Genomic DNA, 57,671 nt, shown 5'->3' on the forward strand with positions numbered 1-57,671 from the left:
AACCGCCGAATAACGCACTTGCCGCGGCGGCATGCGCGCACACGACCTCAACTGATCAGTCATGCTGATTGCACCGATCAAGCAGTCAGATTGCTGGCACCGCCATCGTGCGATTCGGCTACAGGACACCGCTTATTCGTGCTCAACATACCACTAGCAACGCTAAAAACAAGGTAAAACCAGCTGCTGGGTGGTCACGGCTGGCTCATCGGCCAGTTTCAAGCGTCTTGATCAAAAATCTGACCATCCACTGCAGGCAGCACTGAGACCGTTTGAATCTAGGCGCTTCGTGTGGATTTCATTGACGTCACTTGTCAAGGTCCCTGAATTTGAAGATACCCCCTAAACTCGACTGAATCGTTAAACAAAAGGCGTTCCAAGCTGCTGCCTAGAACGCCTGATTGTAAGACTCAATTCGACTTATTTGGTTTCTTCGGGCACTGATAACGGTAAGTCTAGACGGGTCAGGTCTGCATAACTTTCCCGCTGAACGACTAACTGACTGTGACCATTTTCGCAGAAGACGACGGCTGGCCGCGGATTGCGGTTATAATTACTAGCCATCGCATAGCCGTATGCCCCGGTGTCCAAGACCGCCAAAATATCCCCGGGCTTGGTCGCTGGCAATTGCTGGTTCCAGATCAGCATGTCACCCGACTCGCAATACTTACCGGCAATCGAAGCAACTTGCTCCGCTGGTAAAGTGGGGTCTTTAGCAAGGACTGCTTCGTATTCCGCCTCATACAGTGCCGGCCGAATATTATCGCCCATCCCCCCGTCAACGGAGAGATACTTGCGAATACCCGGAATATCCTTGGAATCGCCGATCGTATAGAGCGTCATGCCAGCCTGTGCGACCAGTGAACGGCCGGGTTCGATCCAAATCTCAAGCATCGGGACATCGTGCGCCTGCGTTTGTGCCAACGTTTCCTTGACGATCGCATCCACGAAGTCCGTGGGTTGAAGCGGATGGTCGGCCGCCGTATACTTGACGCCAAAACCACCGCCGACATTCATGATGCGAGGATAAAACCCAAGGGTCGCCTGCCAACGTGCAAACACATCGACCAATTTGTCGACGATCATTTCAAACCCATTCAGTTCAAAGATTTGAGAGCCAATATGACAGTGAATCCCGACTAAGTTCAAATATGGTGCTGCTTGGGCCTGTTGCACTGCGGTATCTGCCTGGCCACTATTTAAGTCAAAGCCAAACTTCGAGTCTTCCTGTCCGGTCGAGATGTAGTCATGGGTGTGCGCTGAAATGCCAGGGGCAATCCGTAACATGATCGTCGTCAGCTGTTGACGCTGGTTCGTCAGCGTCGTCAATTGTTGCAATTCATCAAAATTGTCGACAACGATGGTCCCAACACCACAGTCCAGTGCCTGCGTCAATTCTGCAAGTGATTTATTGTTACCATGGAACGTAATGTTGGCCATCGGAAACTTCGCTTGTTGCGCCGTGTAGAGTTCGCCACCAGAGACGACGTCACAATGGATCTGCTCCTGAGCAATCAATTGATACATCGCCACCGTCGCGAACGCTTTGCTAGCATAGCTGATTTGATAATCCACCTGATTGGTTTCAAAGACCTGCTTAAAGGCCGCGATTTCGGCTCGAATCGCGCCCGTATCATAAACGTAGAGCGGTGTCTGGTATTGCGCTGCTAAATCCAAGGTATCGACGCCGCCGACCATTAAATGGTGCGCCGCGTTTAAATCATCCGTCTTAATTTGTTCGTTCACTGTTTAACCTACCTTCCCCAAATGCCATCATTCAAAAAATGCCGGCCGTGTCATGCGACCGGTCCGGCAATCCATAACCTATTCTGCTTCTTCGTCGCTCTTGAGGACACCACCAACACTATAGCGATTTTTCTGCATTTCGCTTAAAATCACGTGAATGTGTTCTGCGGGTGCACCGGTATTCTTGCTAACTGCGTCGGTCACGTCTTTAACTAAGTTTTTGAGTTGTTCTTGTGAACGACCAGCAATTAAATCAATGTGTACGATTGGCATGGGGCCACGCTCCTATTCTGATGATTATTTTCGAATGTTTTAATCTTACTTTAATCTTAACGGGATTGCAAGCCGCGACGTCGTGGTTGGCCGAAACTTTTTCTCAACCGACATCTGGTGTGAGACAACAGTCATTGACACCGTCAATTTGTTCGCTCAAAATTGACATTTTCGCGTTATACTGGCTAACCCTTTCAATGCGTCGGCGACACTGCCAATCTCCCCAACCGTTACCCGATTCCCCGCCGGAACACTCGTTTTAATGCCTTAACGCCGCACACGCAAGACCTCGCTTTGACACCACACGGCAACGAACGAAATCCCAACCACCCCAATCAGCGTCAAACATGCTAAAATTAATTTAATCAAAATCTTGTTGGCTTGGTTCGCCCAATTTTTACCAGGGCTACCAGCGACACGATAATTAGTTATCGGCGACCACTTGTTAGGAAACCGAGAAAGAAGGAATTTTATGCTGACTCATCAGTTTAACCCCTATTCTGCCTGTACCAGTATTTTAGTGGGTAAGAATGCGACTGCGGATGGTTCGACCATGATTGGCCGCAACGAAGACTCCCGGGCGGCCTGGGCGAAAAAATTCGTCGTTCACCCACACCGTGAATTCGATGAACCTCAGTCGTTTGAATCTAGTGACGCTGAGCATCCGTTTAAAATGACACTGCCCAAGATTCGGGCTAAGTATACGGCCACCCCTGAATGGACGAGCAAGTACGGGTTATTCGAAGAAGACGGTATCAATGAATATGGGGTAGCCATGAGCGCAACCGAGAGTGCTTACTGCAACACCCGCGTGCTCGCAGCGGACCCCTACGTCACGGACGGCATCGGTGAAGAAGCGATGGTCACCGTAACGCTCCCCTATATTCACTCCGCACGCGAAGGGGTTGAGCGCCTCGGACATATTATTGAGACCTATGGCACATACGAAACTAACGGCATCCTCTTTAGTGACGTCAACGAAGTGTGGTATATGGAAACGGGCGCTGGACATTACTGGGTCGCACAACGGATCCCAGACGATGCTTACGCCGTCGTCGCCAATCAACTTGCGATTCAAGAAATCGACTTCAGTGACCATGATAATTATCTTTATGCGAAAAACATTCGTAATTTTGTGCTTGATCACCAGCTGGCTTCGATGGATAACGGCCTAAATTTCCGAGAAGTCTTTGGTACTGCCGACCTCTCAGACCGCTACTATAATACGCCACGCGTTTGGTATGGTCAGCGCTGCTTCACACCGAGCGTTGAACAAGCACCCGAATCCTTTGACCTGCCGTTCATTCAACGCGCGGACGGCTTGATTCATATCGATCAAGTCCGGGATTACCTGGCGTCACATTACCAAGGCACCCCGTTTGACCCAGTCGGCAACGGTACTGATGCTGAAAAACATCAGTACCGCCCAATCAGCCTCGCCAAGACACAAGAATCACACGTCTTGCAGTTGCGGCCTGATTTGCCCGTCACACAGAGTGGCATTCACTGGTTAGCCATGGGCGTGGCCGCCGAGAGTGTCTACGTCCCATTCTACGCTGGCGCTACTGATACGCCGGCCGCTTACCAGGTAGCTACTGCCAAATACGATCCAACTTCCGCTTATTGGATCTATAAGCATGTCGGCGTGCTGGTCGACGCGCACTATCATGACTTGCACGACGCGTTACAAACAGTTCAAAAGGAACTTGCCATCAAACTTGGCCACCATCTGATTACGACGGACGAACAGGTCAGTCAACTGACGGGTGATGACTTAACGGCCGCCTTAACTGCAGCGAGCCAAGCAGCCGCAGACATTGCCCTGAACGCGATGCAGGCACTGGCAGCTGATTTGATTACTGAAAGTACCGACATGTCACCGCTCAATTACAATACGGATTTGAACCTCTAATTCACCCTTTCAATTGTTTTACCAGCACGTGTCCCGCCTGACACCATCTCCGGACAGGCACGTTGGCCCAACTAGTCACGCTATTCAACTTATTTTGAATGGCGGGACTTTTTTTATCGACTGACCATGAAAAAACACGTTAAGCAAGGCGTTCGTGCTCTGAGTTCAAATCGATGTCAGACGCGTTTTGCGTTGTCGGCTGACCCCATAGTCGGTGTCCGACGTACAACCAGCAGACGAACAGTTAAGCTAGCTAACTCGTTGCATTCAAGGTGATGGTCGATTAGGTCCCCCGACTTAGTTTCGTCACTATCCGAATGGAACTTACCAGACGCTTTTACGGTGCCACGGGTGTATCTTCTTCCTATCACTGAACAGTGAACAAGGAGGATCTGAGCATGCGTGCACTCAATTCATTGCGTCTTAGTATCATCATTAGCTGTTTTTTCAATTTATTACTCGCCTTGACCCACTGGGCCGGCATTGCCAACAATCGATTGCTAGTCACCTCGAATTACGGGTTAAGCGCCCTCGTGACGGGTCTCGTTTTCTGCAATGCCATCGTACTGACTCATCATCCGGAAATTGCTTTAAACCAGCGCCAATCAGTCTGGCTACTCAATTTCGCCGCCCTGTTGATTGCTTTTTTAACGGAGTGGTTATAACACCTGTGCATATTGGTTGCCTTTTGCGGATACTTATAGCAAACTAAGGGTAATTCTTATACAGGAGGCGTTATTTATGACTGATGTTAACAAGAAGTTCGACAGCAAGAAAGACCAAGTGAGTGGTAAGGCCAAAGAAGTCGAAGGTAAGGTAACCGGGGACCGTGCGCGTGAAGCACAGGGTAAAACGCAATCTTTGATGGGAAAAGCAAAGGATAAATTGGCCGACGCTGAAGAAACGGTGAAAGGTGCCGTCGATGAAGCTAAGGAAAAATTAAAGCAAAAATCTGACGACCATTAATCGTCGTGGGCACGGCGCAAACGTGGACTGGCTTAGCGGCTAGTGCACGTTTTTTTGATGCCTTGATCGTCAATCTGGTCTTGACGGCTGTCAAACGCAAAAAAACGTGGACCAATCGATTGATTGACCTCACGCTGAATTGTGACTAGCACTTACTTTGCATCTGACAGCGGTGTCACGCATTGTTTCACCGGGCGCGCGCCCAGTACATCAGTGTGACCATCATCAGCACGACCACTAGTGACCCGATTACCGCTGGAAAGACTGCCATGCCGGCAAACTCTGGCCCCATTGGTCCAATCAATACTTCACCGAGACACGCACCAACTAGCCCTGCCAAGATGTGTCCGATCCAACCGAATGAACGTTCCGGACTGACGATGGCACCAGCAAAAGCACCAATTGCGGCACCGACTAGCATCACCCATAACCAATGCATAGCAGCCACCTCCTCACTTAACGCCGCGCTTTGAATCGGCGCACTTCACGATAAATGGTCAATCCTAATTGTCCAATTGCAATTATTAAGGATAATTTACCCCATAAACCAGGTCCTTGCCGTTTGATTTTCTTTGACATCGTTGCCACCTCCACTCGTTTAACAAGCTCAACTATTATTGAGAATTATGATTGCCCGACCCGCCTGAGTTGTAACAACACGCTTCCCACAACAATTAGCGTAACCGCACTCCCCACGACTGGCAGCAGTCTCATTCCAGCGATTCCCGGTCCAACGGCGCTGAACAACCACTGACCAATCACCGCACCCGCAGCACCTAAAATCAAATGAACGCGTACTTGTCGCCAATCATGAGTTCCCACGGCATTGGTAATAACGCCAATCGTGAATCCCATCAAGACTGCCGCTAACCATGGCATGTTAATCACTTCCCAATTTACAATATAATTTATTGATTGAAATTATCATAACCATAATTTTTATCCTGAGCAATCAAAACGCTCATTATCAGCGATAGCCGTGCCAAATAGGCGTTTCATTTCCATTCAAATTCGTTATCAGGGTATAATTAGGCCACGATAATTATGAAAATTACAACAGTGAGGTGCTTATCATGTCGATAACATATGGAATCTTTTATAACGGTCAAGCCGGTCAGGGGCAAGCTGCGACGGTCGCCCATCAAGCCGCCCAAGCGTTAGCTAAACACCACATCCAAACACAACTTCTGACAACACCGGGCATTCCACGGGCAATTGCCCTCATTAAACAGACTTTGCCACAGTTGTCAGCCTTGATCATTATCGGCGGTGATGGCACCTTGAATGTTGCAATGACAGCCCTACTGCAAGCCAATGCCAGTATTCAAATTGGCGTGATTCCAATGGGAACCGTCAATAATTTTGCGAAGCGTTACCACTTTCCTACTGATCCCACGGCCGCCATCGACCTAATTTGTCAACGACCGGCACTCCAATCCGTGGGTATTTTAGCTTGCAATCAGCGGCGCGCAGTCGTCAGTTCATTGACGTTTGGCAATCTGGCCGACATTTCAAATGAGGTGCGGCAGACTGAAAAGCAGCGCTTTGGTAAACTCAGCTATCTGTACCGTGCCATCAAGCACATTGGCAAAAACAAATCGCTACCGATTCGCTATCAGTTCAAGCACGCTGGCAGTCGCACGCTCAAAACCTGGTTCTGTTTGATTACCACGACCAAGTCAGTTGGTGGACACACCTACAGCGCGTCGGCCCCTGGGAAGATGCATCTCAGCTTGCTCAATAATATTGGTTGGCGGCAAGTGTTGCCATACTTATGGTTTGCTTGGACGGGTAACCTACAGGACTCCCAATCAATCACCCAGCTTACCGCGACCGACGTCCGGATCACCAGTGTCAGTGGGCAGGCGGTCACCACTAGAATCGACGGCGATCCGGCCCTCAAGCTACCGATTGAGCTGAACTACTTGGCCGACCGTTTTGACTTGATTGTCCCTAAATCCGTATAAAAATTTTAATCTCTCGCCAATTTCGCATATTGATTGCGTCTGATTCATAAATTGGCTATCCTTAAGCATGGTACCGATCGTCATATTGGTCGGCATCCAGCTGCAATTATTATTTTATTCAGGGGGAAGGCAACGATGACAACTGCTTATCGTAAATTTTGAAACAATTTGCTTAATTTTTCGGGGACAGCGACCCGGTCCGAATTTTGGTGGCCACTTATTATCAACTACATTCTTGGGGGCCTGATCATTACAATCATTCAGCTCGTGACCGGGCATCCAATCGATGATATTTACAATTGGAGCGACTGGAGTGTCAACACGATGAGCAATCTGATTGCCTTTATCGTCTGGCTTAGGGTGCTCTCGCTCAAATTCCGGCGCCTGCATGACAGCGACCACTCTGCTTGGTGGCTGTTGATTAACTTAGTGCCGCTAATCGGTGGCATCTGGTTCTTTATTTTGATGGTGCTGCCATCACGGCCGAATCGTTGGCAATAAGCGGATTTTTAAAACGGATATCCTCGCAGTCTGACTGTGAGAATATCCGTTTTGTTTTGGGTCGAGGCATCATCGGTCAGTTCTACCCGTGACGAATATCGAATATGTTTGTCGAATATCAAATGGTGCCATGTTCTGTTAAAGATTTGGCTAACCTGATGTGCCTCAATTCATCACGATAGATCAGGCTAGATTTGTTGCTTACACGCAACCCATAATCATATTGATAGACGTAATAATTATATAGATGTTATGATTTTTATAACAAATAATTCATTACAGGAGGTCCTGACGATGTATCAAAATATCTTAGTTCCACTAGATGGCTCTGACAACGCCTACATGGCCTTAGAACATGCTGTCCAACTCGCACAAACCTTCAAGTCCAAGTTGTACCTCGTGAACGTGATTGATATCACCCGACTGAACGCCTATAGTCCCGCAGCCTATGGTGGCACGCTGTATACGAACTTACTTCAGGTCGCGAAGGACAATAGTCGTGATATTTTGCGCCGGGGCCAGCGGATGGCAGCCGAAGCGGACGTTGAATCATTGCCAATTCAAGTCAATAGTTCACCCAAAGCTAGTATTGCAACTGAAATTCCGAAGAAATATGAGATTGATTTGATTGTCATGGGTAAATCTGGAACCAACGCCGTCTCACGAATTTTCTTAGGCTCAACCACATCCTATGTCGTCCAAAAGGCGGCCGTCAACGTGACCGTCATCAATATGCCCGACGACGCGACCTAATCTTTGAAACGAGGTGCATCCACATGCTTAAAACTCGCCCCAAATTCAGCTGGCTTCATCTAGTCATTTTTATCGTCATTATTGAAGCTATCGGTAGTCTATCCGGTTGGCTCTCCGGTGACATCAAAGGAATTTACAACAGTCTGAGTTTGCCCGTGCTCTCACCGCCAGATTGGCTATTTGGCATTGTTTGGCCAATTCTGTATGCCCTGATGGCAATCGCGGGTTATCTGGTCTTTTATCTGGCGACCACCCAACGGGAACGGCTGATGAATACCATCCTATTTGGCACTCAGCTACTCCTGAATTTTATCTGGTCGATCATCTTCTTCAGCCAATCGGCGTACTGGTGGGGCTTAGTCGTCATTATCGTGCTCGACCTGGTCGTCTTAATGTGCCTGCTCCAGTTTTACCGCAGTAGTCGTCTCGCCGCCGGGTTGATGGTCCCATACTTCATCTGGATCTGCTTTGCGACCTACTTGACCCTGGGTGTCGCGTTGCTAAACTAAATCAAATAACGACCTTGCCAGCAGCTTCAACGCGCTGTGACAAGGTCGTTATTTTTGCTATGATAATTTTTTACGTTGTCGTTTTCGTGACCGATACGGCACGGCATAGTCTTGCGGCGCATCTTCCGGACTTGCGCTCGTCCAGTGACCGCTTCCCTTTTTGGCCGGCTTGGCATCGTCCTTTAAGCAAGTGAACCGCGAGCCATTTTTATCCTGAATAATAAAAATTCGGCTGAACTCGTTGATCGTGTCCACCACCGTGCAGTCGGTATGCTGAATATTAAAGACATCCGTGTAAACTTTACTCACGAGTGTCACCTCCTCATTAATGGCATCATCGTCAGCCCATCAACGCCGCGCTTGTACAGAATTTGCTCAAACATGGCACTAAATTGGGCGTGCGAGCTAATGATTTACATTTGATATTTTTAATATACCGCGAATTGCACGATAACACCATTAAGATGCATAGTGGGTACTGAAGTGATTATTGCCAGATTTTTCCGGATTAACCAGTATCGGTAATAGTGACTATATGAAACCGTTTACCGACACTCAATTATGTCGATTGGTCTATTCTTTTATGCCCCGCTCCGATATAATTCATCTTAAGGCTAGTGGCTGTCGTGCACGGTTTGTCACATATGGACAGACGTAACGACCGCCGCCTAACCTGAAATCAATTTTTGGAGGGCACACGATGGGACTCTTAAACGGGATACTTGGTAACATGAGTGAAGTTACCCCTGAAGAAATTCAGAAGCAATTCGGTAAATTTTTGATGGAAGACGAAAAGATTGAACGTGGTTACAAACTGGTTCGCGATATGATCGTCTTTACAGACACCCGCATCATCTTCATGGACCGGCAAAACGTGACTGGTAAAAAGGCTGCTTATCGTTCAATTTACTTCATGAGTATTATTGACGTTGCCGCTGAAACAGCTGGTTTTGGCATTGATGATTCCGAAATCGTCATCACTTACCTCACCAACGTCCACCGCCAAGGACTGACCGAGCAACATGCCGAAGTCAAATTTGAATTTCCGAAATCATTCGACTTTACACCGCTCTACCGATTCTTAGAAAATATTGCTTATCAGAATCGCCTCGCAATCAATCAGTTGACGCGAGTGGAATACTAAGGTTAATGTAAGCAGTTAACGTCACTCGCAGATTTAGGCAGTAAGCTAAAAGGAGCCAGTCCGGTTTGTGGGCTGACTCTTTTTTTGATGATAGGTCATGACTAACAACGCGCTAGGTTACGCACAATCTAGAATTGATTCAAGTTTGATACCATTTTCAGTCAGTTCACCATTTTCAGTTGTGGAATCCGCAATTTCGTCCACAAACAAATTTTCCAACTCGTCCCATTGTTCGCGCGTATTTAGCTTGACCAAGAGCCGGTCCGCTGACAGCGTTGGTTCGATTGCCCGATATAACTCCGGGTAATATTTTTGAATAAAATCGGCGTCACCAGTAAAAAATCTTAAGGGTCTTAATGCCATCTAACTCGCTCCTTTTATGAAATACTTTTGTGACTAACCTGCTTTTATGGTTAGGCGAACTGGTTGCACCATAAATTGGCCTTAACCACATATTGTAGTCGTCGTTGCTGAATGCCAAATCGCATCCCTAGTACAATCAAAGGCAATTTAGAACTGGCTTATGCGAAATCAAGAATCGCTTCAATTCTGAGGCCGTTTTCCGTTAGCTCACCATTTTTATCTGCGGAAAGTGCAATTTCATCCACAAACAGATTTTCGATTCTATCCCACTGCTCATCAGACTTCATTGCCACGGAACGCCGATCCTTAGACATCGTTGGTTCGAGCACCTGATATAAATCTGGATAATACTGTTCGATAAAATCTATATCGCCCTCGTTAAATTGCCAAGACCGTAATGCCATTTCAACCACACACCTTGTCTGAATTTTTTCAGTTACTAACCTGCTTTTACAATTAGGCGGACCGGCGACATCATTCGCCTAGTCTTAACCACACATTGACCGTCATTTGGCTAGGTAGCGTTGCTATCCGAAATCGCTCGTTGCACATTGATTAAAATCTCATGGCTTATTTCGTATGAGAAAGCGCCCCAGCATGCAACCAATTTATTGCGACAGTCGCCTAGGATGATTTGTAAACCACTCAGTGAACTGCATCCCCCGATATTAATCAAAAGTCATTTAGGACTGACTCATGCAAAATCAAGAATCGCTTCAATTCTGAGGCCATTTTCCGTTATCTCATCATTTGGCATGAACGACCCCGATAACTCATAAACAAACAGATGCTCTATTCTGTCCCACTGTTCCTCAGACTTCATTGCCGCGGAACGCCGATCTGCAGACAGTGTTGGTTCAAGCGCCCGATATAAATCTGGGTAATTCTGTTCGATAAAATCTATATCGCCCTCGTTAAATTGCCAGGACCGTAATGCCATTTCAACCACACCTTTCGAATTTGATAATCAGATATCCTCTTTTTATGTGCTTAGCCATATTTATCATAATTATTATAAACCGCTTGGGCGAATTTTTCCGAGACTTTCGGTTCAATATGTCTTAATCGACAAAAATCCATGTTTCAGCCACAACAAACTGAGAACATGGATTTTGATCATTTGAAATTATACCGATGGTTAGGGTCGAGTCGACAAAGACAAAAGTAGTTCTGAGCATTGTAATAACCATGAACCCGAAATTGGCGCGAGCCATTACTAAAATGATACATGTCCCGGACAACTTCACCAATTCGTTCCTTATTCTTCGCACCATGTGGGCCGTCAGTCCGCAAATATAGATTTTCGACAGCGGTGATTGACAGATGCTTGCCCACCGTTTTAGCAATAAATTCACCAAATCCCTTGGCACCTTCTGCTTTCGCTTTTTTGAAAGTATAGGGTGCAATCAGTGCGTCTTCCAACGCAATTTTAAATTGGACACTCGACTTTCTGGGTGTCACCAAAATTGGATTGTTGGCGTCTTTCGCCTTGTTCTGACTTGTTAATCGTTTTCCCATCACTAATCCCCACTGTAGATGCTTAAATAAAATTGCCGCATCGTTTGGGGTGAAATCACATTGTGGCAGGCATCATCAGGATGCAGCCCAATACGAGCAGCTTGCCATGGTGCTTCTGTGTGAGTTAGTGCTTCTAATTCATTGCCTGATTTATCACCATAGGTTGCCCAGACCGATTCCAACAGATTAGTCATTTCCTCATCAAAGGCGTGTGCCTCCTTGACAGGCGCTGCTATCTTATTCCAGCCATGCTCCCGATACTCTTGGTAAAGTTGCGGTGAAACCGGTCCATGGACCCAAGCCTCGAATCGGTCATTATGCACAATTGGGCGATTGAACAACGCCCAACCCCAAGCGACTGCATAGTAAGACAATTTTTGTAACTTTTTGTCACTCATCGGTTCTTTGTTGATGAACCAAGCTGCAATGTCATTAATATCGTAAATTATTTTGCCCTCCCCATCCGTTTTCGCACCATTTGGAGACTAACGAAAACTGAACACTATATTGATGTTTGTAGTGTAGCATAAATTAATGTGGCTAGTATGAATAAGGTTCCGTCGCGAGACAAATAAGACACATTAATTTTTTGTCTGGCTTGGGTTTTGTGGTCTTCAATCGACACGTCACCACGAACTTCAACGGAAAAATAAAGGACTCAGGATTAAGCCAAAGCGTTACTGCAAGCATTACGACAAAAAAAGACGAGCCTTATTTTTCAAGGTTCATCTTAACCGTTTTTAGCTTGTAATCCTTGTCACATCAACGTTCCTACTTAACATCCGAAGTATTCACAATTGGCTGAGTCCCGCGCTCAGAAATAATGGTGACCATCATGTTATTAATGAGCTGCAACTTCTTATCATCTGACAGTTGCATGCCGGTATCCTTCTCCAGCCGGGCAATCGTATCTTCAGTGATTGAGACCGCCCCTTCAACAATAACTTTTCGTGCTGACAAGATGGCGGACGATTGTTGCCGTTGCAACATGGCGCTCGCAATTTCTGTGGCGTATGCCAGGTGCGTTAGCCGCGTCTCCACGATTTCCACCCCAGCAACGTTCAGCCGTTCCTGCAGTTCTTCGGTCAACCGGTCTGAGACTTCCGTTGGATTACTACGCAAGGTCAGCTTTTTGTCATCATCGAACGTATCATAGGGATATTCTGAGGCCACGTGGCGAACCGCGGATTCACTTTGAATCTCAACGAACTGTTCGTAATCATCGACCGCAAACAGCGCCATACTGGTATCGACGACCTTAAAAACGATCACCGCGGCAATTTCGACCGGGTTACCCCGCAGGTCATTCACTTTTAAAATCGCACTATTAAAGTTACGCACCCGTAATGAAATCGAATATTTGCTCGTTAATGGGACCGTCATGAACAGTCCGGAATCCCGAATCGTCCCGATGTACTTACCAAAAAACGTAAGTACGCGTGCCTCGTTTGGCCCGACAATCGTTAACGAACTTGCCCCGAACGCTGCAATAATAATCAGCAGTGCCCCCAAGAAGATACTAGCAAAATGGTCCCCCGTCGCACCGGCCCAGACTAACCAGCCACCGACTAACACAAATGCGATCGCCAGGACCAGGCCAATGTAGCCATTGATATGAAAGACTTGTTTTTCTTTCATGATTGCGCCTCCTTTTGCCCACTATTATAGCATATCAGTTAGCGCTTAAAATAAGCGTAGCACCGTCGCAATAGTTCCTCTGGTGATTCGTTATAAACTAATTGGATATCGGGGCTTTGATTAATAAACGTCTTACCTAGTGCCCCTAACATGCTATGGGAGAGGCCTTCACTCAACAGTAACGTAAAATCGACTTGGTTGGAACGAATTTGTTGGCTGATCCAACCAATGCTCTTTTCATGGTCATTCACGATTACTGGCTCCATTCGAAAAGCTCGTAACGCTTGGTTCAACGTTTGTGCACGCTGCCAAGTCACGACCATCACTCGTTTGCCCCGGCACACAGCCACTGCATCCGCTGGTAACACCTTACTGAAATCAAAATGTGACCGCCGCCGATGTAATTGTTGCGTATGTTGTCGCTGCAGCTGGCTCGGCGTCACGTCATAGAACAGATCTGTCAACCACAGTTGCTGCCCAGCAATGACGCCGCCGTAGACCACACCCGTTTGAATTGGGGTGTTGGCTGGAAACCGGCGTTGATATTTCGAATAGGTTTGACCCGTGATCGTCTTGAAAATTAAACGTTCGCCCACATTGACGAAGAAACCAAAGACGTGCTCACCATCCCCGATGATCACACGGTCAAACAACAGTCGCCGATAGCGCTTATTTGCTCGTGGTAACCACCGTAACTGCTCGTATTTGCCCGCTGCCAGTGCCTGATTGACTTGCTCGTCAGCGCTGACCGTTTGTCTTCCAGTTGGTCGGAGACGATGTAACTGTTCGTTCTCCTTTTGGCCTTTCGCAAGTCGTTTTTCCTGCTCAGAAACAGATTTCGACAATCGTTTAACTTGCTTGACCATCGCGTCATACTTCTGCAGCTTATCTCGCTGCTTCTGGGTCAGTATCGGTTCATTGCGTTGACGCTGGCGCTCAGACATGGTCTTTTCATACAATCCCTGTTGGCGCTTGAACAATACCGCCGATTGCGCGAACCACCGACCCGCCGCATCCTGATAACTCTGCATTGCCGTGACCCGTTGCTGCAATTGGTGATTGGTAGCCGTTAGCTCATCATTGGCTGTCTGCATGCGCGCCATTTCGGCTTGGGCAATCGCCACCTGTTCTTCAGCCTGATGCGTCCGTCGTTTGTTATTAATCTGCTGTTGCAAGCCTTCGTCGATTTGTTTCTGATTTTTCGCCTGTTCACGAGCTAGCTGCCGTTTTAGCCGTCGCACTTGTCGCTTAAGCTGGGCAACATCGGCTTGTTCAGTTGCCACTTGTGTCCCAGTATCCGCAGATTGCGACTGTTCCGCCATCGAATCGCGATGGTCTTGTGCTGCGGTAATTTCGGCCATTGCTTGGGTTTCAGATGACGTTCGACTTTCAGATATCGATTGGTTTTCAGATGTCCCTTGCGCCTTGGATATTGATTGGGCTCCAGATGTCCCTTGCGCCTTGGATGACGTTTGTCTTTCAGATGTTGATTGCGTCTGGGAGGCTGACTGTGTTTCCGCCACAGCAGCGGCCGGCTTGACGTTCTGCGTTTCAACTGCCAAGTGCTTGGATTGGTAGCGCTCGATTAAAGCGCGTTTGCTGGCCTTAGCAGCGTCTTTTTGTTTGCGTTGTGTGACAGACTGATGTGAGTTTGGATAGTTAAGTTGCACTGGCAGTTCCCCCTCGTAAATTTCTTGATACCATCATACCACGTCATTACGCACTTTGACGTTAATGACGGACCATACAGGAGGACTCAATTTTCAAAGGACCGCCACAATACTGACCGCACATTCCAGCTTAGTTATTTGCCTTCCGCCCCCGTTTCTCAAAACACCAAGTCGTCAGTAACAATAGTAACGTAAACGGCAACGCCACTTGATACGGCCGCATGAACGCTTGGGTGAAGGCCGCTTTACTTCGGGTCTTAATCGCAGTTGCGGCGTTTACGATCCGCTGATTGGTTTGTTTGACCTGAACAGTTACCTGCCGCGTCACTTGACGTTGAACTTTGGCTTTGACACTGGCTGGTGCGGCTTGCAGTGCCGGTGATTTGAGGACTTGACGGGCTGCTGCTGCAATTAAACGGTGCTTTTTCGCAACTGTAATTGGCGTCTTCACCGGTTTTGCCGTCTGTTCTTGATCAATTTGATGCGTGATGACTTGTAACGTGTCGCGTTTAGCCTGGTCGGAAATGGCGAGTTTGGCGACGGTGGTGTGCGCATCCGTCAACGTCTGGGTCTTAGCAACCGTCAAATTGGCCGAAAGCGCTGAAACAAAAATGGCGACGGCCAGCGACGTCCCAATTTGGCGGAAGACGCCGATCACGCTCTGCGAAGCTGTCAATAACTCACCAGTAAAATCTCCGGCGGCCAAAACAGTAATCGGGCCAATAATCGTCCCATAGCCTGCACCGATTAATACGGCCGCAATCGCAAATTGCCAGTAATGATTCGGATTCATCTGACTAAGAACGGCGTAGCCTGCCATCATAGCCAAACTACCGCTGAAAATGACCCGGCGCGGACCTAATTTCGACAACAAGAATCCGCTAATGGGCGAAAAAATAAAAATCATCATTGAAGCTGGCGTAATCATGATGGCGGCCAATAGTTCCGTCTGATTCTGGACTTTCGTGAAGAAACTTGGCATCAACACTAACAACCCTACCATAAACACCCCTGACAAGACCGTTGCGAGCGATGCCCCGTTGAATTGCCGATTTTTAAATAACGTTAGCGGGACCATCGGCTGATCGACGTGTGCCTCCGTCCAAATAAAGGTCACTAATGCTAGTCCACTGAGTGCCATCAGACCGATAATCAACTGACTGGTCCAACCCCAGGCGTTACCCTTAACCAACACGAGCGTTAACGAAAGTAGCGTCACCATAATCAAGGCACTCCCAGCCAAATCTAGTTTGGCCTGACCACGAATCGGATGGCGCCAAGACAACCATGCCACACAACCTACAAAGGCAACCAACACCAGCGGCACGTTCATCAGGAAGATGCCTCGCCAACCCAAGAACTGAGTCACAGCTCCACCAATTGTCGGTCCCAACGCAGCGGCCAAGCCTTGCATCACACCCAATTCGGCAATCACACCGACCCGCTTGTTCAGTGGTACACTCTGAATGCCAATCGTCATACTTGCTGGGAAGACGACCGCCGCACCGAGGCTTTGCACGGCCCGGCCCACGATCAATACGTCGACGTTACCGCACAACCCCGAAATCACGGAACCGAGGCCAAATAATGCCAGACCAATCAGATAAACCCGACCGCGGCCCCAGACATCAGCGACCCGGCCAAGCGGAATCGTCAAACTGGCAAACAATACGGTATAAATGTTGAGCGCCCATGATAAGTGCGCCAAATCCGTCGCTAAGCCCACTTGAATCGCCGGCAAGGCAATATTCATTACCGTCGTATCCAGCATGCACAGAAAGATGCCAATCATCATCATACCGATCACTTTTGTTGATTTTTTCATAATAACCGCCTCCAAATGAATTAACGGCAGTATAGCTGATATAATATGAGACAGTTAGCCTTACGTTACAAAAAAGGAGATGTTGTTACGGATGAATCCACAAGAACGTAAACAGCAAAACTTGACCGCAATTTACGAAGCCTTGCTACAACTGATGTCTCACAAACCACTCAGCATGATTTCAATCACGGAACTCTGTGCCCATGCGCAGCTTTCACGATCCTATTTTTATCGCAACTTTACCAGCTTCGACCAAATCATCTTGACTTATCAGGAACAAGCCATCTTGACCTATTTTCGTCGTCTACCGCGGCAATCTAAAATCACGCTACCAGTCTTGATGACGCAATACTTCACGTTCATGCAGCAGATGGCCGCAACCAATCAGTTACTGATTGACAATGGCAAGGCTCAAATCATCGTGCAAACTTTTGAAGCAGCTTATACATTGCTCATCAAACACGACCGCATCATCACTGTCACCGATTCAACGATCCACCATCAGCCCTACTACATCGCCTTTTTTTCTGGTGCAGTCGTCAACATTCTCATTCACTGGCAACAGGCCGGCATGGTCGAACCACCCAGCTATCTCGCCCAACAAATCGTCCGCTTCACTGCCAGCCATACCGGTAACGACTTGAAATGACGGTAACGACAATTGACGAGTTTTTAAGGGGCGAATATTGCTAGATTCAGCCCGCTGGAACGGAACGACTCGACGGATGAGCCATCAATCAGTTAGCCGTCACATCTCAAACGTCATTCAGGGCAAATCAGCATGCACCTTGCGTCCTAAATGACTTCTGACCAGACTAAAAGCCGGCCACCTCAAGGCATCATCGCACTTGTGGTGGCCGACTTGGCTCACAGATTTGATTCAGTTTTCAGCTCACCGCGAGATCAATCCCGATGATACCGCTGTTTGATCCGTTTCATGGCTTGCTTACCACCAAACATCCGTTGAATTTTAGCCTGTTCTAACTGACGCGAATTCAACCCTTGGTAACTCATCTCACGCTGCAACTTCTGATAACTTTGTAGTCGCTCAAGGGAAACGCGCCCGTCAGCAACGGCCGCTTGCACTGCACATCCTGGTTCGCTCGTATGTGTGCAATCGTTAAACTTGCAGTCCGCAGCTAACGCCGTGATCTCAGCAAACGTCTGCTGGAGGTCGCCAACAAAGATTTGAAGCTCACGCATACCAGGTGTATCAATAACACACGCCCCTGATGGCAACGGCAGTAATTGCCGACTTGTCGTCGTATGGCGACCCTTGTCATCGTCCTGACGAATCGTCTTGGTTGCCAGAACTGTGGCACCCAGGAGGCGATTAATCAGCGTCGACTTACCAACACCCGATGAGCCAACAAACGCCACCGTCTGCCCGGCTGTCAAGTATGGCTGCAAGTCTTCCAGACCTTCACCGGTTTCCGCTGAACACATCACGGTCGGCACGCCAATCGTAACATCCGCCAACGCCCGTAATTTATCAGTACGATCCGTACAAACATCCGCCTTAGTCAAGACAAGCACGGGCATTGCGCCGCTATCCCAGGCAATCGTCAAATACCGTTCCACTCGGCGCACATTAAAGTCCGCGTTCAACGACATACAAATAAAGATGGTATCAATATTGGTCGCAATGATCTGACCATCGTGCTGATTAACTGCCCCACGCGCCAACACGCTCTGCCGTGGCAAGATGCGGTCAATCAACGTGGTATCATCATCACCAGCTGAAAACAGAACCCAATCACCGACTGCCGGAAAAGCAGTGGCACTCGTGGCTTGATGCGCCAGTTTCCCCGTAACTTGTGCTTGTCGTTATCCCGTAGCCGTGATGAGTTGATACAACTCCCGATGCTGTTCAATCACTCGTCCCAGTCGAGGTTGCTCAGTAGCTGTAATGGTCTTCTGAATGGTCTGTTTTAAGCCGTATTCTGTTAAATTAATTGTCAATGTTTTATCCTTTCGCAAAGTGACTAACCCCAATGCTTTGCGATAAAAAAATGCGCACAGTGAGCCCACTGTGCGCAAAACCGTGCGGCGTACTAAAATGCCGTGGTCATTCGTCACATTAGGGTACACGAAACTAAGCGGGTCGCACCCACTTTTTTCGTCCAACAAACACCCTAACGACTGACCGACATCAAGCACCCCTCCTAAATTTGATACTCTTAATTTAACAAGCCCCACGACATTTGTCAATTCAAATCGATTACCAAGGCAATTCGACGCTAATATGGGCATTGAACGCGCGTTGCCGTTTTAATTTCGCCAACCGTTGTGCTTGCCGCTCCTGATAACCATCTGCCACGTAAGCATACTCTGGTTTGTCAGCGGTCAATTCCGGCAAAACGACATTACGGTCAGTCACGACAAACGTTGAAAAACACGTCAGTCCTAAAAAGCGCTCGCCGGTCTTTAAGTGTTCGCCGATAATCTTGGTGAAGACCTCAATTGACCGGTGACCAACGCCAGAGACATAGGATTCGGCACACATCGAATCCTGCAAACGAAACGGCAATAAAAAATTGACCTGGTCGACTGAGACCGTCACCGTCTCAATTCTGGCGACCCGCGACGCCGCAATCGATGAATTATCATCGATTGTCGCCAGAATTTTGCCTCCAAAGACGGTATCATGTTCGTTCAGGTCAGCTGAAAAGACCCGGTGATTACTAATTGATAATGTTTCTGATATTCGCATCGCTTCCATCTGTGCACCTCATTTGTAATTAATCTTATTAACGCATTGTGCTAGTTAAATTGTCACATGGTTAAATCATGACAATTTCTAAGTTCAAGTGCTGCCAGCTGAGACCCGCTGGAAAACGTGCGGCTTAGCGTAAACTTGCTGTTGTGGAGACGTCCTACGCCGGCTTCCAGGCATTCTGGGCAATGGTCGGAACGTGGTGGACACAGATTTAAGCCGACGACCCACGTCTTAAATACTGGTCTTTCACTAACCAAGCACAAGACGCTTGCTAAGTGAAATTTCACCACTTGGCCTTGCCCAGAATACCTTCCAGCCGGGATGGCATTCGAAAGGCAGACTTGTGCGAACCCAACCTTTTGTATGATTAGTCGTTGGTTCCATTGTACACGGTCATCTTGATATTTAAGTGTCAGACAGTTTGCAAACAATCGCTAAACTTTCTTACCCATGTTTTAATGCTTCGGATACACGGCTTCATTGAACTTGTCAGGACTTTTGCTAGTCGTCTCAGATAACAAAGTCTTTAACTTTAAGCGGTGGCATTTTTATCGACTAATTTGGCTAGTTGCCATTGAAATTTGTGGCATTGAGATGAGTAACTAATATTCAGGCAATCGTCTCAATAATTAAACGCTATAAGTCTTGCCGGATACTATAAGCCTTTATCGATACCAACTAAAAGTTTGCCTGAAGGACCAGTCATCTCATAATCAGTGGTCAATTGCGCCAAGATAGGTGGCCGTTCATCCGCCATTCGAGCGGCTTCCCGACCGGAGGGGCTGGCTGACAATGCTCAAGGGCGAAATTCTTCTTGTCCGGGTGAATTTCCCGGGCTAGAAGAAGACACGTATTTGAAATTGCGCAGTGGATTTCTGCGTGAGTTCAAATCGATGTCCGCCCTGTTCCAGCGTTGTCAGCCAGCTCCGGAGGTCGGACTACGGCGCGCACCGGCTGACGAACAGGAATCCACCAACTGGCATGATTTAATCACAATTCATGACAAATTAACTAGCACACTGCGTTCTTATTAATGTAATTATATCGAATTTTCACGGATGTGGACCACTAAATCTGTGCTAACAGTGGTGAACCCTGAGTTCTGAAGCAGTAAATCTAGTGACCTACTCATCGCGGCGGCCGACACAATTATATGAGTCAAATGATGCGTCACATTAGGCAATGCCGTGTTGGCGCGTATAGGTGGTCGCAAACTTCCAAAACTGCTGAACGGCGGCTGATTGCGGTCCTGGTCGTTTCATGAAGGCCATTCGACTCGTCACTTTCGGCACTAGCGGAATGGCTTTAATGTTGTCGAGCCCTGTCAAATCAAATGACCGCGCCATCACGATCGAAACGCCTTCGCCCTGATTCAGCATCTCCAAAATCAGTTCGATCCGCTGACCATCATACTTGACCTGTGCCTGGGCGCGCATTTTTCGTAGCGTCGCAAATAATGGGTTGTCGGGACTGACAGCCACCTTCAATAATAAAATCGACTCATTTGAAAGCATTGGTAAGCTAATCTCTGCGCGTTGCGCCAACGGATTATCCTTTGGCACTAAAACCACGAATTGATCCGACTCGTTGAACAAACAGTCATAAGCCGCTGGTGCTTCGTTAAAAATCCGTGTAAACACAAGATCGACGGTTTGATCATCGAGGGCGGTGGTCAATTCGCCGACACTAGCTTCACTGAAGTGTAACTTAATTTGCGGGTACCGCTTGGTAAATGCCGTGATAATATGAAAGGCCTGATACTGCGGCAACGACGGCAACCCACGGATCACTAATGATTGCGCCGCCTGTTGCTGTTGCACCGTGATTGCCTGCTGCAGTTGGTCGGTCGCTTGCAAAACTGCCTTGACTTGTGGTAACAACCGTTGGCCAGCCGGCGTTAGCGTCACTTGCCGGTGCGCGCGTTTAAATAATTGCACTTGCCACTCGGCTTCTAGGGCCAAGATGTATTTTGAAATCGTCGACTGGGACAAAAATAACCGTTCAGCGCTACGACTATAATTGCAAGTCTCAGCCAAATCCACGAATACCGCCAATTTACGGGTTTCCAAATCTCTTCCTCCAACTATTCCAGTTTAGAATAGTTTACCACATAATTAGAATTGTTCCTGCTACTGGCGAAGACTACACTAAAACCTGTTATTTTGATTTTATTGAGGAGGGCTTGCGTGCCAGTTGGAATTATTACAAATGTTTGTGCCATCTTCTTAGGTGGCATCGTTGGTGCACTAGGTGGTCAAAAAATGTCCACTGAACTTAAAGAAGGCTTAAACATGACCTTCGGAATTGCGTCGATGGCAATGGGCGTCTATGCGATTGCGCCGTTAAAAAATCTGGCGGCCGTCATCTTTGCCGTGATCATCGGTACTGGCATCGGTCTCCTGTGCCATCTCGGCAAGCTGATCAACCGTGGCGCCATGGCAATGCAACGGTTGATCTCACGGTTTGTCAGCGCACCGGACAATTTTGAACAACAGGCCTTTGAACGTACGATGGTGACCGTCATTGTCTTGTTCTGTGCGAGTGGGACTGGGATTTATGGGACATTGACTGAAGGCATGAACGGCGATGCTACCATTCTGATTTCTAAGTCGATTCTTGATTTCTTCGCCGCGGTCATTTTTGGCGCCAATCTGGGGCTAGTCGTCTCTTTGATTGCGATTCCACAAGTGATCATCCTAACGATACTCTTTTTGATTGCTCACCTGATTTTCCCACTCACGACGCCAAATATGATTCTCGATTTTAAAGCCGTTGGTGGGATCTTAATGGTCGCGAGTGGTTTTCGAATCATTGAGGTCAAAATGTTTCCGACTGCCGATATGATTCCGATGATGATCGTGGTCATGCCAATCTCCTGGTTCTGGATGCAGGTCGTCATGCCATTATTATAATGTGGCGATTTGACTGTAAACTAAAAGCAGTTCTGAGTGCCATCGCCTGTTAAGACGTGACTCAGAACTGCTTTTATGTCCGGTCATTATCGCGCATTAACACGCAAACAGTGCATTGCGTTGTTAATGGGCGCTCAAGTTGAACTTTGCAGCGCCCATTCCATCCAGCGTTGAACCACACACCGCTAATCTCGGCCATCACGCATTGGTTGTGCGACCCAGCCGACATACATCGCTGGCAAGGCTAATGGTCGTAAACGATATAACTGGGATTGATACCGCACAACACCTTGCTTTAAATCTAGCACTTCAACCCGGCGTGGAGCCTGCGTTAAGCCACAACCAACCAGCTTCAAGACCGCTTCCTTAGCCGTCCACAGTTGCCAGCCTATACGCTGCCGAGCTAATTTGGGTTGGGCCTGTAGCAAGCGCCACTCTGCGGACGTAAACGCGCGTTGAATCGCCGTAAAATCCCGTGGTCGCACCTGTTCCACATCAATCCCGAGCGGACCTGGGCCCAATGCCACTAGCACGAACTGGGCCGTATGACTGACACTGACTCCTAACTTCGGTTGACTCGGAAAATACGGCTGACCCAAACGGCGATAAGCAAGTGGTGCTGGCAGTAATTGTTGAATCAACGAGCGACTCACCAACCGTTGTGTTTCCCTGCGCGTTTGTCTGGAAGCATCCGCTGGTAAATCCAGCCACTGCTGTGCAAAGCGGACCTGCGTCATGACCATTAACTCAAGTGAACCCCTTTATCTACGTAGACCACATCGCCGGTCATCCCAGTCGACAGGTCACTGACTAAAAAGGCGGCCACATTGCCAATTTCACGCGTTTTAACTGGTTCGCCATCCACTGTCATACTTCGAGATAATTTCAATAATTGCTGATGCTCGTGGATACCAGTTACGGCCAGTGTTTTGACTGCCCCAGCTGAAATGGCATTGACACGAATCTGCTGCGGGCCCAAGTCACGGGCTAAGTAGCGGACATTCGCTTCGAGGGCAGCCTTCGCGACACCCATCATATTATAATTCGGCACGGCCCGTTCTGATCCGAAATACGTCAATGTCACGAGACTGGCACCTGGTTTGAGCATTGGTCGCGCTGCTCTGGCAATTGCAATCAGCGAATAGGCACTAATATTTTGAGCTAAATCATAGCCAGCCTTAGTCGTATCGACAAAATCACCTTCCAGTGTCGCTTTATCGGCATAGGCAATCGCATGGATAATCCCATCCAGGGCACCATATTGCTGTTTGATCGTTGCAAACGCTTGGTCAACATTATCGTCATCGGCAACGTCACAGGCAATCAGCGGCACTTCGGGTGCGACGAATCGCTGTAAACTTTGCTTCAAACGGTCATTTTGATAGGTCAAGATAACTTGCGCACCCTGAGCCATCAATGCCTCGGTACACCCCCAGGCAATACTACGCTGGTTGGCAACGCCCATCACCACAATGGTCTTGCCTGATAAAATTCCGTCCATCACTTATCATTCCTTACTTATTTAAAATTGTCGATAACGGGCCTGGCGTTGTGCCACGAGTTCTGTCACCGGCTTGGCTGCTAAAGCAGTTAGTGTTTCGTCGATTGCGGCTTTAAGCGGCTGGCAATCAGCGGCCGTTGCGACTTCCGGGATAATCCGGTCAATCACGCCGTCTGCTAATAATTCCGTCGGTGTGAGTCGCATTTTTTCCGCCGCTTCTGCCGCACGTTGTGATTGCTTCCATAAAATAGTGGCGTAGCCTTCCGGTGAGAGCACCGAATAAGTACTTTTCGCTAGCATCCAGACTTGGTCGCCACACGCCAAGGCGAGTGCGCCACCGCTACCGCCTTCACCAACGATGAGACTTAAAAAGGGCACTTTTAACTGAATACCAGCTAACAAACAGTCGGCAATTGCACGACCTTGGCCCTGATATTCAGCATCCACCCCCGGATAAGCGCCGGGCGTATTGATCAACGTGACGACTGGTTGCTGTAATGTTTCTGCTTGTTGCATCAACCGCAGTGCTTTACGATAGCCGCTGGGTGTTGCACAACCAAAGTGGCGCGCCTGGTTTTCGGCTAACGTTTGCCCTTTCTGAATGCCAATAATGGTAACGGGGCGTTCAGCAATCGTCGCTAGTCCGGCAATCACCGCCGGATCATCCGCGCGTTGGCGATCCCCATGACAAGCAAAAAAGTCTTCCGTTAGGCCATCGATCAACGCTTCAATACTAATTTTGTCAGTGGACCGTGCCGCCTGAACTTGTTCATAAGCAGTGGTATCAGCCATTTTGACGACCTCCTTGTGTGAGCCGCAATAATCGTTGTAACGTTTGTTTCAAGGCCGGTCGCGGCACAATTTGGTCCAACCAACCATTCGCAAACAACGTTTCTGCCCGTTGAAAATCTGCGGGTGGCGTCTGTTGAATGGTTTGTTCGATGACGCGACGCCCGGCAAATCCAATCAAGGCCCGTGGCTCGCTCAGCATAATATCACCTTGCATCGCAAAACTTGCGGTCACACCACCTGTGGTTGGATCAATTAAAATTGTGATATACAATAACCCGGTTTCACGGTGTTTAGCCACTGCCGCAGATATTTTTGCCATCTGCATCAGTGCCCGGGTGCCTTCTTGCATCCGTGCCCCACCAGAGGCCGTCACCATCACGACCGGAAGCTTTTGTATCGTACAAGCATCGAACAAACGGGTGATTTTCTCCCCAGTGGCGGACCCTAAACTGCCCATCATAAAATTGGTATCCATGACCCCTAATCCAAATTGCATGTCGTCAGTGGCCGCAATCCCAGTCAAGACACTTTCACTCATCTGCGACTGAGCGGTTGCCCGTCTTAGTTTGTCCTGATAAGCGGCGTCCGTAAAATCAACTGGTGCACGCAAGTCCGCATCGTGCTCGTCAAAAGCATCCGTTAACTGCGCCACCCGTTCCCATGCTGGGAGTCGGAATCCGTAGTCACAATGTGGACAAACCTTGAAATCGCCTAAATCTTGTGTATAGCAATCTTGATGACAAACTGGACAACGAGTTAATAGCGCATCCGGAATGTAATCCCGTCGAACCGCGAGTTGTTGCTCAGTTGGCGCTTGAAACTTGCGCTTGGGCATCGTTTAACCACCCCTTCAAAAAATCTTGTTCAATGTACGTTGTCGTATAAGTACCGTCTGCCACCGCTTTTGTATTTAGCAATGCGGCTAAAAAGTCCTGATTGGTTTGAACGCCAGTCAGCATCAATTCATCCAGGCACCGCCGCATCTTGTTAAGCGTCGTCTGGCGCTGATTGCTATGGACAATTACTTTAGCGATCATCGAATCATAAAACGGTGTAATCAAACTCCCCGCAACCACACCGGCATCAATGCGCACCCCCAACGTGCCTATCGGATAAATCAGTTGTTCAATTCGACCTGGTTGTGGCCGGAAGTCGTGCTGTGGATCTTCCGCGTTCAGACGGCATTCAAGCGCGGTACCCTGAACGTGTATATCGGCTTGCGCAAATGGCAATGGTTCTCCCGCCGCAATCGTAAGCTGGGCCTTAATTAGCTCAATCCCCGTCACCATTTCAGTGACCGTATGTTCAACTTGCAATCGCGTGTTCATTTCCAAAAAATAAAAGTGGTGCTGCTGATCCATCAAAAACTCATAAGTCCCCGTATTTGTATAACCCAACTTTTTGGTTGCATCCGCCACTAACTGGCCTAGTTCCAATCGTTCGGCACTGGTCATCACCTGACATGGCGTTTCTTCCATTACTTTTTGATGATTACGTTGTAGCGAACAATCTCGCTCGGGTAAATAAACGACGTGCCCCTGTTGGTCTGCCAAGACTTGCACCTCAATATGTTTGGCGGGGGCAATAATCTTTTCGAGGTACAGCCGTTGATCGTCGTATGACGCCTGTGCTTCCTGTTGAGCGGTCTGAAATGCACGTGCTAGCGCCTGATCATCGTTGACGGCTCGAATGCCCTTACCGCCACCACCCGCGGCAGCCTTAATCATGACCGGATAACCCAACTCATGCGCAGATTTTAAGGTAGCGTCGACATTTTCCAGTACCGCTTGACTGCCTGGAATGACCGGCACCCCCAATCGTTGCATTGTCTGGCGGGCATTTTCCTTGTCACCCATTTGGTCGATCACTGCTGGACTAGGGCCGATAAACGTTAACTGGCAATCCGCACATAGTTGGGCGAACGCGGCGTTTTCAGACAAGAAACCGTAGCCCGGATGAACGGCTTGACAGCCTGTCAGATTGGCAGCACTGATTACGGCCTGCATGTTCAAATAAGACTGATTGACCGGGCCATCACCGATACAAACGGCTTCGTCGGCGAGTCGAACAAATAGACTATCTTGGTCGGCCACCGAATAGACGGCGACGGCTTGACTGCCGACTTCATGCAACGCACGAATAATCTGCACCGCAATTTCGCCCCGATTGGCTACTAATACTTTTTCAAACAATCCTCTGACCTCCCTTAAGTCTGAATCACAAAGGTCAAATCCGCACTGACGACTTCATGACCCGCGCAAGTGATCACCCCATGACCAGTACCAATTTGACGTCGAAGCTTCGTCAGGGTGACGGTTGATTCTAAGCGGTCCCCAGGGTGAACATCCGCCTTAAAATTAGCCTGTCGAATTCCACCGAAGAAGACGTTTTGCCGGTGATGCTCAGGAATCGATAGTAAGGCGACGACCCCCGTTTGCGCTAAAATCTCTAACAACAGTGGCCGCATCATCGTCCGCCCCGTCAGCGTTGGACTTTGGAAAAACCATTCATTAATGGTCACTAATTTCTCGGCGGTTGCACCGACCCCTGGCTCGACGCTAACGATACGATCCAAGAGTTGCACCGGATACCGTTGCGGAATTAAACTAGTCACTTCCATTAGGCTTTCGTCTCCTCAATCGCAAATAGTGGCTCATCGAACTCGACCATCGCCGCGTTCTTGACCAGAACTTCCTTGACCGTCCCACTAACTGGGCTCGGCACTTCATTGATCATTTTCATCGCTTCAATGACACACAGCGTTTCGCCAGCCTTGACGTGCGTGCCGACCTGGACGAATGGTTCCGCCTTAGGTTCAGCGGCTAAATACGCCACTCCGACTAGCGGCGCCGTTACCATGGTCGCTGATGAACGAGTGGCCGCAGGTGTCGATGGGGATCCTGGTGCTGGTTCAGCCGCATTAGTCGCTTGAGGCTGTTCACTCGCTGAGATTGGCTGGCTTAGAACCGCTTGCTTGTTCAGATGTAATTCAAACCCGCTCGTCTTGACATCCATGACTTGCGCACTAGACTGGTTGAACTGGTCGATCAGTGCGGTCATGGCTTCCGTATCCGTCATACTCATGCGCTCACCCACTTTTTAAAGGCGACGACGGCATTGTGACCGCCAAAGCCAAATGAATTACTCAATGCATAGGTGGCAGCCTGTTGCTGGGTCGCGGGCGAGACCAAGTTTACTGGACAGTCAGGATCTGGCGTCGTACACCCGACATTGGGCGGTAACTGTCCCGCTTGTAAGGCACCAATCGTCGCGACCGCTTCGATCGCACCGGCAGCGCCTAACAAGTGTCCGGTCATCCCTTTGGTACTGCTGACAGGGGTATTTTCACCAAATAGTTCGGCAATTGCGTGGGCTTCAGCGCTATCATTGGCGTGGGTCGCGGTGCCATGTGCGTTGATGTAGCCGACATCTTCAGGTTGAATGCCCGCTTCTTGAATGGCTTGCTGCATGGCACGTTTGGCACCCGCACCGTCTGGCCGTGGTGCGGTCATATGGTAAGCATCACTGGTCGTCCCATAACCGATAACTTCACCGAGAATTTTGGCACCACGCGCTTGAGCATGCGTCAGCGTTTCTAAAACTAAGCTGGCGGCACCTTCACCCATCACAAAGCCATTGCGGTCTGCGTCAAATGGCAACGACGCTTTCGTCGGATCAGTGGCTTTGGATAACGCGGTCAACGCGGCAAAGCCCGCAATACCGATTTCGTTGACTGACGCTTCTGCACCACCGGTAATCATCACGTCAGCTTTTCCTTGGCGTAAATATTCAAACGCATCACCAATTGCGTTGGTGGCCGAAGCACAGGCCGTTACGATCGCCTGACTGGTGTTCTGAGCATTGAACTGCATGGCGATGTTACCGACGACCATGTTAATGATCGAATTCGGCACAAATAACGGGGAAACCCGTTTGGGGCTCTTGTCGTGCATCTTGATCACTTGCGCTTCAATCGTCGTCAAACCACCAATACCGGAACCATAAATCACACCTAACCGTTCGGGGTCAATCGTCGTTTCATCCAGACCCGCTTGAGCCATTGCTTCACTGGCACTGTATAAGCCATAAATTGAGAATAAATCTAGGCGTTTTGCCAATTTCTTTTCGATCCGTTTTTCTGGCTGCAAATCATCTACTTCACCGGCAACACTGATTCCTGTTGCCGTCGCATCGAACTTGGTAATCGGTCCAATGCCAAGTCTTCCCGCAAATAAATTCGCCAAAAAAGTGTCAACATCATTACCGAGGGGCGTCACCGCACCCATCCCAGTCACCACTACTCGTTCTGTCATTGGTTACCCTCCCATGTCTATATCGTCATTCCGCCATCGACCGTCAAAACTTGTCCGGTCAAATACGGTTGGTGTAATAAAAAGTCAATCGCTTGAGCAATCTCATCAGGGGTGCCAAAGCGCTGCAGTGGAATACCGCTTAAAGCTGCCGTCCTGACACGCTCGTTCAGTTGTGCGGTCATCGCTGTTTCGATCATGCCCGGCGCCACCGCATTGCAGCGCACTTGGCGGCGAGCGGCTTCCTTAGCGGTCGTCTTAGTTAAACCGATAATGCCGGCCTTGCTAGCTGCGTAATTGGCTTGTCCAATGTTACCGTGTAAGCCGACAACGCTGGCAACATTGACGATGGCCCCTTGCCGTTGGCGTTGCATCACTTTGAGCACGTGTTTCGTCATGTTAAACGTCCCAATCAGATTCGTCTCCAACACCTGTTTAAAATCTTCAGCGTGTAGCCGGGTCAATAATTGGTCATGAGTCACGCCGGCGTTATTGACCAACCCATCAATACGGCCAAAATTTGTCATGACCGTTTCAACTAACTCGGCCGCGGAGGATTCATCACTGACATCTCCCACTAATTGAACCAGTTGCGGATAAGTCGCCGTCAAGGCTTGCCAAGCTACCGCGTCAATTTCATGATGGACATTCAGCACGACACGAGCGCCTTGCGCGGCTAATCGTTTGACCGTCGCCAGGCCGATGCCCTTTGCAGCGCCCGTCACGATAATCACTTCATCCACGTTCACTTACCTCCTCGATATCTTGTTTAAACGTCTGCCAATCATCAACATCTTCAATGGACCATACCCGGACGTTCGGTAGCGTTTGCTTGGCGAATTTGGCCAGATTGTGTCCCGGCCCGACTTGAACCACGCCATCAATGTCATAGGCCGCCAGCCGTTCCAAACAGGCTGCAAAATGCGTTGGCGTGATGAGCTGTTTGACTAAGGTTTCCTTGACCGTCGCCTGACTAAACGGTGCCACGGTGGTGTTACTGATGACTGGAATCTGTGGTGCTGCCACGGTCGTATAGCGTAACCGGTACGCCAACGCTTCACTGGCACTAGCCATTAATGGCGTATGAGACGCAACCGCGACGTCTAACGGCACGACACGTTTGATCCCGTGGTCGTGCAGATCAGCGGTGACCGCCTTGATTCCCGCCGCGTCACCTCCAATCACGATCTGATCAGCTAAATTATAATTGGCTGGGTAGGCCGCTCCGACCGTGCTAGCATGCTGACAAGCAGCCGCTACCAGTGCAGGTGTGACTTTTAACGCCGCCACCATTGCACCCGGCTGTTGTAATCCGGCCCGTTGCATGTAACGCGCACGGTCAGCCACTAGTTTGAGGCCATCTGTAAACGATAACGTCCCCGCTGCCATTAGTGCAGCATATTCGCCCAGGCTTAAGCCAACTAGCGCAGTCGGACAACCAACTAGGGGCGTTAAGGCTTGATAAAGGGCCATATTCATCGCCGTAATGGCGACCGGGACACGCTGGTTATCGTCTAACCAATCATCGGTGATCCGTAAATCCCAGTCCAGTTCCTGATTGGCCGCATCAATCGTCTTTTGGTAGGCTGGCACCGCTTGATAAAGGTCTTGTCCCATATCAGCGAACTGTTGCCCCTGCCCACTGAATAAGATTGCCAGCTTCATGGTTTAGTCCTCGCTTGCTTCCTGGTGGCTAGCGACGTAATCAACCAAATCACCAACGGTCGCTAAGGCATCATCCGTTTCAATTTCGATATCATATTCGTCTTCGATCTTGTCGATCACTTCAAAGACATCCAGACTATCGAGCGCCAAATCTTCCGTGAAGTTGGTCGTCATCGTAATCTTGTCAGCATCCACGTCCAGTTGTTCAACAATCATCTTTTTAATTTGGTCAAAAATTTCAGTTTTAGTCATTAGTCTGTTCCTCCAGAATTTTTAGAATAATATTCGTGTTGTCTTCAGTTAATATTCAATCACGGCACTACCGACGGATAAGCCGCCGCCAAAGCCGGTGAATACTAGTTTGTCGCCCCGTTGAATTTGGTGTTGTGCCACCAACTCAGCAAATAAAATCGGTTCGCTGGCGGCTGCCGTATTGCCATACTGGGCAATGTTAACGGGTAATTGTTCGGTATTTAGATGTAACGTCTTGCCAACACTGGCCACGATGCGCACATTGGCTTGATGTAGGATAAATGATTGCACCTCATTTGCCTGCAGTTTGGCAGCTGTCAACGCTTGTTCGATAGAACGCGGCACTTGTTTAGTTGCAAAGTCATACACCCGGCGACCGTTCATTTGAAACGCCCATTGATTGGTTGACTTGACGGCTGTGTCGGTCGACCAGGGATTCAATCGCGGCTGTTGTCCCGCAGTTAAATAGTGGCCATCCGCACCAAACGTGGCGTAGTGACTGCCCAGCCAGCGACCGGTTGGGGCATCCGAATCTGCGGCAATCAACATGCCACCCGCACCATCGCCGAACAAAACGGCGGTACGACGGTCGTGCCAATCTACCAAGTGACTCAATGTCTCACTACCGATAAGCAAGGCATGCTGACTGGGCTGTAAATATTGATGAACCAGCTGCATGCCGTAGACAAAACCGGCACAAGCCACATTAATATCAAAGGCAATCGCATTGGTCGCGCCAATCGCTGCTTGCACTTGAGGTGCCGTCGCCGGTGTCAAAAAATCCGGAGACATGGTCGCCACAATAATTAAATCGATGCTCGTTGCCGCGAGCTGGCTTTGCTGCAACAGCTGCTGGGCAACATCCACGGCTAAACTGGTCGTCGTTTCAGTGGTTGCAACATGGCGGGTCTTGATACCGGTCCGTTGCTGAATCCACTCATCCGAAGTTGCCATCAAAGATGTCAGGTCCTGATTGTAAATTTCAGTATGCGGTACAGCTTTGGCGGTTGCTTGAATTGAAAAATTGTTTGTCATGGTTAGTTAGATACAATCGGCATCGATCAAAATCTCCCAAACGCGCTTGCCGAATTGCAGTTACCACCTTTCTATTTTGAATCAGTGGGACTAACGATAAACGTTAAGTCTGTCGTGCAGGCGGCTTTATCGCCGACCATCGCCTGACAGCTGACGGTGCCCATATTCGAACGCTGTTTGACCATCTGGACGTGCAACTTCAAGACATCGCCGGGCCGTACGATTTTACGAAACTTGGCGTCTTTGATTGCGCCAAGATAGGCGGTCTTGCCCGCAAATTTCTCAGACTTCAAAATCAGAATCGAGGCTGCCTGTGCCAGTGCTTCAATAATCAGCACTCCCGGCATCACCGGGTTGCCAGGAAAGTGCCCTTGAAAAAAGGACTCGTTGATGGTGACATTCTTCGTCACCACAATTGATTCACCCGGATTTAGTTCGTCCACCCGGTCCATGAATAAAATCGGATACCGGTTAGGAATTAATTGCATAATTTCGCTTGCTTCTAACACACTCATTGCTAGTCGCTCCTTTCACGGCGTTTGGGAATGGCATTAAGTTAATCGTCCCCCAAATGATTGTCAATTGATTTCAGCAGTTTAATTCATAGTATGACGCTTTTGAACAGAAACGAATTCCCACTGCATCAACGGATTGGCCGTTTCGAATTTTTTTGAAATTAACTCGGAAATAGCAAAAATTGCGAGTTAAAAATTGCGTGAATTTTCCAGAAAAATGATCAGGCGACTATAAACTTTATAATTTACCAGCTTTAAGATGCGTTCGTTTAGCCAATGACCATAGACTGACACGTCAGCAAGCCTCACAGTACCGTGAACGCGCCGTTTTTGGTTGGATGTCAAAAAAGCATGCAGAAGAATTCATCGCAATTCTTTCGCATGCTGTTAATACGTTTAAATTAAATTGTCCGTTTCGTACAAGAATAACAACCACATTCTCGCCAGAAGGCCTCAAATCCAATCATAATTAGTTGGCAATATCGAAACACTAAATTCGGATTGACTTAAGCGTCACCCGGCTTACCTACCAACATTATTTAAATGTTCGCATTCACAACAGGCCCACAATGCCACCTACGAGCAAACTTTGAATCTCAGATTGTAACATCACCCAGAGCATCACATTAAAACTAACCAACACGGCGATACACTGGCCCTCAAATCCGGTCAGCGTTGGGACTTGCAACATACCTTGTTTGCGCCGTTTTTGCCGGGCCTTACGAATGCAGAACTCAGCTAGTATCACCGTCAGCAATGGCAGCACGATCAACCACCACCGTGGGCCGAACGCATCCGCGAGACCAGCACCATTAAAATGGGTCACGACTTGCTGGGGCGCTAAACTAATCATGATGAGACAAATTAAGACCATCACACCAACTATCGATCGGACGATCCAAGTAAATACACGCATGGGGTGCACCTCATTTTTGAACCAGTATATCAAGTGGTGATTTTCACGAATAGTAATATGCATTTCTTCGGATGGTGAATTATCAAAGCAGGATGTAGGCAATGTTGTAACGAAAAATGATTGGCAAGTTAGCTCCTAGTTCAATCCCCTGAATTCAGTGCATCAATACCTAGGTTGGGCGCGCTGTGCTAGTTATTCTATTAGCATTAAAGATGATTAAAACGTGCCAGTTGGTGGATTCCTGTTCGTCAGCTGGCAATCTCCTTATTCCGACTTCCGGGGCCGGCTGACAATTGCTGGAACGTAAGCCGACATCGATTTGAACTCACGCAGAAACCCACTGCGCAATTTCAAATACGAGTCTTATTCTAAGCCGCAAGCAGACCACTTCCAGCTAAGAATAATTTGGCTACTGAGCATTGTCAGCCGGCCCCTACAGTCGGGAAGCCGCTCGAATAGCGGATGAACAGCCACCCATCCGGGTACAATTAACCACTGAATATTAGGTAACTGGTCCTTCAGGCGAACTTTTAATTTGGAACCGATGATGCTTTAGGGGATTTGAATGCTGAGAAGATCACACGAATATCGTTCACTATTCTCAATATCACAAATTTCAACGGACACTGGTCTTGAATTTAGTCGTTGAAATAATCTTCGTTTAGAATTCCAAATTTTGTCATCTCAGCCGATTGTACAAAATCTATAAAACAAGGATAGTTTTACTCAAAAAGCGAGGCAATCAGAAGATGAGCATCTTCTGAATGTCCCGCTGGTTAGTTTAATCACAACACCTAGTTATCCAGTTAGTCGACAACCACCATTGCTTTAATGGTCTGACGATTTTGCATATCTTGGTAAGCTTGGTTGATGTCTGCTAAAGCGTACGTTTGCGTAAAGACGCGCCCTGGATTGATATTGCCATCCAAAACGGCTTTAAGTAAGAACTGCTTGTCATAGGTGGTAACGGAAGCCGAACCACCTGCAACCGCGATATTTTGGGCAAACGTCGAACCGAGTGGCCGGTTGTTATAATGCGGAACACCGACATAACCAACGCGTCCGCCATTGTGTAATACGCCTAGGGCTTGATCAATGGCTGCTTCGGTACCCACACATTCTAAGGCAGCGTCAGCGCCACCGCCCAGGATTTCACGGACTTTGGCAATGCCTTCTTCACCCCGTTCAGCGACGACCGCCGTTGCACCAGATTGAAGGGCCATTTGTTGCCGATCTTCATGCCGACTCATCAGGACGATTTGAGAAGCACCCCGCATTTTGGCAGCGATAACGGCACATTGACCGACCGCGCCGTCACCAATAACGACCACTTTATCGCCTGGTTGAACATTCGCACAACGAGCTGCATGATAGCCAGTTGGCATGACATCCGCTAAAGTCAATAACGACTTCAACATGCCTTCCGTGTAATCACTTGGTTGCCCCGGAATCTTGATCAGTGCCCAGTTACCGTATGTGAAACGAATATATTCGGATTGGAATCCATTCGACCAGTTGGAAACACCGGGATGGCGATCACAAGTGCCATCAAAGCCGGCCCGACAAGCGGCACAGTCGCCACAGCCGTGCGTAAATGGTGTAATAACGAAGTCTCCGGGTTTGACCGTGGTAATTGCATCACCAATGGCTTCAACGATACCAATCGCTTCATGTCCATCATTAGTTGAATGCGCATCCTTATTATCACCATGAGCGTAAGCCCACAAGTCTGAACCACAAACACAGGTCCGAACGATACGCACGATCACATCGTCATCCGCCTGCAGCGTTGGTTTGTCAACTTCCTGAACATCCACAAAACCTGCTTTTTCAAAAATGGTTGCTTTCATCCTAATCACCTTGAACTACCAAATTCATGAGTAGTTCTTCCTTCCATTAAGATAATGATACTGTCTAATTCGCCTAAATTGTAACAGGTTTCATTAACCAAATGCTAATAAATGCACATTCACCTGCATTCTTGACAAATATTCCGACAGCTCATATATTTAATTCTAGACTTGATAGTTAACTATCAGTCAAGAATTTTTATGAAAATAGGTGTTTCGATGACTTTAACGATCCATGATGTGGCGCAGCGAACCGGATTGACCACTTATACGTTGCGGTATTATGCCAAGGAAGGCTTATTGGACTTTGTCACTCGGAGTTCCAATAAGCTGGGGACCCGATTATTCAAAGAATCCGATTTAGAATTCATTTATCTTATTAAGTGCCTCAAAAATGCCGGCCTGAGCATCAAAGAAATCAAGACCTTTGTCGATTGGACTATGGCTGGTGATTCGACAATCGCAGAACGGCGTGACATGTTTCAAAAACGGCGGACCGCTCTGCAACAACAAATGGCCGACTTACAAGCGACCTTAGACGTTGTTAATTATAAATATTGGTACTACCAAGTTGCCGAAGATGCTGGCACTTGTGCGGTACATGATGGCATGCCGGATGCGGAGATTCCAGAAAAATTCCGGCAGGTCAAGCACCGGTTGTCGGCGTTGGATGGCATCAAGGATGCGTAAAATTGCAGCGTGAAATTGCAGTGTGAAATCAAAACTGGTTCTATTAACAAATCCACTATAATAAGAACTTGTACGTAGCAATCAAATTTAAAATAAATGAACGCCACCTGTTGCAACGGAGGCTGCAGTCAGGTGGCGTTCATTTGGTATCGACAATTATCTGAAATAATAACGAGCACAGCTTTCAAACCTGGACGACAACTATTAGGATGGCATCCATTGGCTGTGATTGGCCTTCGCCACTTTAAATACAAAATAGATCCCATCGCCAACCGCAAGACAGCGTACCACTGTCAAAACACACGGATCATGTCATTACACATCATCAATTAGATTACACGCCTGACACCAAATCTATATTGTCACAACTGTTCTCCCACAATTCCTTGGCGGTGTAGACATCCTTGTCAAACAAAATCACGGTTCCATCCGGCTGGATTCGGGCGTTAGAACCGAGCCATTCCCAGGTCGGCGGCAACCACAAGTTTTTACGCTTCCCCTTGCCCTTCTTCGGTGACCAAGCTAAGAGATAATCATTGATAAAATGCGTGCGCATGTAACGATACTGACCATTATCAAATTCGATTTGAATCATATTGGCCCCCATCCAAACTTTGACGGCCTTTGGCAAAGCAGTTGTCATGGTTGCTCACCTCATCCTTTTATTGGTGCATCTGTGTTATCAGCATATAAGTAAACACTTTCTTATTTGATCTTATCACTAAGCCCAGATAAAGCAATCAGCGTTATCCGAGTGTACGGACAAGGCTGTGCTTGCCAATCATCAGAAGTGGCAGGAAATACCATTCCTTAACAAAATCAACCAGGCGTGATATGTTCGAAATTAAAATAAGGTGACTAACTCAAAGTGAGTTGATCACCTTATCGCGCAGGATCTGAATCATTGAAGAACGAGCTTAACCGAATTCGAGCAAATGGCCTGGACCTCGTCAGCTATTCGTGGTCACACGCCTCACACGCCATAGTTTGAAAAGTCCGGTATAGCCATTCACCAGTTTACCGAGAACGATCAACAGTCCTGTCACCGCGCCCACTTCAAGAGTGCCAGTGCCGCCAACTCATGGAAACGCGCCCCATACGCTAACCCGGCATCATCACATTGATAATTCGACTGATGTAAGACCCCGGTGCCTCCCGAACCTAGAAAGCCATAACAGCCTGGAACACGCTCCTGGTATAAGGCAAAGTCATCATCCGCGTTGCACAATTGGGCCGGAACCAACTTAAAATCATTTTCAAAGGCGGTTTTCAAAAGTCTCGTAATAGTCTCATCATTCGTCACACAACTTGGGCCACGATCCCATTCGATGGCTGCTACTTGCTGATTCATTTTAGCCGTCGCGTTGACGATCTCGTAAAAGCGCTGTTTGGCCAGTGCCCGATTTGCCGCGTTAAAGGTGCGAATGGTGCCTTTGAGACTTGCTGTATTGGGAATCACATTGTACGTGGTCCCGGCCTGAATCGCACCAATCGTTAGAACCAGGGCCGCATCGGGCGCAATATTGCGGCTCCGAATCGTCTGTAAATTGCCGATGAGTTCACCCAAGGTCACAATCGGGTCATGACTGGCCTCTGGCATAGCCGCGTGTGCGCCCTGACCTTGAATCGTTACATCAAAGTTGTCATTACTAGCCATTAACGGTCCGGATTTCATCGCCACCGTCCCGACTGGCAAATTCGGCATATTATGAAAGCCCGCAATGGCCTGCACTCCCGTTAAGACACCGTTATCAATCATGATGCGTGCACCCCGATGCCCTTCCTCAGCTGGTTGAAAAATTAAGCGCACGGTTCCAGGAAGATCAGCCTCGCGTGCTTTCAACAGCCGTGCCGCGCCTAATAAGGATGCGGTATGAAAGTCATGACCGCAAGCATGCATTCGTCCGGGAATCTTTGAAGCATAGGGTAAATCATTGGTTTCTTCAACTGGCAAAGCGTCAATATCTGCGCGTAAGGCAATTATTGGTGCGCCGTGGCCAATCTCGGCGACGACCCCCGTCTCACCTGGATAATCCAGCAACCGGACCCCTAAGCCACTTAAGGTCTGCGCGATGAGTTTGGTCGTTGCGACTTCGTGTAAAGCTAATTCAGGATGCGCGTGTAATTGATGCCGTAACGTGGTCATCCATGCACTTAAAGTTGTGGTCAACATTGATAACATCCCCTATAAAATTTTTAAGAAAATTGACGCGATAACGACTGAAGCGACCGAAACCGTTGCAAAGCCCCCGACTAGCATTTTCGGTAGAATTTGATCCAGTAAGTATTGCCTTTCATCCGGGGTCGTCCCCATGATTTCTGTGACTTCATGGGTCACAATATAGTCTGCGGGAAACCCAAACAATGCCGTCAGGGCGCTGGCGAACGCCATTTCATGACTGAATCCCAGCGGTCGAGCCAATAAGCTAGACGCGATGAACATCCCTAACACACCCAATACGATCAAGGTCACAATTGGCACTAAGATGCCGCTCAACATACTGATCTTGACAATGTTTAGATTGGCAAAAATGTAGGCGAGTAACCCGTACATCAGCCAATGAAACACACCCGCTTTTTCTAAGACGGCATTTTCTAAAAAACCGAGTTGATGCGCAATGACGCCAAAAATCAAACAAACGATATATTGGTTCACAACACCGTGCATCAGTTGAGCGGTCTCTTCAGCTAACCCCGTAACGGCCGCGACCTTGAAGAGCATGAAGGCCGAAGTATCATAAGCAGCTGGTAGATGCCAAGCACGGATTTTGAATTTCGGCAACCGAACGCTGGTATCCGCTGTCGGCACATCTCCGGCTGGGACCTGCGCCGCTGTATTGACGGTGGCACGTGCCGTTTCAGCATCATCCGTGACCACGATGGCGACCGCCTGCCTGTTTTTTAATAGCCGCCGACTCTCACGTTTGAGCATCCAGGCCGTCAATGGATAACCGAGCATACTGTGCATCACAAACATTGCGACCGGAAATGCAACTAAAGCGGTGATGTGTTGGGCTTTTAAGCCAGCCGTCATCAAAAATGCCGCGACCAGGCCACCAGTCAGTGGCGGGACACTCGCAACGATCGTATGCCAATTAAAGAATAAGCGTCCGATTCCCATCGTGAGGATAATGGTCCCGACAACGCCGCTGAGTGCAATCACCACGGCACGCCATTGCTTAAGTAAAAGTTTCAAGTCCATCAACGTCCCCATATGCACTAACAGCACGGCTTGGGTAATTTGAATAAAGGCTGTGCCAAACGAAGCGGCGGGCACAATATTCTTCGGAACAATCGTCCAAAAGCCAATTAAAAATAAAAGTGCCGTAATAAAAACGGATGGCACGTAGGCTCGACTCCGGGTTGAGACCCATTCGCCCACCATCATGAAGCCCATGACGACCATCAAAGAAAGAATAGCTGCCATTATCATCACTCCCATTAGTTTGATTTGCGATTCACTTTTCTAATCGTATTATCATAATCTAACAGAAAACTAATTAGAATACGAGGCGCTGACGTCAATTCAATGCAAACCCACGTTTACATCGCTTTGGACAGCTGATTCCTAGTTATTAAGTGGAAATTCGCTAAGAATCTAAAGGTCATAGTCGTCAAATATTCGGTACTAAGCTGACAAAAAAACGGTATCCTCACCTTATCAGGTTCAGATACCGTCACAAAGACATCAATTTAACTTTGAGGAACTAATTATCCGGTAATCCCGGAATTGTCACGGTTGCAATAAAATCTTACCCGCAACTTGGCCAGTTTCCAGTGAACAGTTGAGTTGTTGCCGTAATAGCTTGCTTGGCTTACCCCTTTTCACCATCGGGCACCGTCACCGCATCCAACGCCGCGCGCATCTGGCGTGTATAGTCGGTCAAAACCGTCGTCGCCGGTTGGTTGTTCGCGATTAAATGTACTACGGCGCTGCCGACGATCACACCATCCGCAAATTTGGCCATTGCGTGCGCCTGTGCCGGGTCATGGATGCCAAACCCAATCGCAACGGGTAAGGCCGTTGCTTGCCGAATCTTCGTGACTAATGTCGTCAAGTCGGTCGTGATGTGGTTGCGGGTCCCAGTCACGCCCAGCGAGGAGACGACGTAGATGAAGCCGCGGGCCTGTGCCGCAATGGCTGCAATCCGAGTATCGTCGCTCGTCGGCGCAATCAACGGAATCAGTGCCACGTCATATTGATCAAGCGTTGGCCGGAGTTCACCAGATTCCTCTAGGGGTAAGTCTGGGATAATCAAACCGGCAACATCCAATTCCTGGCAGCACTTGGCAAACGCCGTATAACCGAACTGATAAACGATGTTAGCATAGGTCAGAAACACCAGTGGTACTGCCGTTTGCTCCCGAATTGCAGCGACTAATTCGAAGACTCGCTGCGGCGTGATTTGTTGGTCAAAGGCGCGTAAATCTGCGGCTTGAATCTCCGGACCATCCGCAACCGGGTCCGAAAATGGAATGCCAATTTCAACTAAGTCACAACCCGACTCCGCTAGCGCAACCACCTGGTCGACAGTCGCGTCAAAAGTTGGATCCCCCGCCACAACGAATGCAATGAACGCCTTATGATTTTGAAAAACGCGGTCTAAATTAGTCATTGATTTCTACCCCCCGGTACTTTGCAATTGCGGCCACATCTTTATCGCCACGTCCAGACAAGGTACAAATAATCGTTTGGTCCGGTCGCATGGTTGGTGCGAGCTGTTGAACATAAGCAACAGCATGGGCACTTTCAATCGCGCAAATAATGCCTTCGACTTTAGCAATCATTTCAAATGCTTGAACAGCTTGGTCATCCGTCACGCCGACGTATTGGGCCCGCCCCGTTTCAGCTAAGTAAGCGTGTTCTGGCCCGACACCCGGATAATCCAGCCCAGCTGAGATGGAATAGACTGGCGCAATCTGCCCCGCTTCATCTTGTAAGAAACACGACTTCATACCGTGAAAAATCCCAGTTCGTCCGCGTTCAATCGTCGCAGCCGTCAATGGCGTTTCGATGCCTTTGCCAGCGGCTTCACAGCCAATCAACTGAACGGAAGGGTCCTCCAAAAAGGCAGCAAAGCTCCCAATAGCGTTACTCCCACCACCGACGCAAGCGACAACGGCATCCGGTAAACGGCCGGTTTCTGCCAACAACTGTTTTTTAGCTTCAATACTGATGACACTTTGAAATTCATGGACCATCATTGGAAACGGATGTGGCCCAGTCGCCGAGCCCATGATGTAGGCGGTATCGTCACAGCGCCGCGTCCACTCCTGCAACGCCGCGTTGATGGCATCTTTGAGCACCACCGTCGTGACTGGATGAACCTTGGCACCTAACAACTGCATGCGATACACGTTCAGCGCTTGCCGGTCCGTGTCTTCCTTACCCATGAAGATCTCACATTCCATCCCAAACAAGGCAGCGATCGTCGCCGTTGCCACGCCGTGCTGACCAGCGCCCGTTTCGGCAATCAACCGTTTTTTACCCATTTTCTTAGCGAGGAGCGCCTGCCCTATGACATTATTGATCTTATGCGCACCGGTGTGGTTCAAATCCTCACGTTTAAAATAAATCTGAGCACCACCCAATTGGTCAGAGAGTCGCTGTGCATGGTATAGCAAGGATGGGCGGTTGGCATAGTTATTTAGCAGATCGGTTAGTTCGGCTTGAAATTGGGCATCTTGATGATAGTGTTGGAAAGCTTGATCTAATCGATGCAATTCAGTCATCAGGGTCTCTGGTACATATTGGCCGCCAAAGTCGCCGTAACGACCTGGACGTGTTGTATTTTTAATCATATTGAATCCTCCGTTTAAGTGGGTCGTGTGATTTCATATCGAATCTGTCACGATTTTTTATTCTTCGTCTACTGATTATCTATTAGTTAAGTTGGTGCGCGCGGGCAACAATGGCCGCAATCTTCTGGGCATCCTTTTGACCATTTGTTTCGCCCCCGCTGGATACATCGACCATCGCTGGGTAAATTTGTTGAATGGCAGTCGTCACATTGTCTGGCGTCAAACCTCCCGCTAAGATAAATGGCCGTTTGAGCCGTGGCAAGTCCGTCCAATCCAGGACTTGACCACTCCCGGGGTGCGAATTGTCCAGTAACGGATAATCCGCTTGGCATCTGATTGCATCAGCGGGAATCACCGCTTGAATCACGGGAATGTGAGCTGCTCGTAGTTGGGGCACACGTGGATCATCCAGGGCGCCATGCAGCTGAACCACTTGAATGATGTGGGCTTGCACCAACGCTAGAATTTCCGCCAGCGAGTTAGTTGTGAAAACGCCGACACGCTGAATCTGTGGATTAAGTTGTGCCGCCATTTGCCTCGCCAGGTCTGGTGTGATCTGCCGCCGACGTCCAGGCGCAAAGATGAATCCAATCGCATCTGGCCGTGCTTGATTGACCATCGCCACATCCGCGGGCCGCATCAGGCCGCAAATTTTAATTTGGGTCACGCGACCACCCCCGCACGTAATTGTGCCACCGCTGCCGCTTTATCCGGCGCACGCATCAGCGTCTCACCCACTAAAATGGCATCGAAGCCGGCCGTGGCTAGCTGATGGACTTGGCTCGGCGTTTGAATACCGGATTCCGCTACGGCTAAACACGTCACTGGAATTTGTTGTCGTAGTTGCTGGCTAGTGGCAATGTCCACGCTGAAATCCTGCAAATTACGATTATTGATGCCAATGATGTCCGCACCGGCTGCGACGGCTTGCTTAATTTCAGCCGCTGTATGCGCTTCGACTAATGCGTCTAACTGCAACGCGTGCGTCAGGTCTACTAATCGTTTCAATTGGTCCGGGTCTAAAGCGGCAACGATTAGTAATACTGCACTTGCCCCTGCCACGCGGGCCGCTGCTACCTGACTTGCATCAACGATGAAATCTTTGCGTAACGTGGGTACGGTGACCGTAGCTGCAATGGCTTCTAGATAGGCCAGCCGCCCCTGAAAATAATCCGGCTCGGTCAACACCGAAATCGCATCGATTTTCGCATTTTGGTAATCCTGGGCGATTTGCAGGTAATCAAAATCGGGTGCAATCAGTCCTTTAGACGGCGAGGCCCGCTTAACCTCACCAATGATGGTTAATCCGGGTTGCGCCAGTGCTCGTTTAAACGAAGGCGCTGGGGCTGTCATCTGGCGAGCGCGCTGCTCAATGGCCATCCGCTCAGCTAGCGGCACGGCCTGTACGCGCCGCTGACTGCCGGCAACAAGTTGCGTTAAAATCATGACGCCATCACCGCCTGACTCTTCTGAATCAATTGCGTGAGTTCTGCGGCGGCCTGACCTGAATCGATCGTCTGCGTGGCAAGCGCCAAGGCATCGGCCAAAGTTAGCTGCGGCTTCGCAATGTGGAGTGCGGCCGCCGCATTCATGAGGACGACGTCGCGCGGTGCACCGGGTTCACCCGCTAAAATCAACCGCGTGATTGCAGCGTTTTCCTGAGCCGTTCCACCAATCAAATCGGCATGCGCACAGCGTTTCAAGCCGAATTGCTCTGGTGTCATGGTGGTCGTCGTTAAGTGGCCGTCATTAATGTCAATGATATCCGTTGGCGCCGCGGCTGAGATTTCATCCAAACCATCACGACTATGCACGACCATCGCGTGTTTGACGCCCAATTTGATTAAAACTTGTGCCAGGGGTGCCATCAAATCTTGACGATAGACCCCTAATAATTGCATTTCCGCATGCGCCGGATTTGCCAGCGGACCTAGGACGTTAAAAATGGTTGGAATCTTGATTTGTTGCCGTGCCGGGGCCACAAAACGCATCGCCTGATGGTATTCACGAGCGTACATAAAGGCAAAATTAGTCTGATTCAAGAGGGCTAAGCTTTGGTCAGGCGTTAAATCAATTTTGACCCCTAACGCTTCCAAGACATCGGCCGCGCCACTCTTCGATGAAGCGGCCCGGTTACCGTGTTTGGTGACGGGTACCCCGGCGGCCGCTACCACGAGCGCGGTCGTCGTTGAGATGTTGAACGAATTAGACCGATCACCACCAGTCCCGACAATCTCTAAGGTCGGTCGCCCCGCTTTGAATGATAATGCCTGCGCCCGCATCGCAGTGGCCGCGCCGGCAATTTCATCAATGGTTGCGTGTTTGATGGCTAGTGCCGTTAAAAAGCTGCCAATCTGGGCGTCGGTCGCGTGCCCCTGCATAATTTCAGTCATTACCTGTTGGGTCGTTGCAAAGTCGAGATTTTTTTGGTTAGTTAGTTGTGCAATTGCGTTTTCAATCATAATCATGCCTCCATACTTGCATGTGTCATTTTACTGAGTTATCAAAGCTGTTCATTAAGCGGTCAGTGTCAAAAAGTTACGAATCAGTTGTTCACCAATTGGCGCCGGTGTCATGATGGATTCCGGATGAAACTGTACGCCATACAGATGACGGCCGGCATCCTCAATTGCCATGATCTCCTGGTCGTCATTGGTCCCAATCACCCTGAAATTGCCGGGTAACTGGGACGAATCTGCCACCAGCGAATGGTAGCGCGCCGCCATGAACTGCATCGGGCAATCTTGAAAAAGTGGTGAGGCTTGGACCTGCATCAGCGTCGCCTGACCATGTACCAACTGATGAGCAGCGCGGAGTCGGCCACCAAAAGCTGTCACCAACACCTCCAAGCCCATGCAAACACCCAAAATCGGCACTTTTCCAGCCAATCGTTGAACCACCTGGGGGCTGACGCCCGTATGCGCTGGTGTCCCGGGTCCGGGCGACAAAATAATGTGAGTGGGTTGTAAGGCTTCAATCGCTTCGACCGTGAGTTCATCATTTTTGATCACCCGTACGTCCGGCGTTAAGCGGCCAATCAATTGATACAGGTTATAAGTAAAACTGTCATAGTTATCAATGAGTAATTTCATGAACTTCTCGTCCTTTCGCGGATTGTACTGCATTCATCACGGCGCGTTGTTTGTTCTGGCACTCCTTAAATTCTTGAGCACCAATACTATCGGCGACGATTCCAGCACCCGCTGGCACGACTAGCCGCTCGTGTGAGCGATAAGCCAACCGAATGCCAATTGCCATATCCATGTTGCCATTACAATCCAAGTAGCCAAAGCAGCCGCCGTAAACCCCGCGTGGTTGGCGTTCGTAATGATTGATCAGTGTCATCGCTTCCACTTTTGGTGCCCCGGATAACGTCCCCGCTGGAAATGTTGCGGCTAAAACTTGCAGTGCTGTTGTGGTCGGTGCCACCTCCGCAGCGACTCGTGATCCTAGATGCATCACTTGCGAATACCGAATCAGGCGGCGGAGGTTGGTCACCCGCACACTTTTGAACTGCGCCACTTGGCCCAAATCGTTGCGACCAAGGTCCACCAGCATATTGTGCTCCGCGATTTCCTTGGGATTAGTCTGCAATTCATGCGCTAATTTGGCGTCTTCCGTGGGTGTCTTCCCTCGCCGGCGCGTCCCGGCTAACGGATAGGTTGCAATCTGGTTGCCCTGTTTGGTGACGAGGGTTTCAGGCGACGCGGCAGCTAATTCAAAATCAGCCTGTTTAAAATAGCACTGATACGGGGCCTGCGTTGCCTGCAACTGTGCGTGAACCGCTAATAGCGACCCACTCATGGTGCCAATCTGTGGATTAGCGTAAATCATTTGAAAAATGTCGCCGGCTCGAATATGGTGCCGAATCCGTTCCACTCGACTTGCATACGTTGGCGCATCAGCTTGCATGGTAAGTGATGCTTGTACCTGAAATGGTGGCATGACTAACGGCGTTTCTAACTGCTGGATTATTGATTCCAACTTGGCTGTCAGCTGATTTTCAGCCCTCGCGTATGCTGTGGGTAAATCGGCCGTCGGAATTAGCTGCGTCAATCCCAATTCATGGTGTTGGTGATCATAAACCAACACACTAGTCACTAGGAACAGTCCGAAGTCATCCAAGTCGGCGCTGGCCGCGGGCGTCAGCTCTAACTTGGGGATGAATTGCTGGACATATTCATAACCGAAGTACCCCATCAGGCCACCCGTAAATGGCGGTAACCCGTGAATGCGGGGTGTCCGATATTGCGTCAGGATCGCCTGCAACGCGTCATTCGGATGGGTGCGGTCGTGCGATGCTAACGTCCGACTAGTTAAGCTTTGCTGTGGATTGAAACTAAAATAGCTATAGCGATGATGCCGGTCGATCGTCAGTGCAAAACCATTGCCCATCCGTTGAACGAGCTTGGCAACGGCTAGCGGGTCAAAGTCTGGTAAGGTTTGCTGGACCATAACTGGCACGTATGAATAGTGCGTTTGATAAGGCATTAATGTTTGTAATGTTGGTTTCATGTTGAACCACTCCTCATATACGAAGGTAATCGACTGACTACAGTTGAGCCATCGATTGTATTATCTGAAATTGAGTTGTGGTGAATTGCCATCGCTGTTGCATGTACCTGCCTCCAATCAAAAAATCCGCCCATGACTAATGACAGTCAAGGACGGATTTTTCCGCGGTACCACCTTGGTTGGACACCAAACTACCCCATTCAGGTTAGACTTGTGCCCCAGCTTAGCGAAATGCAAACACATTCCCGGGAATTGACGGCTCCCTATCGTCGCGAGGTACTAAAACAAAATTGTTCGTTGGTCGCGCCCTCAGTGGTCCATTTAATAACTTGCGTTCGATCGCACTCTCAGCAACGGCGACTCTCTTTACGGGCATCATTATCTTGATCTCCACTTCATCGGTTTCATGGACGAATATTAAGTTGTTATTAACATTAAAACTTAGTGAGTGATTTGTCAACAGTTTTATTTAAATTTAATGTCATATGCGTTGTGCTAGTTATTTTTAAGCATTAAGGATGATTAAATCATGCCAGTTTCTAAGCGCAAGTGCTGCCAGCTGAAAGCCGCTGGAAACAGTGCGAGTTAGCGTTAAACTTTCAGTGGTAGCTGCGTCCTAGTCCGGCTTACAGGTATTTCTGACAACGCTGGAACGCGATGGACACAGATTTAAGCCGACAAACCACGTCTTAAATACTGGTCTTCCACTAACCAAGCCAAAAACGCTTGCTAAGTAGAATTTCATCGCTGAGCATTGTCAGAAACGCCTTCCAGCCGGAGATGATATTCGAAAGGCAGACATGGATCTGCCCAACTTTAAATAAACTAGTCGTTAGTTCCTGGTTACCGGTAATATTAAGCCGCTTTGTTCAAATTGTCAGGCAGTGAACCATCAGCATCACGGAATATTGGCAGAGCTTACTCTCGGCGATTAGATGTTAAAGCCTTAAAACCTGTGCAAACGGCCATATAATCGTCTGATTGTAAGTTTGGCTGCCATTGAATTAGACATAATCTTCAGGCAATCTTCTCAGCATTTGAATACCATAAATCAACATAAATACTGATTCAAAAAAGTTTGCCTGAAGGACCAGCCACCTAATATTCAGTGGTCAATTGTACCTAGATAGGTGGCCGTTCATCCGCCATTCGAGCGGGTTCCCGACTGTAGGGGCTGGCTGACAATGCTCAAGGGCGAAATTCTTCTTGTCCGGGTGGTCTTCCCGGGCTAGAAGAAGACTCGTATTTGAAATTGCGCAGTGGTTTTCTGCGTGAGTTCAAATCGATGTCCGCCCTGTTCCAGCGTTGTCAGCCGGCCCCGGAAGTCGGACTAGGGCGCGCATCGGCTGACGAACAGGAATTCACCAAATGGCATGATTTAATCATGATTCATGACAAATCAACTGGCACAATACGCGTACTAGTTACTATTTTCAATTGATGATGATTAAAATGTACCAGTTTTTAAGTGGTTTTTCACTAACCAAGCACAACCCAACATCCAATTAATCAGATGAGTTGTGCCGATTCCTTTAATCCAACCGTCGCCAAAAAGTCCGGTGATTGTACCAAACTAGTGCGCCGGATGCTAATGCAAGGACTAGTAACACGATTACATTAATCCATACAGCACTAGCCGCAAACGAATAAATCAGGACACTATAACTCACAATGACAATCATACCAATGACACTGCAAACCAATAAGTTGAGTAACAAGCCAAAGTTGCCGCCACCCCGATTGAAAAGCTGCGTCACATTCGTCCAGTTCGTCATGCGTAATTGGTAATCCCGTTTGAAATAGTGTTGCGCAGCTAAATACGTGCCCCAAGCGATACCCAATATCAGTGCCACGTCCAAAACTAAGGGTGCGTGAACAGCGATTCCGATGACGAGCGCGATCGTTGCGTTGATTGCGACTTGGAACCAATAGCCGAGATAAAACTTTTGCCGTAAATACCGGGCTAATGGGATGGGCAGTGCGCTCACAAAGTCAAAGTTCATTTTATCCAATGAAATCAGATTACCAACCAAAGATGTTTGATTGACATTGATAATGGCCCCTGCCATCCCAGCGACGAACCAGACACCGACCCAGTTAAGGGACAACTGACTCCAGTTAGCTCTCGACCCCGAAAACAGAACGCTCCCCACGAGAATCATCGGTAACAGGATTGAGTTGGTAAACAATTGTAACGCCAAACTCGGCTCTTTTAGGAGCTGCCATTGATAGGAACGTAAGATTTTATTAAGGTTATGCTGCCGCGGATGCCGACGCTGCCGGTTAGCTGTTAACACAGTATTCACTTGGGTCAACCGTTCGACCAAATGCAGCAAGACGAAGCGCCAAGTCAAGGTAAGCACTACCAGTAAGGCGACAATTAAGCCTGCCCAAGTCAATACACTCTCAAGCGTCAGTGGCGTCATAAAGGCTTTGTAAACGGGCAAGAATGGTGTCAGCACTGTACGATCGATCCGCGTACCTGAATCTGCCGCAGAACCCCGATTCATCAGTAAAATACCGACAAATACTAACAGCGCATTTAGGCCTAACATAATATTCATCACCATTTTTTGATGGGTGCGAAATACCTTAAGCTTGGTCAAGCCAAAAACGATCAGGGCACACCCACATAGAATCAGGCCTAAAATCAGGGCATACATCAAGATTGCCAATACGATTCCCAATCCCACGAAGTATCCTGCCCGCGTCATCGTCATCACAAAAATCAACGGTAATGGAATCGTAAACGGCACCGTGTTGAAGATCACAACTAAAATTTTACTCAGAAAGATTTCCTGGTTACGAAACGGCAATGGCAAGTATTCAGCGAGGTCATTACCGGCAAAAAAGACGTTATAAATCCCGGCAATGCTCTGCGAAATTCCTAATAAAATAAATAGCGCGACATAAAACGTAAACATGCCGGGGAGCTTACTGAAATCAATGGCAATCATCGTCAGCCCATAGACGCCCAGAAACATTAACGCGTTCAAGTAAAACTGCCGCATTAGTTTCTTACTCAGGGCCGAGCCTGACATTCCTTTTTTGCGTAACCGTTCCGTCAGTTGCGGATTCACTAATCTGAGATTAACGGCCAATAACACGCGTAACTGCTGGTTATTCATCTGGCTCACCCTCAATCGCATCCACCAAGGCCCCATTCGTCGGTCGTCCTGCCATTTGGAGATAAATGGTCTCCAACGATTGTTGCGGATGTTGCGCTAACAACGCTTCGACCGTGCCGGTATAAATGAGTTGGCCCTGCTTCAAGATTGCTAACTGGTCGCATAACTGCTGAGCGGTATCCAAATTATGCGTCGAAAAAATCACCGTTTTACCCTTGGCCGCGTGTGCCTTCATCAGATTTTTTAAATCAAAGGCTGCTTGCGGATCTAATCCCTGCATTGGCTCATCCAGAATCCAGATGTCGGGATCCGGAAGCAACGCGCCAATTACGATTGCTTTTTGCCGCATCCCGTGTGAATAGCTGGCCATCGGTTCTTCAGCATGTTCAGCCATATCGAATAAGGCCACCAATTGTTGCCGGCGCTGTTGGACGGCCGCCTCGGATTTTTGATAAGCTGCAGCAATCAAATCCCAGTACTCCGTCGCTGATAATTGTAGGAAAATATCAGGTGTATCCGGCACGTAGGAAATCTTGGCTTTGACCGCCAACCGCTGCTGTGCAAGGTCTAAGCCATCAACCGTGATCGTGCCACTCGTGGGTTGGATAATACTTACTAGGTTTTTGATCGTCGTTGATTTACCAGCACCATTATGGCCTAAAAGTCCAAAAATTTGGCCTGGTGCAATGTTCAGGTTGAGCTGATTTAAAGCCGTTTTATCCCCATACCGCTTCGTTAAATCGTGAATTTCAATCATCTGGTTCGTCCCCCTCCAGGTATCAGTTAAGCTTTATTATACTATACTGAGTGCCTTTATAACTTCGCGGGTCACGCAATTAGGATTTACATCATTTGCTCGGTCTAAGTGATGAATTATTTTCTCAACAAACTAATGCTTAGCTTTGGATTGGCCGCGGTATTAAGACCTTTGGGTGACAGTGTCCTCGGTGTTTTTTCGCAACGCCCTGTTTTGGATGTATTAACGTTTTCCACGACGAATGCGCAAAACACGCTAAATATCGGCGGGAATTCCCCCACTCGAGCTATTCTCTTCCCACAAAAAACGATAAGGCAGCAAAAAATAGGGCGACAAACCAAATTGTGGTTTACCACCCTATTCATATTGATTTAACTACAGCCTGACCTGACAACTGCAGTGCCATTCAGCTGTTTTACCGGTCGCTGAAAATCGAGGCTGACACCAACACGTTACAGTTCATGCCCTGTCGACCATCCGACATCTTTTTCAAACGAAGGCAGCGGCTCACTTTTCCAAGTCTCAACAAGGCGCGTTGCTCAAGTCACACCAACTCAACTAGTTGCGTCGCTTCTTGAGTAACGCCCCTAACCCGACCAACAAAGTAGCGGCCGTCAAGCCCAGAATCTCGGCCGCCACACTAGCTTGCCGGTCATCACCAGTCTGCGGTAAAGTCGCTTGCTTGTGAGTTTGAGCTTGCTGCCGAACTGGCGCTTGCGTTGTCGATGACTTGATTGACGTCGTCGACTGTACGGATTTGGCCACTGCAGCTGGACGCTTGGTTTCAGCCGTATGACGCACGCGCGTTGATTGCTTCGTCTGCAGCGTAACGACCTGGTGTTTAGCTTGAACTGACTGATTAACTCGGTCAGATTGCTTGGTCGCACTAGTTGCTCGCTTAGTTTGAGCCGTTTGATTGACCTTCTGCTGTGTACCCGTCTGCGGCGTTTTCTTCGCCGGTGTGATTTTATCCGGCGTCGTCACCGTAACAGTCTTATTAGGCGTTTTAGGCGTCTCACCAGGGTTGGGTTCATCCGCCACGTAACGAATCGTTTGGACATCGTCACCACTTGTTGGGGTCACCGTAACTGCTGTAATTCCGGCCACCGTGGCTCGATAGCCAGTAATACTTAACGCGGGCACGCTAGCAAACGTGCTGCCAGCGTCATTTGATGACCAGGCCCCCGCCGTCACGTCACCAGTTACTTTGTCGACCACATCAGCACGGCTAAACGTCAGCGTCCTGACCGTATCGGCATGTAGTTGTTTGCCGGCACCATCTTGATAACGCACCGTTTGCGTAATCGTCTTAGTAGTCGTTGTCGCATCCGTCCCGTGTGCTAAACGAACGAGATAGTGCGTCGCGACCCCGTCATGATTAAAAATCAATCCGGAAGTTGGAAAGTCGTCACTCGTTAATTCATAGCCCCGGCTCACGTAGCTGGCAATCGTCGCAGCGGTTCGATAAGCGGATGCGGTTTGATAGTCACCGGTTAAGGTCTCCGTTGCTAAGGTTTTACCAGTCGTGGCATCCACGTACGTAATTACCGCTTGTTCCGTATTCAGCGTATACGTGACGACGACATCAGTATTCTGGTCAGCAGACGTGACTGCCTCATTGCCCGCCACACGCTGTTGATCAGCGGTATAGCCCGTTATTTGCGGCGTTGCTACCGGCGTATAACGGCCAGTAGCTGTCGTACCATTCAGCCAAGTGGTGTAAACAAGGGTGCCATCAACTTCATCAATCGTCGCCTTCCGTTCAAAAATCAGCGTTTGGACCTGATCAGCGCCAGCAGAACGGCCATCACTAAACTGATAGTGGATGGTTTGGCTGACAGATTTGGTCAAATCTTGTACAGCCGTGCCTCTCGGATAGGTCGGCCCAGCTGGATTATCAGGATCAATCGGTTCACCTGGGGTTCCAGGATCATCCGGCGTCACGGTAACCAACTTGTGCGTCAGGGTGACCGTGTAAGTTTGAGGCTTCCCGTCGTTTGCAAAAATGTTTCCGGATACTGGATAGCCATCCGTTACTAAAGCATAACCCGCTTTGCCGTATTTGGCGATTATTGCGGCAGTGCTGTAGTCAGATATCGTTTGATAACCACCAGTTAAGGACTCAATCGATAACGTTTTTCCGGTCATTACATCAATATAGGTCACGGTTGCTTGTTCTTGATTGGCCGTATACGTCACCGTGATCTGCGTATTCAGGTCAGTGTTGGCGACGCCATCGTTACCGGCCACACTTAACTTATCGGCCGTATAACCCGTCATTATTGGTGACGTCACGGCTGTATAAGTCCCGGCCCTCGCATTGCCAGTATTCCAGTCCGTATAAACGACCGTATTAGCGACTTCATCGACCGTCCCACTTCGCTTAAACGTCACCGTTTGTACATTATCGGCCGCAGCCTGACTGCCGTTCTGATAGCGATAATTGATCGTCTGGCGAATCGATTTAGTCAAGTCAGCAGTCGTTGTCCCTACTGGATAAGTCGGACCATTTGGATTATCAGGATCGATCGGTTCACCTGGGTATCCAGGATCGTCCGGCGTCACGGTAACCAACTTGTGCGTCAAAGTGACCGTATAAGTTTGAACAACGCCATCCTCATCAAATATTTGGCCAGAGGTTGGAAAATTATCACTAGCTAATTGATAGCCCATATCAAGGTATTTGGCAATGGTGTCAGCGGTCTGGTAATCAGATAAGGTCTGATAATCCCCAGTCAAAGTTTTTGGTTCCAAGGTCTCTCCAGTGGTCCCATCGACATATGTCACGGTCGCCGTTTCCTGATTAAGCTGGTATGTCACCACAATCGTTGTGTTATCGCTAGCTCCTGTTACTGAATCTTGACCGGCAACACTGAGCTTATCGGCAGTATACCCCGTAATCACTGGCGAAACGACCGTTTGATAAGCACCAGTGATTGCGCCACTGGTTAACCAATCCGTATAAACTACCGCTTGATTGACTTCATCAACTGTGGCGGTGCGGCTAAACGTCAGTGTTTGCACATTATCAGCCACAGCCTGACTGCCATTTTGGTAGCGATATTCAATCGTTTGGCGGACAGCTTCAGTCAGATCATCGGTCGCTGTCCCGACTGGATATTTTGGCCCATTCGGATTATCAGGTTCAATTGGTTCCCCAGGATATCCAGGGTCATCCGGCGTCACCGTAACAAACTTATGAACCAAGGTGACTTGAAAGCTTTTGACAGTTCCATCCTCATCGAAGGACACACCGTTGTTCGGATAGTTATCACTAACCAACTCATAGCCATTATTCTCATAGTTCGCAATCGTGTCAGCTGTTCGATAGTCAGAAGTCGTGCCGTAAGCACCTTCCAAGGGAGCAGCCGTTAGTGTGGCCCCCGTCGTCCCATCGACATACGTCACGGTGGCCTTTTCTGTATTCGCTAAATAAACGTAGACCACGGTGCCGCCCTCATCGCTTAACGTCCCATTCGCAGCGATGCCTGTATTATCGGATTTTAAGGTGTAGCCAGTTTTAGGCTGTCCAACAGTCGTGTAATTCAAATAATCGGCAGCAGTCACATCCGTCCCGTGGGTCGCACGACCCGTGTCCGTTGCCACGACATGCGTCTGTCCATCAGCATCGATGTACTCGTAACGATAGACGACGTCCACATCACCAAGCGCTAAAGTACCGGGCGTCACACCAATTTGATAGTTTTGATTGACCGCACTGGTCTGATCGACAGTCGCGGTAATGGTTTTGGTACCCACCGAACTCATCCCGTCAGTCAGACGATAGCTCAGTGACTCGCCATTAACGGTCCCAGAAACGGTCGCCGTCAAATTTTTAGTCGTGCCATCAACCCAATAAACCTGACTCGGAATGGTAATCGTGGCCTTAACGGTATTGATCGTCAACGTGCCATTCACATACGTGATTTGATAATTTTGTGTTGCATCGGCAGTGGTACCGGTCATGGCATACGCCCCCGCACTGGTTTCAGTTGCAGTCCCACTGCCATCTGCGGTAACGGCGGTAAAGGTCAACGCATCATAATTGGTCCCGCTGGTGACACTCGCCGTCGTCCCATGCGCCTGCCCATCGTAATCAACACTCGCATTGTTCACGGTTACAGTTAGGGCTGCCGGCTTAATCACGAGTGTGCCATCAATCTTGGTAACGGTATAATTTTTGGCTAAAAGTGCCGCTTGGTCGGCATCAGCCAATCCCGCCGTCATGGTGTAAGAGCCGGCATTGATTTCAGTTGGCGTTGTAAAATCAAATTGATCATACGCCGTTCCACTAGTGACACTGACGCCGGTCCCGTGGGCCTTACCATCGTATGTCACGGTGTCATCGGCTGCCGTTAGTTGCAGTGGTGCAGCCGCCACTTTATTACTGGTTTTGGTGAACACTGACGATGCGTCGAGAACGTAATTGGACCCTAGTGCCGCTTGAATGGCCGCCTGCCCGGCCGCGTTCAAGGTCATCGTGTACGATCCAACATCGGCACCCGTTAGATTTGGTTCAGCACCTTGGTAAGTGTCCGTGAAATCTGCTGCAGTCAGAATGGTTTGATTGGCCTGGCCAGCGATATCATCACTTGCGGCGGTAATGACGCCGTTCTTGATTTGAAGAATTATTTTACTCGAGCCATCCCTGACCGTAACTTGTGGCAACATTGTCAGTGAACCAGAATATTCCTGAGAAGTTGCCGCCATCAACAAAATATTTCCAACACCTTCGTTTGTAATGGTTGCTGGCGAAATTTTGACGGTAAAGGTATAGGCTGAAGCATCCGCTGAAAATGTTGGCACATAGTCATCTAAGTTGACATCGTCCGCAAGGTCATAGTAAGTCGCATATTCCTGAATAATGTCAGCCATCGCTGATTTTCCAGCAGCACTCAATGTAAAGGCATAAGTTCCGACTTGATCAAGCTCTGCCAAATCGGTATCGCCATTATAATTCGTGACCTGGCCGTTGACATCTTTATAAGCAATATCAAAATAATCTTTAACATTGCCTACATCCATAAATAATAAATATAATAGATTGACTTTTTGACCGTTCGTATCCGTTAAGTAATTACCAGCTGCATCTTGAATATTGTAAGCGATATCATTATCCGGGCTAGCTTCTGGTCCACTAATATGATCACCCAAATAATTCAGGGCCGCGTTATTCACATGATAGGTCATCGTGACAGTGCCCTTGGTCGCTAGTGAGACCGTCGCCTGGGTTTCATCCGCGCTGGCTACCGCCGATACAGCCTGAATGGCTGATTTAGTCGTCAGTGATGTGCTGGTGGTTGTCGGCGTTAAACTTAGCGCGGCCATTGTTGCATTCGTCCGCAAACGCGTCATTGGCGTCGTGCTAGAATCAACTGAGGCATTGACTGCAACATCAGCTTCCGAAACAGTATCACTTGTTGTTGCACTAGAACCGCTGTCTTTTGAATTAGCCGTTGTCGCGTCGGTCGTGGAATTATCTGTCGAGAGGCTTCCTTGATTGGTCTGGTTTAAATCGTCATTAGCGCTTTGAACGGTTGGCTTAGTTGTCGCATCCGAAAGCACACTAGTCCCCGTTGATTTAGCCGTAGTAGCCTGATTAGTGGTCGCAACACTGGCTGAATCAGATTTTGAAGCCACCGTTGATTGCGTGTCACTTGTTTCAGATTGGGAAGCGGCCGTGTCACTTGAAACCGTTGTAGTTGTATCCGCTTTAGTATTATCGCTGGACGCATTTACCGTACTAGTCTCATCCGTTGCAGTTGTCGCCATTTCATCCCCGGTTTTAGTCGCAGTCCGCGACGAATTAGTGGTGGCATCTGTCTTAGTCCCGGTGCTCCCTGAATCAGTTTTAGTCGCTTCATCAGACTTTGCCGTCGACGTTGTCTCCGCCGCAGTGCTTGCCGTGGCAGCAGTATCCGCTTTCTCAGTCGTCGACGAAGCCCCTGACTTTAAAACCACGGTCTGGCTCTTGACCGTGGTCGCACTCGCACTGACATTGCTACTACTTTCGGCGTCATCCGCAGCCGTACTAGTTGCCGCTTTGACTTGTTCCACCTGACTAAACGTTAAACCAAGTCCAACTGAAAACACCGTGATGCCGGCAGTTACCCAACGCCGGCCAGACTTGTAAAGTTTAAAATGCGTCTTACTTGTTAAACCCATTTGATTGAATCGATTTTTCATGATACGGCCTCCAAAGTTCGAACATATGAGGATAATAAGTGAGCTAAATTAATCAATCGATATTCGCACTGATCGCGAACGTTTTGATGTGATTTAATCCCCAGTTTTAATTATAAAATAGCTACTCAATTGACCCCTTCAATCATTAGTATATGTTCAAACAGGTGGAAATAACAAGGGTGAATATTAACTTATGTGGCAATATTGTTGACCAATGGTATCGATTAACGTTATAACGCTGTTAGTTTATCTGCCAAACTCAGGTCGAGCCTCATTCTTCGGATGCTTCGTTCATTCATTTAATCAAGATAGTTACCAGATAAACAGTTATTTTTCGGTTTGAACCGCACCAATCACTTCTTGTATTCTGGGATCAATTCGTCGATTATCACAATTTGTACGGCCACAGAAGATGACGACTTCTCGCTAGTTGGATCCTAAAAATCGGGACGAAAAATCGATCACCACAAAAAAGTGCTGATCGATTTTAGATATGAGGCACAACCAACTATTGGCGTCCTTTCCATAAGAACAGAAGTGTCTGAGGCTGGCCGAGTAAGCGGACCAGTCTCGCAGCAGTCCAATCCAAAAATTATGGCTTTTGCCTTAAATTACGGCTTGCTGATAGCATCTCGTTTCTGTTGGAATCTTTATCTGCAAGCCGGATCACAGGTACTTCGCTGACATGGCAGTCAGTATAAAGTATAGCTTGAGTACGGCCGGACATGACAATCCCACATGAACATTAAATACGCATCTGTCTACCTTTAAACATGAATAAGACTGAAGCCACTGTCAGAACAATTAACAATAACAAAACACCTAGATTACCTCCTGTTGTTCCTTGAAATGTACTAAATAAACTGGCTACGATGGTTGTACTCATCGCACCAACAAACTGCTGGAGCGTATTCAAAATACCATTTCCATCTGTTTGTTCAGATTTTGTTAGTTGCGATAAAGCCACTGCCATCAGATTGCTCGCCGCAAAACCAACACCCATCATCAATACAACATCAAACATTAATAGCGCCATAAAACTGGCCCGAGAAAAATAAACAGTTGTCAAAAGCATCCCAATAAACATTAGCATTAGCCCTAAAACGATTGGGCGATAAGGGCCAAATCGATCCATGATAATGCCGGACAAAGGGGCCAAAACTGCAACCAGAATTGCACCGGGAAACATAAAAAGGCCTGATAGTGCGGCAGAAACATGTAATCTGAGTTGTAAATAATTCGGCAGGATAAAAGATAAGCCCAGAACGGTCGCTTGAATCGCTAACACACCAAATAGTCCAGTAACAAATTGACTGTTTTTAAAAATAGTCAAATTGAGAA

Annotated in this window: 56 protein-coding genes and 1 pseudogene (1 of these 57 running past the window's edge); 11 read left to right on the plus strand and 46 right to left on the minus strand. The window is 48.5% G+C overall.

All coding sequences use genetic code 11. The features are described from left to right. Positions 1-420 precede the first annotated feature (420 nt). Together lysA and KGF65_RS06280 are read right to left on the minus strand one after the other, a co-directional pair. Positions 421-1,746: a diaminopimelate decarboxylase gene (lysA, locus tag KGF65_RS06275; RefSeq protein WP_056953014.1), complete on the minus strand. Its 1,326-nt coding sequence runs from the start codon at positions 1,744-1,746 to the stop codon at positions 421-423. Positions 1,747-1,824: 78 nt separating this feature from the next. Continuing rightward, positions 1,825-2,019, minus strand: a complete 195-nt coding sequence (locus KGF65_RS06280; protein ID WP_003638693.1) for a 2-hydroxymuconate tautomerase — start codon at positions 2,017-2,019, stop codon at positions 1,825-1,827. Between the two features lie 472 nt (positions 2,020-2,491). Between KGF65_RS06280 and KGF65_RS06285 the strand changes: the two genes are divergently transcribed. From KGF65_RS06285 to KGF65_RS06295, 3 genes are all read left to right on the plus strand, one after another. Then, the gene (locus KGF65_RS06285) at positions 2,492-3,931 is read left to right on the plus strand and encodes a C69 family dipeptidase (protein ID WP_216748030.1); all 1,440 of its coding nucleotides are present in this window, start codon (positions 2,492-2,494) and stop codon (positions 3,929-3,931) included. 398 nt (positions 3,932-4,329) lie between these two features. Continuing rightward, positions 4,330-4,596, plus strand: coding sequence for a hypothetical protein (locus KGF65_RS06290; protein ID WP_050338709.1), 267 nt, complete (start codon positions 4,330-4,332; stop codon positions 4,594-4,596). Positions 4,597-4,672: 76 nt separating this feature from the next. Then, positions 4,673-4,897 (plus strand): CsbD family protein, encoded by a 225-nt coding sequence (locus tag KGF65_RS06295; protein WP_050338710.1) that lies wholly within the window; start codon positions 4,673-4,675, stop codon positions 4,895-4,897. A gap of 187 nt (positions 4,898-5,084) precedes the next feature. On the opposite strand, the gene KGF65_RS06300 is transcribed toward KGF65_RS06295, so the two are convergent. Genes KGF65_RS06300 through KGF65_RS06305 form a run of 3 tightly spaced genes read right to left on the minus strand, consistent with a single transcriptional unit; the run spans position 5,085 to position 5,776 of the window. After that, positions 5,085-5,336 (minus strand): GlsB/YeaQ/YmgE family stress response membrane protein, encoded by a 252-nt coding sequence (locus KGF65_RS06300; RefSeq protein ID WP_105923872.1) that lies wholly within the window; start codon positions 5,334-5,336, stop codon positions 5,085-5,087. Positions 5,337-5,353: 17 nt separating this feature from the next. Then, positions 5,354-5,476 carry a hypothetical protein gene (locus KGF65_RS17260; RefSeq protein ID WP_105923873.1) on the minus strand — a complete coding sequence of 41 codons (123 nt, stop codon included), beginning with the start codon at positions 5,474-5,476 and terminating at the stop codon, positions 5,354-5,356. 45 nt (positions 5,477-5,521) lie between these two features. Next, entirely contained in the window at positions 5,522-5,776 is a 255-nt protein-coding gene (locus KGF65_RS06305) for a hypothetical protein (RefSeq protein WP_105923874.1), read from the minus strand. Positions 5,777-5,970: 194 nt separating this feature from the next. Here KGF65_RS06305 and KGF65_RS06310 point away from each other — a divergent pair, with 194 nt between their 5' ends. The 4 genes from KGF65_RS06310 (at position 5,971) to KGF65_RS06325 (ending at position 8,627) form a co-directional block, all read left to right on the plus strand. Further along, on the plus strand, positions 5,971-6,864 hold the full coding sequence (locus KGF65_RS06310) for a diacylglycerol kinase family protein (protein ID WP_216748031.1): 894 nt from the start codon (positions 5,971-5,973) through the stop codon (positions 6,862-6,864). A 168-nt stretch (positions 6,865-7,032) separates the two neighbouring features. Then, a complete protein-coding gene (locus tag KGF65_RS06315; protein WP_253954358.1) occupies positions 7,033-7,365 on the plus strand; it encodes a DUF805 domain-containing protein in 333 nt (110 codons plus the stop codon). 294 nt (positions 7,366-7,659) lie between these two features. Further along, positions 7,660-8,118 carry a universal stress protein gene (locus KGF65_RS06320; protein ID WP_050338715.1) on the plus strand — a complete coding sequence of 153 codons (459 nt, stop codon included), beginning with the start codon at positions 7,660-7,662 and terminating at the stop codon, positions 8,116-8,118. Positions 8,119-8,141: 23 nt separating this feature from the next. Further along, a complete protein-coding gene (locus KGF65_RS06325; protein WP_088769571.1) occupies positions 8,142-8,627 on the plus strand; it encodes a TspO/MBR family protein in 486 nt (161 codons plus the stop codon). Positions 8,628-8,684: 57 nt separating this feature from the next. On the opposite strand, the gene KGF65_RS06330 is transcribed toward KGF65_RS06325, so the two are convergent. Further along, on the minus strand, positions 8,685-8,936 hold the full coding sequence (locus KGF65_RS06330) for a hypothetical protein (protein WP_003638681.1): 252 nt from the start codon (positions 8,934-8,936) through the stop codon (positions 8,685-8,687). A gap of 391 nt (positions 8,937-9,327) precedes the next feature. On the opposite strand from KGF65_RS06330, the gene KGF65_RS06335 reads away from it, so the two are divergent. Continuing rightward, positions 9,328-9,771 (plus strand): PH domain-containing protein, encoded by a 444-nt coding sequence (locus tag KGF65_RS06335; RefSeq protein ID WP_003638680.1) that lies wholly within the window; start codon positions 9,328-9,330, stop codon positions 9,769-9,771. Between the two features lie 117 nt (positions 9,772-9,888). Here KGF65_RS06335 and KGF65_RS06340 read toward each other — a convergent pair whose 3' ends face one another. From KGF65_RS06340 to KGF65_RS06375, 8 genes are all read right to left on the minus strand, one after another. Then, positions 9,889-10,134: a hypothetical protein gene (locus KGF65_RS06340; RefSeq protein ID WP_216748032.1), complete on the minus strand. Its 246-nt coding sequence runs from the start codon at positions 10,132-10,134 to the stop codon at positions 9,889-9,891. Positions 10,135-10,292: 158 nt separating this feature from the next. Continuing rightward, positions 10,293-10,538 carry a hypothetical protein gene (locus tag KGF65_RS06345; protein ID WP_105922582.1) on the minus strand — a complete coding sequence of 82 codons (246 nt, stop codon included), beginning with the start codon at positions 10,536-10,538 and terminating at the stop codon, positions 10,293-10,295. 290 nt (positions 10,539-10,828) lie between these two features. Continuing rightward, complete coding sequence (locus KGF65_RS06350; RefSeq protein WP_105923877.1) at positions 10,829-11,074, minus strand: hypothetical protein; 246 nt, start codon at positions 11,072-11,074, stop codon at positions 10,829-10,831. Between the two features lie 176 nt (positions 11,075-11,250). Next, on the minus strand, positions 11,251-11,652 hold the full coding sequence (locus tag KGF65_RS06355; protein WP_105920952.1) for an MAG6450 family protein: 402 nt from the start codon (positions 11,650-11,652) through the stop codon (positions 11,251-11,253). Positions 11,653-11,654: 2 nt separating this feature from the next. Continuing rightward, positions 11,655-12,050, minus strand: a complete 396-nt coding sequence (locus KGF65_RS06360; protein WP_003638676.1) for a Panacea domain-containing protein — start codon at positions 12,048-12,050, stop codon at positions 11,655-11,657. Positions 12,051-12,423: 373 nt separating this feature from the next. Next, complete coding sequence (locus tag KGF65_RS06365) at positions 12,424-13,290, minus strand: SPFH domain-containing protein (protein WP_003638675.1); 867 nt, start codon at positions 13,288-13,290, stop codon at positions 12,424-12,426. Between the two features lie 38 nt (positions 13,291-13,328). Further along, positions 13,329-14,960 (minus strand): hypothetical protein, encoded by a 1,632-nt coding sequence (locus KGF65_RS06370; protein ID WP_105923879.1) that lies wholly within the window; start codon positions 14,958-14,960, stop codon positions 13,329-13,331. A 130-nt stretch (positions 14,961-15,090) separates the two neighbouring features. Further along, on the minus strand, positions 15,091-16,785 hold the full coding sequence (locus KGF65_RS06375) for an MFS transporter (protein ID WP_181185348.1): 1,695 nt from the start codon (positions 16,783-16,785) through the stop codon (positions 15,091-15,093). Between the two features lie 91 nt (positions 16,786-16,876). Here KGF65_RS06375 and KGF65_RS06380 point away from each other — a divergent pair, with 91 nt between their 5' ends. Continuing rightward, positions 16,877-17,434, plus strand: a complete 558-nt coding sequence (locus KGF65_RS06380) for a TetR/AcrR family transcriptional regulator (protein WP_216748033.1) — start codon at positions 16,877-16,879, stop codon at positions 17,432-17,434. A gap of 254 nt (positions 17,435-17,688) precedes the next feature. Here KGF65_RS06380 and rsgA read toward each other — a convergent pair. From rsgA to KGF65_RS06395, 3 genes and pseudogenes are all read right to left on the minus strand, one after another. Next, positions 17,689-18,747, minus strand: a pseudogene (rsgA, locus tag KGF65_RS06385) (ribosome small subunit-dependent GTPase A). Positions 18,748-19,006: 259 nt separating this feature from the next. Continuing rightward, a complete protein-coding gene (locus tag KGF65_RS06390) occupies positions 19,007-19,507 on the minus strand; it encodes an acyl-CoA thioesterase (RefSeq protein ID WP_050338725.1) in 501 nt (166 codons plus the stop codon). Between the two features lie 1,172 nt (positions 19,508-20,679). Beyond that, entirely contained in the window at positions 20,680-21,573 is an 894-nt protein-coding gene (locus KGF65_RS06395) for a LysR family transcriptional regulator (protein ID WP_216748034.1), read from the minus strand. Between the two features lie 117 nt (positions 21,574-21,690). Here KGF65_RS06395 and KGF65_RS06400 point away from each other — a divergent pair, with 117 nt between their 5' ends. Further along, positions 21,691-22,416: a DUF554 domain-containing protein gene (locus KGF65_RS06400; RefSeq protein WP_216748035.1), complete on the plus strand. Its 726-nt coding sequence runs from the start codon at positions 21,691-21,693 to the stop codon at positions 22,414-22,416. 185 nt (positions 22,417-22,601) lie between these two features. Here KGF65_RS06400 and KGF65_RS06405 read toward each other — a convergent pair whose 3' ends face one another. The 15 genes from KGF65_RS06405 to KGF65_RS06475 form a co-directional block, all read right to left on the minus strand. After that, positions 22,602-23,159: a 4'-phosphopantetheinyl transferase superfamily protein gene (locus KGF65_RS06405; RefSeq protein WP_050338727.1), complete on the minus strand. Its 558-nt coding sequence runs from the start codon at positions 23,157-23,159 to the stop codon at positions 22,602-22,604. Continuing rightward, positions 23,159-23,917, minus strand: coding sequence for an enoyl-ACP reductase FabI (gene fabI, locus KGF65_RS06410; protein ID WP_105920948.1), 759 nt, complete (start codon positions 23,915-23,917; stop codon positions 23,159-23,161). Before fabI ends, KGF65_RS06405 begins: the two co-directional genes overlap by 1 nt. A gap of 21 nt (positions 23,918-23,938) precedes the next feature. Beyond that, positions 23,939-24,709, minus strand: coding sequence for a carboxyltransferase subunit alpha (accA, locus tag KGF65_RS06415; protein ID WP_105923882.1), 771 nt, complete (start codon positions 24,707-24,709; stop codon positions 23,939-23,941). Beyond that, complete coding sequence (locus KGF65_RS06420; RefSeq protein ID WP_216748036.1) at positions 24,702-25,544, minus strand: acetyl-CoA carboxylase carboxyltransferase subunit beta; 843 nt, start codon at positions 25,542-25,544, stop codon at positions 24,702-24,704. Before KGF65_RS06420 ends, accA begins: the two co-directional genes overlap by 8 nt. Continuing rightward, on the minus strand, positions 25,513-26,901 hold the full coding sequence (locus tag KGF65_RS06425; RefSeq protein ID WP_213472370.1) for an acetyl/propionyl/methylcrotonyl-CoA carboxylase subunit alpha: 1,389 nt from the start codon (positions 26,899-26,901) through the stop codon (positions 25,513-25,515). The genes KGF65_RS06420 and KGF65_RS06425 overlap by 32 nt, the downstream gene beginning before the upstream one ends. A 14-nt stretch (positions 26,902-26,915) precedes the next feature. Next, positions 26,916-27,329 (minus strand): 3-hydroxyacyl-ACP dehydratase FabZ family protein, encoded by a 414-nt coding sequence (locus KGF65_RS06430; protein ID WP_105923885.1) that lies wholly within the window; start codon positions 27,327-27,329, stop codon positions 26,916-26,918. Beyond that, positions 27,329-27,793 (minus strand): acetyl-CoA carboxylase biotin carboxyl carrier protein subunit, encoded by a 465-nt coding sequence (locus tag KGF65_RS06435; RefSeq protein ID WP_120768524.1) that lies wholly within the window; start codon positions 27,791-27,793, stop codon positions 27,329-27,331. The genes KGF65_RS06430 and KGF65_RS06435 overlap by 1 nt, the downstream gene beginning before the upstream one ends. Then, the gene (gene fabF / locus KGF65_RS06440) at positions 27,790-29,022 is read right to left on the minus strand and encodes a beta-ketoacyl-ACP synthase II (protein WP_216748037.1); all 1,233 of its coding nucleotides are present in this window, start codon (positions 29,020-29,022) and stop codon (positions 27,790-27,792) included. The genes KGF65_RS06435 and fabF overlap by 4 nt, the downstream gene beginning before the upstream one ends. Positions 29,023-29,039: 17 nt before the next feature. Next, the gene (locus tag KGF65_RS06445) at positions 29,040-29,768 is read right to left on the minus strand and encodes a 3-oxoacyl-ACP reductase family protein (RefSeq protein ID WP_105923888.1); all 729 of its coding nucleotides are present in this window, start codon (positions 29,766-29,768) and stop codon (positions 29,040-29,042) included. Next, positions 29,755-30,684 carry an ACP S-malonyltransferase gene (locus KGF65_RS06450; protein ID WP_216748038.1) on the minus strand — a complete coding sequence of 310 codons (930 nt, stop codon included), beginning with the start codon at positions 30,682-30,684 and terminating at the stop codon, positions 29,755-29,757. The genes KGF65_RS06445 and KGF65_RS06450 overlap by 14 nt, the downstream gene beginning before the upstream one ends. Positions 30,685-30,687: 3 nt before the next feature. Then, a complete protein-coding gene (gene acpP / locus KGF65_RS06455; RefSeq protein ID WP_050338737.1) occupies positions 30,688-30,936 on the minus strand; it encodes an acyl carrier protein in 249 nt (82 codons plus the stop codon). Between the two features lie 48 nt (positions 30,937-30,984). Beyond that, positions 30,985-31,971, minus strand: a complete 987-nt coding sequence (locus tag KGF65_RS06460; RefSeq protein WP_105923890.1) for a beta-ketoacyl-ACP synthase III — start codon at positions 31,969-31,971, stop codon at positions 30,985-30,987. A gap of 71 nt (positions 31,972-32,042) precedes the next feature. Next, positions 32,043-32,486 (minus strand): 3-hydroxyacyl-ACP dehydratase FabZ, encoded by a 444-nt coding sequence (gene fabZ, locus KGF65_RS06465; RefSeq protein ID WP_003638655.1) that lies wholly within the window; start codon positions 32,484-32,486, stop codon positions 32,043-32,045. 553 nt (positions 32,487-33,039) lie between these two features. Beyond that, complete coding sequence (locus KGF65_RS06470) at positions 33,040-33,402, minus strand: DUF1648 domain-containing protein (protein WP_003638654.1); 363 nt, start codon at positions 33,400-33,402, stop codon at positions 33,040-33,042. An 806-nt stretch (positions 33,403-34,208) separates the two neighbouring features. Next, complete coding sequence (locus tag KGF65_RS06475) at positions 34,209-35,252, minus strand: alcohol dehydrogenase catalytic domain-containing protein (protein WP_105923891.1); 1,044 nt, start codon at positions 35,250-35,252, stop codon at positions 34,209-34,211. Positions 35,253-35,471: 219 nt separating this feature from the next. Between KGF65_RS06475 and KGF65_RS06480 the strand changes: the two genes are divergently transcribed. Beyond that, on the plus strand, positions 35,472-35,942 hold the full coding sequence (locus KGF65_RS06480) for a MerR family transcriptional regulator (protein WP_105923892.1): 471 nt from the start codon (positions 35,472-35,474) through the stop codon (positions 35,940-35,942). A 334-nt stretch (positions 35,943-36,276) separates the two neighbouring features. Here the strand turns inward: KGF65_RS06480 and KGF65_RS06485 are convergent, their stop codons facing one another. The 14 genes from KGF65_RS06485 to KGF65_RS06550 form a co-directional block, all read right to left on the minus strand. Continuing rightward, entirely contained in the window at positions 36,277-36,585 is a 309-nt protein-coding gene (locus KGF65_RS06485; RefSeq protein ID WP_105923893.1) for a hypothetical protein, read from the minus strand. 399 nt (positions 36,586-36,984) lie between these two features. After that, positions 36,985-38,115: an amidohydrolase gene (locus KGF65_RS06490; protein ID WP_216748039.1), complete on the minus strand. Its 1,131-nt coding sequence runs from the start codon at positions 38,113-38,115 to the stop codon at positions 36,985-36,987. Between the two features lie 12 nt (positions 38,116-38,127). Beyond that, a complete protein-coding gene (locus KGF65_RS06495; protein ID WP_216748040.1) occupies positions 38,128-39,369 on the minus strand; it encodes a hypothetical protein in 1,242 nt (413 codons plus the stop codon). Positions 39,370-39,757: 388 nt separating this feature from the next. Continuing rightward, positions 39,758-40,558, minus strand: coding sequence for a tryptophan synthase subunit alpha (gene trpA / locus KGF65_RS06500; protein WP_216748041.1), 801 nt, complete (start codon positions 40,556-40,558; stop codon positions 39,758-39,760). Next, positions 40,551-41,744: a tryptophan synthase subunit beta gene (gene trpB, locus KGF65_RS06505; RefSeq protein WP_216748042.1), complete on the minus strand. Its 1,194-nt coding sequence runs from the start codon at positions 41,742-41,744 to the stop codon at positions 40,551-40,553. The genes trpA and trpB overlap by 8 nt, the downstream gene beginning before the upstream one ends. Before the next feature lie 82 nt (positions 41,745-41,826). Beyond that, positions 41,827-42,411 carry a phosphoribosylanthranilate isomerase gene (locus KGF65_RS06510; RefSeq protein ID WP_213472384.1) on the minus strand — a complete coding sequence of 195 codons (585 nt, stop codon included), beginning with the start codon at positions 42,409-42,411 and terminating at the stop codon, positions 41,827-41,829. Continuing rightward, positions 42,408-43,190, minus strand: a complete 783-nt coding sequence (gene trpC, locus KGF65_RS06515) for an indole-3-glycerol phosphate synthase TrpC (protein WP_105923899.1) — start codon at positions 43,188-43,190, stop codon at positions 42,408-42,410. The genes KGF65_RS06510 and trpC overlap by 4 nt, the downstream gene beginning before the upstream one ends. Next, entirely contained in the window at positions 43,187-44,206 is a 1,020-nt protein-coding gene (gene trpD / locus KGF65_RS06520; protein ID WP_105923900.1) for an anthranilate phosphoribosyltransferase, read from the minus strand. Before trpD ends, trpC begins: the two co-directional genes overlap by 4 nt. A 54-nt stretch (positions 44,207-44,260) precedes the next feature. Then, a complete protein-coding gene (locus tag KGF65_RS06525) occupies positions 44,261-44,836 on the minus strand; it encodes an aminodeoxychorismate/anthranilate synthase component II (protein ID WP_105923901.1) in 576 nt (191 codons plus the stop codon). Continuing rightward, on the minus strand, positions 44,820-46,259 hold the full coding sequence (locus KGF65_RS06530; protein WP_213472386.1) for an anthranilate synthase component I family protein: 1,440 nt from the start codon (positions 46,257-46,259) through the stop codon (positions 44,820-44,822). Before KGF65_RS06530 ends, KGF65_RS06525 begins: the two co-directional genes overlap by 17 nt. A gap of 1,532 nt (positions 46,260-47,791) precedes the next feature. Then, entirely contained in the window at positions 47,792-49,387 is a 1,596-nt protein-coding gene (locus KGF65_RS06535; RefSeq protein ID WP_216748043.1) for an ABC transporter permease, read from the minus strand. Further along, positions 49,380-50,144: an ABC transporter ATP-binding protein gene (locus KGF65_RS06540; protein WP_105923902.1), complete on the minus strand. Its 765-nt coding sequence runs from the start codon at positions 50,142-50,144 to the stop codon at positions 49,380-49,382. Before KGF65_RS06540 ends, KGF65_RS06535 begins: the two co-directional genes overlap by 8 nt. A gap of 558 nt (positions 50,145-50,702) precedes the next feature. Further along, positions 50,703-56,330 (minus strand): KxYKxGKxW signal peptide domain-containing protein, encoded by a 5,628-nt coding sequence (locus KGF65_RS06545; RefSeq protein ID WP_216748044.1) that lies wholly within the window; start codon positions 56,328-56,330, stop codon positions 50,703-50,705. Positions 56,331-57,075: 745 nt separating this feature from the next. After that, positions 57,076-57,671, minus strand: the end of a protein-coding gene (locus KGF65_RS06550; protein ID WP_050338755.1) for an MFS transporter. Its footprint extends 724 nt past the window's final position; 596 of the gene's 1,320 nt are visible here — the last part of the coding sequence; the start codon falls outside the window, past its right edge — the gene reads right to left on this strand; the stop codon is at positions 57,076-57,078.

The sequence above is a fragment of the Lactiplantibacillus sp. 30.2.29 genome, assembly GCF_018991255.1.
GTDB lineage: Bacteria > Bacillota > Bacilli > Lactobacillales > Lactobacillaceae > Lactiplantibacillus > Lactiplantibacillus pentosus.

Excerpts from the sequence above, each read along its gene's own strand:
- KGF65_RS06475 (WP_105923891.1), bottom strand. The coding sequence starts at position 35,252 with ATGAAAGCAACCATTTTTGAAAAAGCAGGTTTTGTGGATGTTCAGGAA.
- trpC (WP_105923899.1), bottom strand. The coding sequence starts at position 43,190 with ATGATTTTAACGCAACTTGTTGCCGGCAGTCAGCGGCGCGTACAGGCC.
- KGF65_RS06360 (WP_003638676.1), bottom strand. The coding sequence starts at position 12,050 with ATGAGTGACAAAAAGTTACAAAAATTGTCTTACTATGCAGTCGCTTGG.
- KGF65_RS06405 (WP_050338727.1), bottom strand. The coding sequence starts at position 23,159 with ATGGTCATGACGCAGGTCCGCTTTGCACAGCAGTGGCTGGATTTACCA.
- KGF65_RS06420 (WP_216748036.1), bottom strand. The coding sequence starts at position 25,544 with ATGCCCAAGCGCAAGTTTCAAGCGCCAACTGAGCAACAACTCGCGGTT.
- fabI (WP_105920948.1), bottom strand. The coding sequence starts at position 23,917 with ATGGACGGAATTTTATCAGGCAAGACCATTGTGGTGATGGGCGTTGCC.
- fabF (WP_216748037.1), bottom strand. The coding sequence starts at position 29,022 with ATGACAGAACGAGTAGTGGTGACTGGGATGGGTGCGGTGACGCCCCTC.
- KGF65_RS06430 (WP_105923885.1), bottom strand. The coding sequence starts at position 27,329 with ATGGAAGTGACTAGTTTAATTCCGCAACGGTATCCGGTGCAACTCTTG.
- fabZ (WP_003638655.1), bottom strand. The coding sequence starts at position 32,486 with ATGAGTGTGTTAGAAGCAAGCGAAATTATGCAATTAATTCCTAACCGG.
- KGF65_RS06470 (WP_003638654.1), bottom strand. The coding sequence starts at position 33,402 with ATGCGTGTATTTACTTGGATCGTCCGATCGATAGTTGGTGTGATGGTC.
- KGF65_RS06290 (WP_050338709.1), top strand. The coding sequence starts at position 4,330 with ATGCGTGCACTCAATTCATTGCGTCTTAGTATCATCATTAGCTGTTTT.
- KGF65_RS06310 (WP_216748031.1), top strand. The coding sequence starts at position 5,971 with ATGTCGATAACATATGGAATCTTTTATAACGGTCAAGCCGGTCAGGGG.
- KGF65_RS06305 (WP_105923874.1), bottom strand. The coding sequence starts at position 5,776 with ATGCCATGGTTAGCGGCAGTCTTGATGGGATTCACGATTGGCGTTATT.
- acpP (WP_050338737.1), bottom strand. The coding sequence starts at position 30,936 with ATGACTAAAACTGAAATTTTTGACCAAATTAAAAAGATGATTGTTGAA.
- KGF65_RS06535 (WP_216748043.1), bottom strand. The coding sequence starts at position 49,387 with ATGAATAACCAGCAGTTACGCGTGTTATTGGCCGTTAATCTCAGATTA.
- KGF65_RS06340 (WP_216748032.1), bottom strand. The coding sequence starts at position 10,134 with ATGGCATTAAGACCCTTAAGATTTTTTACTGGTGACGCCGATTTTATT.
- trpB (WP_216748042.1), bottom strand. The coding sequence starts at position 41,744 with ATGATTAAAAATACAACACGTCCAGGTCGTTACGGCGACTTTGGCGGC.
- KGF65_RS06300 (WP_105923872.1), bottom strand. The coding sequence starts at position 5,336 with ATGCATTGGTTATGGGTGATGCTAGTCGGTGCCGCAATTGGTGCTTTT.
- KGF65_RS06295 (WP_050338710.1), top strand. The coding sequence starts at position 4,673 with ATGACTGATGTTAACAAGAAGTTCGACAGCAAGAAAGACCAAGTGAGT.
- KGF65_RS06460 (WP_105923890.1), bottom strand. The coding sequence starts at position 31,971 with ATGACAAACAATTTTTCAATTCAAGCAACCGCCAAAGCTGTACCGCAT.
- KGF65_RS06530 (WP_213472386.1), bottom strand. The coding sequence starts at position 46,259 with ATGAAACCAACATTACAAACATTAATGCCTTATCAAACGCACTATTCA.
- KGF65_RS06450 (WP_216748038.1), bottom strand. The coding sequence starts at position 30,684 with ATGAAGCTGGCAATCTTATTCAGTGGGCAGGGGCAACAGTTCGCTGAT.
- KGF65_RS06375 (WP_181185348.1), bottom strand. The coding sequence starts at position 16,785 with ATGAAAAAATCAACAAAAGTGATCGGTATGATGATGATTGGCATCTTT.
- KGF65_RS06280 (WP_003638693.1), bottom strand. The coding sequence starts at position 2,019 with ATGCCAATCGTACACATTGATTTAATTGCTGGTCGTTCACAAGAACAA.
- KGF65_RS06485 (WP_105923893.1), bottom strand. The coding sequence starts at position 36,585 with ATGACAACTGCTTTGCCAAAGGCCGTCAAAGTTTGGATGGGGGCCAAT.
- KGF65_RS17260 (WP_105923873.1), bottom strand. The coding sequence starts at position 5,476 with ATGTCAAAGAAAATCAAACGGCAAGGACCTGGTTTATGGGGTAAATTA.
- KGF65_RS06350 (WP_105923877.1), bottom strand. The coding sequence starts at position 11,074 with ATGGCATTACGGTCCTGGCAATTTAACGAGGGCGATATAGATTTTATC.
- accA (WP_105923882.1), bottom strand. The coding sequence starts at position 24,709 with ATGGCTGATACCACTGCTTATGAACAAGTTCAGGCGGCACGGTCCACT.
- KGF65_RS06365 (WP_003638675.1), bottom strand. The coding sequence starts at position 13,290 with ATGAAAGAAAAACAAGTCTTTCATATCAATGGCTACATTGGCCTGGTC.
- KGF65_RS06435 (WP_120768524.1), bottom strand. The coding sequence starts at position 27,793 with ATGAGTATGACGGATACGGAAGCCATGACCGCACTGATCGACCAGTTC.
- KGF65_RS06390 (WP_050338725.1), bottom strand. The coding sequence starts at position 19,507 with ATGGAAGCGATGCGAATATCAGAAACATTATCAATTAGTAATCACCGG.
- KGF65_RS06335 (WP_003638680.1), top strand. The coding sequence starts at position 9,328 with ATGGGACTCTTAAACGGGATACTTGGTAACATGAGTGAAGTTACCCCT.
- KGF65_RS06345 (WP_105922582.1), bottom strand. The coding sequence starts at position 10,538 with ATGGCATTACGGTCTTGGCAATTTAACGAGGGCGATATAGATTTTATC.
- KGF65_RS06545 (WP_216748044.1), bottom strand. The coding sequence starts at position 56,330 with ATGAAAAATCGATTCAATCAAATGGGTTTAACAAGTAAGACGCATTTT.
- KGF65_RS06540 (WP_105923902.1), bottom strand. The coding sequence starts at position 50,144 with ATGATTGAAATTCACGATTTAACGAAGCGGTATGGGGATAAAACGGCT.
- KGF65_RS06320 (WP_050338715.1), top strand. The coding sequence starts at position 7,660 with ATGTATCAAAATATCTTAGTTCCACTAGATGGCTCTGACAACGCCTAC.
- KGF65_RS06495 (WP_216748040.1), bottom strand. The coding sequence starts at position 39,369 with ATGGCAGCTATTCTTTCTTTGATGGTCGTCATGGGCTTCATGATGGTG.
- KGF65_RS06355 (WP_105920952.1), bottom strand. The coding sequence starts at position 11,652 with ATGGGAAAACGATTAACAAGTCAGAACAAGGCGAAAGACGCCAACAAT.
- KGF65_RS06480 (WP_105923892.1), top strand. The coding sequence starts at position 35,472 with ATGACTTTAACGATCCATGATGTGGCGCAGCGAACCGGATTGACCACT.
- trpA (WP_216748041.1), bottom strand. The coding sequence starts at position 40,558 with ATGACTAATTTAGACCGCGTTTTTCAAAATCATAAGGCGTTCATTGCA.
- KGF65_RS06285 (WP_216748030.1), top strand. The coding sequence starts at position 2,492 with ATGCTGACTCATCAGTTTAACCCCTATTCTGCCTGTACCAGTATTTTA.
- KGF65_RS06525 (WP_105923901.1), bottom strand. The coding sequence starts at position 44,836 with ATGAAATTACTCATTGATAACTATGACAGTTTTACTTATAACCTGTAT.
- KGF65_RS06325 (WP_088769571.1), top strand. The coding sequence starts at position 8,142 with ATGCTTAAAACTCGCCCCAAATTCAGCTGGCTTCATCTAGTCATTTTT.
- KGF65_RS06490 (WP_216748039.1), bottom strand. The coding sequence starts at position 38,115 with ATGTTGACCACAACTTTAAGTGCATGGATGACCACGTTACGGCATCAA.
- KGF65_RS06380 (WP_216748033.1), top strand. The coding sequence starts at position 16,877 with ATGAATCCACAAGAACGTAAACAGCAAAACTTGACCGCAATTTACGAA.
- trpD (WP_105923900.1), bottom strand. The coding sequence starts at position 44,206 with ATGATTGAAAACGCAATTGCACAACTAACTAACCAAAAAAATCTCGAC.